General features: G+C 67.6%; 57 protein-coding genes and 1 tRNA gene (1 of these 58 cut by a window edge). 49 read left to right on the top strand and 9 right to left on the bottom strand.

Annotated elements, in window-relative coordinates:
- The 22 genes from H8S61_RS05085 to H8S61_RS04980 all read left to right on the top strand — a co-directional run.
- Positions 1-364, top strand: the 3' end of a protein-coding gene (locus tag H8S61_RS05085) for a type II secretion system F family protein (RefSeq protein WP_186938189.1). It extends 578 nt beyond the left edge of the window; the window shows 364 of its 942 coding nt (coding positions 579-942); its start codon lies off the left edge, out of view; it ends in the stop codon at positions 362-364.
- Between the two features lie 18 nt (positions 365-382).
- Positions 383-583: a Flp family type IVb pilin gene (locus tag H8S61_RS05080; protein ID WP_154334776.1), complete on the top strand. Its 201-nt coding sequence runs from the start codon at positions 383-385 to the stop codon at positions 581-583.
- A complete protein-coding gene (locus H8S61_RS05075; RefSeq protein WP_186938550.1) occupies positions 547-798 on the top strand; it encodes a hypothetical protein in 252 nt (83 codons plus the stop codon). Before H8S61_RS05080 ends, H8S61_RS05075 begins: the two co-directional genes overlap by 37 nt.
- 25 nt (positions 799-823) lie before the next feature.
- Positions 824-1,330 (top strand): TadE/TadG family type IV pilus assembly protein, encoded by a 507-nt coding sequence (locus H8S61_RS05070; RefSeq protein WP_160943510.1) that lies wholly within the window; start codon positions 824-826, stop codon positions 1,328-1,330.
- Positions 1,327-3,447 (top strand): pilus assembly protein TadG-related protein, encoded by a 2,121-nt coding sequence (locus tag H8S61_RS05065; RefSeq protein ID WP_255466507.1) that lies wholly within the window; start codon positions 1,327-1,329, stop codon positions 3,445-3,447. Before H8S61_RS05070 ends, H8S61_RS05065 begins: the two co-directional genes overlap by 4 nt.
- Positions 3,444-3,875: a hypothetical protein gene (locus H8S61_RS05060; protein ID WP_255466474.1), complete on the top strand. Its 432-nt coding sequence runs from the start codon at positions 3,444-3,446 to the stop codon at positions 3,873-3,875. Before H8S61_RS05065 ends, H8S61_RS05060 begins: the two co-directional genes overlap by 4 nt.
- A complete protein-coding gene (locus H8S61_RS05055) occupies positions 3,872-4,327 on the top strand; it encodes a hypothetical protein (protein WP_255466473.1) in 456 nt (151 codons plus the stop codon). The genes H8S61_RS05060 and H8S61_RS05055 overlap by 4 nt, the downstream gene beginning before the upstream one ends.
- A gap of 5 nt (positions 4,328-4,332) precedes the next feature.
- Positions 4,333-4,677 carry a DUF192 domain-containing protein gene (locus tag H8S61_RS05050; protein WP_222617610.1) on the top strand — a complete coding sequence of 115 codons (345 nt, stop codon included), beginning with the start codon at positions 4,333-4,335 and terminating at the stop codon, positions 4,675-4,677.
- The gene (locus tag H8S61_RS05045; protein ID WP_186938187.1) at positions 4,674-5,102 is read left to right on the top strand and encodes a hypothetical protein; all 429 of its coding nucleotides are present in this window, start codon (positions 4,674-4,676) and stop codon (positions 5,100-5,102) included. Before H8S61_RS05050 ends, H8S61_RS05045 begins: the two co-directional genes overlap by 4 nt.
- Entirely contained in the window at positions 5,099-6,001 is a 903-nt protein-coding gene (locus H8S61_RS05040; protein WP_186938186.1) for a prepilin peptidase, read from the top strand. The genes H8S61_RS05045 and H8S61_RS05040 overlap by 4 nt, the downstream gene beginning before the upstream one ends.
- 21 nt (positions 6,002-6,022) lie before the next feature.
- Positions 6,023-6,256, top strand: coding sequence for a hypothetical protein (locus H8S61_RS05035; RefSeq protein ID WP_154334781.1), 234 nt, complete (start codon positions 6,023-6,025; stop codon positions 6,254-6,256).
- A gap of 28 nt (positions 6,257-6,284) precedes the next feature.
- Positions 6,285-6,764, top strand: a complete 480-nt coding sequence (locus H8S61_RS05030; protein WP_160943554.1) for a TadE/TadG family type IV pilus assembly protein — start codon at positions 6,285-6,287, stop codon at positions 6,762-6,764.
- On the top strand, positions 6,758-7,237 hold the full coding sequence (locus H8S61_RS05025; RefSeq protein WP_244977656.1) for a TadE/TadG family type IV pilus assembly protein: 480 nt from the start codon (positions 6,758-6,760) through the stop codon (positions 7,235-7,237). Before H8S61_RS05030 ends, H8S61_RS05025 begins: the two co-directional genes overlap by 7 nt.
- On the top strand, positions 7,234-7,839 hold the full coding sequence (locus tag H8S61_RS05020; RefSeq protein ID WP_186938185.1) for a pilus assembly protein TadG-related protein: 606 nt from the start codon (positions 7,234-7,236) through the stop codon (positions 7,837-7,839). The genes H8S61_RS05025 and H8S61_RS05020 overlap by 4 nt, the downstream gene beginning before the upstream one ends.
- A 73-nt stretch (positions 7,840-7,912) precedes the next feature.
- Positions 7,913-8,839: a Flp pilus assembly protein CpaB gene (gene cpaB, locus H8S61_RS05015; RefSeq protein WP_186938184.1), complete on the top strand. Its 927-nt coding sequence runs from the start codon at positions 7,913-7,915 to the stop codon at positions 8,837-8,839.
- Positions 8,823-10,142, top strand: coding sequence for a TadA family conjugal transfer-associated ATPase (locus tag H8S61_RS05010; RefSeq protein ID WP_186938183.1), 1,320 nt, complete (start codon positions 8,823-8,825; stop codon positions 10,140-10,142). Before cpaB ends, H8S61_RS05010 begins: the two co-directional genes overlap by 17 nt.
- 13 nt (positions 10,143-10,155) lie before the next feature.
- Positions 10,156-11,076: a type II secretion system F family protein gene (locus H8S61_RS05005; protein ID WP_186938182.1), complete on the top strand. Its 921-nt coding sequence runs from the start codon at positions 10,156-10,158 to the stop codon at positions 11,074-11,076.
- Positions 11,073-12,014 (top strand): type II secretion system F family protein, encoded by a 942-nt coding sequence (locus H8S61_RS17685; RefSeq protein WP_186938181.1) that lies wholly within the window; start codon positions 11,073-11,075, stop codon positions 12,012-12,014. The genes H8S61_RS05005 and H8S61_RS17685 overlap by 4 nt, the downstream gene beginning before the upstream one ends.
- Before the next feature lie 10 nt (positions 12,015-12,024).
- The gene (locus H8S61_RS04995) at positions 12,025-12,606 is read left to right on the top strand and encodes a hypothetical protein (RefSeq protein WP_186938180.1); all 582 of its coding nucleotides are present in this window, start codon (positions 12,025-12,027) and stop codon (positions 12,604-12,606) included.
- On the top strand, positions 12,593-14,479 hold the full coding sequence (locus H8S61_RS04990; RefSeq protein ID WP_255466472.1) for an InlB B-repeat-containing protein: 1,887 nt from the start codon (positions 12,593-12,595) through the stop codon (positions 14,477-14,479). The genes H8S61_RS04995 and H8S61_RS04990 overlap by 14 nt, the downstream gene beginning before the upstream one ends.
- Positions 14,480-14,537: 58 nt before the next feature.
- Positions 14,538-14,720, top strand: a complete 183-nt coding sequence (locus tag H8S61_RS04985) for a type II toxin-antitoxin system HicA family toxin (protein ID WP_186938179.1) — start codon at positions 14,538-14,540, stop codon at positions 14,718-14,720.
- 30 nt (positions 14,721-14,750) lie between these two features.
- Entirely contained in the window at positions 14,751-15,212 is a 462-nt protein-coding gene (locus H8S61_RS04980) for a type II toxin-antitoxin system HicB family antitoxin (protein WP_186938178.1), read from the top strand.
- A gap of 79 nt (positions 15,213-15,291) precedes the next feature.
- Here the strand turns inward: H8S61_RS04980 and H8S61_RS04975 are convergent, their stop codons facing one another.
- From H8S61_RS04975 to H8S61_RS04965, 3 genes are read right to left on the bottom strand one after another with little or no spacing between them, the layout of a single operon-like run.
- The gene (locus H8S61_RS04975; RefSeq protein WP_186938177.1) at positions 15,292-16,530 is read right to left on the bottom strand and encodes an ABC transporter permease; all 1,239 of its coding nucleotides are present in this window, start codon (positions 16,528-16,530) and stop codon (positions 15,292-15,294) included.
- Positions 16,517-17,737, bottom strand: coding sequence for an ABC transporter permease (locus tag H8S61_RS04970; RefSeq protein WP_160943523.1), 1,221 nt, complete (start codon positions 17,735-17,737; stop codon positions 16,517-16,519). Before H8S61_RS04970 ends, H8S61_RS04975 begins: the two co-directional genes overlap by 14 nt.
- A gap of 18 nt (positions 17,738-17,755) precedes the next feature.
- Positions 17,756-18,691, bottom strand: coding sequence for an ABC transporter ATP-binding protein (locus H8S61_RS04965; RefSeq protein ID WP_160943524.1), 936 nt, complete (start codon positions 18,689-18,691; stop codon positions 17,756-17,758).
- A 192-nt stretch (positions 18,692-18,883) separates the two neighbouring features.
- On the opposite strand from H8S61_RS04965, the gene H8S61_RS04960 reads away from it, so the two are divergent.
- Positions 18,884-19,990 carry a sensor histidine kinase gene (locus H8S61_RS04960; RefSeq protein ID WP_186938176.1) on the top strand — a complete coding sequence of 369 codons (1,107 nt, stop codon included), beginning with the start codon at positions 18,884-18,886 and terminating at the stop codon, positions 19,988-19,990.
- Complete coding sequence (locus tag H8S61_RS04955; RefSeq protein WP_186938175.1) at positions 19,987-20,628, top strand: response regulator; 642 nt, start codon at positions 19,987-19,989, stop codon at positions 20,626-20,628. The genes H8S61_RS04960 and H8S61_RS04955 overlap by 4 nt, the downstream gene beginning before the upstream one ends.
- Here the strand turns inward: H8S61_RS04955 and H8S61_RS04950 are convergent.
- Complete coding sequence (locus tag H8S61_RS04950; RefSeq protein ID WP_255466471.1) at positions 20,625-22,223, bottom strand: response regulator transcription factor; 1,599 nt, start codon at positions 22,221-22,223, stop codon at positions 20,625-20,627. The two genes, H8S61_RS04955 and H8S61_RS04950, sit on opposite strands and share 4 nt — an antisense overlap.
- 243 nt (positions 22,224-22,466) lie before the next feature.
- Here H8S61_RS04950 and H8S61_RS04945 point away from each other — a divergent pair, with 243 nt between their 5' ends.
- The 4 genes from H8S61_RS04945 (at position 22,467) to H8S61_RS04930 (ending at position 27,949) form a co-directional block, all read left to right on the top strand.
- Positions 22,467-25,562 (top strand): molybdopterin-dependent oxidoreductase, encoded by a 3,096-nt coding sequence (locus tag H8S61_RS04945; protein WP_186938174.1) that lies wholly within the window; start codon positions 22,467-22,469, stop codon positions 25,560-25,562.
- A gap of 175 nt (positions 25,563-25,737) precedes the next feature.
- Entirely contained in the window at positions 25,738-26,388 is a 651-nt protein-coding gene (locus H8S61_RS04940; protein ID WP_186938173.1) for a 4Fe-4S dicluster domain-containing protein, read from the top strand.
- Between the two features lies 1 nt (position 26,389).
- Positions 26,390-27,268, top strand: a complete 879-nt coding sequence (nrfD, locus tag H8S61_RS04935; RefSeq protein WP_186938172.1) for an NrfD/PsrC family molybdoenzyme membrane anchor subunit — start codon at positions 26,390-26,392, stop codon at positions 27,266-27,268.
- Between the two features lie 66 nt (positions 27,269-27,334).
- The gene (locus H8S61_RS04930; RefSeq protein ID WP_186938171.1) at positions 27,335-27,949 is read left to right on the top strand and encodes a TorD/DmsD family molecular chaperone; all 615 of its coding nucleotides are present in this window, start codon (positions 27,335-27,337) and stop codon (positions 27,947-27,949) included.
- Here H8S61_RS04930 and H8S61_RS04925 read toward each other — a convergent pair.
- From H8S61_RS04925 to thrC, 3 genes are read right to left on the bottom strand one after another with little or no spacing between them, the layout of a single operon-like run.
- Positions 27,946-28,491 (bottom strand): hypothetical protein, encoded by a 546-nt coding sequence (locus H8S61_RS04925; RefSeq protein WP_186938170.1) that lies wholly within the window; start codon positions 28,489-28,491, stop codon positions 27,946-27,948. The two genes, H8S61_RS04930 and H8S61_RS04925, sit on opposite strands and share 4 nt — an antisense overlap.
- Before the next feature lie 4 nt (positions 28,492-28,495).
- Complete coding sequence (locus H8S61_RS04920) at positions 28,496-28,840, bottom strand: winged helix-turn-helix domain-containing protein (protein ID WP_154334798.1); 345 nt, start codon at positions 28,838-28,840, stop codon at positions 28,496-28,498.
- A 41-nt stretch (positions 28,841-28,881) separates the two neighbouring features.
- On the bottom strand, positions 28,882-30,435 hold the full coding sequence (gene thrC, locus H8S61_RS04915; protein ID WP_255466470.1) for a threonine synthase: 1,554 nt from the start codon (positions 30,433-30,435) through the stop codon (positions 28,882-28,884).
- Between the two features lie 134 nt (positions 30,436-30,569).
- On the opposite strand from thrC, the gene H8S61_RS04910 reads away from it, so the two are divergent.
- The 10 genes from H8S61_RS04910 to H8S61_RS04865 all read left to right on the top strand — a co-directional run bounded on the left by H8S61_RS04910 (position 30,570) and on the right by H8S61_RS04865 (position 40,666).
- Positions 30,570-31,514 carry an alpha/beta hydrolase gene (locus tag H8S61_RS04910; RefSeq protein ID WP_186938168.1) on the top strand — a complete coding sequence of 315 codons (945 nt, stop codon included), beginning with the start codon at positions 30,570-30,572 and terminating at the stop codon, positions 31,512-31,514.
- 137 nt (positions 31,515-31,651) lie between these two features.
- A complete protein-coding gene (locus H8S61_RS04905) occupies positions 31,652-33,691 on the top strand; it encodes a copper-translocating P-type ATPase (protein WP_222617609.1) in 2,040 nt (679 codons plus the stop codon).
- Between the two features lie 137 nt (positions 33,692-33,828).
- Positions 33,829-34,134, top strand: coding sequence for a FeoA family protein (locus tag H8S61_RS04900; protein ID WP_235905380.1), 306 nt, complete (start codon positions 33,829-33,831; stop codon positions 34,132-34,134).
- A gap of 124 nt (positions 34,135-34,258) precedes the next feature.
- The gene (locus H8S61_RS04895) at positions 34,259-34,495 is read left to right on the top strand and encodes a FeoA family protein (protein WP_154334802.1); all 237 of its coding nucleotides are present in this window, start codon (positions 34,259-34,261) and stop codon (positions 34,493-34,495) included.
- A 148-nt stretch (positions 34,496-34,643) separates the two neighbouring features.
- Positions 34,644-37,181 (top strand): FeoB small GTPase domain-containing protein, encoded by a 2,538-nt coding sequence (locus H8S61_RS04890; RefSeq protein ID WP_186938166.1) that lies wholly within the window; start codon positions 34,644-34,646, stop codon positions 37,179-37,181.
- A 69-nt stretch (positions 37,182-37,250) separates the two neighbouring features.
- The gene (locus tag H8S61_RS04885; protein ID WP_186938165.1) at positions 37,251-37,481 is read left to right on the top strand and encodes a FeoB-associated Cys-rich membrane protein; all 231 of its coding nucleotides are present in this window, start codon (positions 37,251-37,253) and stop codon (positions 37,479-37,481) included.
- A 447-nt stretch (positions 37,482-37,928) separates the two neighbouring features.
- Positions 37,929-38,309, top strand: coding sequence for a metal-dependent transcriptional regulator (locus tag H8S61_RS04880; protein ID WP_009306183.1), 381 nt, complete (start codon positions 37,929-37,931; stop codon positions 38,307-38,309).
- A 184-nt stretch (positions 38,310-38,493) separates the two neighbouring features.
- Positions 38,494-39,513, top strand: a complete 1,020-nt coding sequence (locus H8S61_RS04875) for an FtsB family cell division protein (RefSeq protein ID WP_222617608.1) — start codon at positions 38,494-38,496, stop codon at positions 39,511-39,513.
- Between the two features lie 19 nt (positions 39,514-39,532).
- Positions 39,533-40,516 carry a Ppx/GppA phosphatase family protein gene (locus H8S61_RS04870; RefSeq protein ID WP_160943537.1) on the top strand — a complete coding sequence of 328 codons (984 nt, stop codon included), beginning with the start codon at positions 39,533-39,535 and terminating at the stop codon, positions 40,514-40,516.
- 65 nt (positions 40,517-40,581) lie between these two features.
- Positions 40,582-40,666, top strand: a tRNA-Leu gene (locus H8S61_RS04865).
- A gap of 48 nt (positions 40,667-40,714) precedes the next feature.
- On the opposite strand, the gene H8S61_RS04860 is transcribed toward H8S61_RS04865, so the two are convergent.
- Positions 40,715-41,023: a carboxymuconolactone decarboxylase family protein gene (locus H8S61_RS04860; RefSeq protein ID WP_015760044.1), complete on the bottom strand. Its 309-nt coding sequence runs from the start codon at positions 41,021-41,023 to the stop codon at positions 40,715-40,717.
- 205 nt (positions 41,024-41,228) lie between these two features.
- Here H8S61_RS04860 and H8S61_RS04855 point away from each other — a divergent pair, with 205 nt between their 5' ends.
- The 6 genes from H8S61_RS04855 to leuB all read left to right on the top strand — a co-directional run bounded on the left by H8S61_RS04855 (position 41,229) and on the right by leuB (position 47,005).
- Complete coding sequence (locus H8S61_RS04855; RefSeq protein WP_009306187.1) at positions 41,229-42,278, top strand: polyprenyl synthetase family protein; 1,050 nt, start codon at positions 41,229-41,231, stop codon at positions 42,276-42,278.
- 94 nt (positions 42,279-42,372) lie between these two features.
- On the top strand, positions 42,373-43,278 hold the full coding sequence (locus H8S61_RS04850) for a peptidoglycan-binding domain-containing protein (protein ID WP_160943541.1): 906 nt from the start codon (positions 42,373-42,375) through the stop codon (positions 43,276-43,278).
- 155 nt (positions 43,279-43,433) lie between these two features.
- Entirely contained in the window at positions 43,434-43,955 is a 522-nt protein-coding gene (locus H8S61_RS04845; protein WP_186938164.1) for a spore coat protein SP96, read from the top strand.
- A gap of 155 nt (positions 43,956-44,110) precedes the next feature.
- Positions 44,111-45,379: a 3-isopropylmalate dehydratase large subunit gene (leuC, locus tag H8S61_RS04840; RefSeq protein ID WP_101721611.1), complete on the top strand. Its 1,269-nt coding sequence runs from the start codon at positions 44,111-44,113 to the stop codon at positions 45,377-45,379.
- Positions 45,380-45,393: 14 nt separating this feature from the next.
- Positions 45,394-45,891 carry a 3-isopropylmalate dehydratase small subunit gene (locus tag H8S61_RS04835; RefSeq protein WP_101721612.1) on the top strand — a complete coding sequence of 166 codons (498 nt, stop codon included), beginning with the start codon at positions 45,394-45,396 and terminating at the stop codon, positions 45,889-45,891.
- A 4-nt stretch (positions 45,892-45,895) separates the two neighbouring features.
- The gene (gene leuB, locus H8S61_RS04830; RefSeq protein ID WP_186938163.1) at positions 45,896-47,005 is read left to right on the top strand and encodes a 3-isopropylmalate dehydrogenase; all 1,110 of its coding nucleotides are present in this window, start codon (positions 45,896-45,898) and stop codon (positions 47,003-47,005) included.
- A 77-nt stretch (positions 47,006-47,082) separates the two neighbouring features.
- On the opposite strand, the gene H8S61_RS04825 is transcribed toward leuB, so the two are convergent.
- Positions 47,083-49,257, bottom strand: coding sequence for a transglycosylase domain-containing protein (locus tag H8S61_RS04825; protein WP_186938162.1), 2,175 nt, complete (start codon positions 49,255-49,257; stop codon positions 47,083-47,085).
- 161 nt (positions 49,258-49,418) lie between these two features.
- On the opposite strand from H8S61_RS04825, the gene H8S61_RS04820 reads away from it, so the two are divergent.
- The 5 genes from H8S61_RS04820 to H8S61_RS04800 all read left to right on the top strand — a co-directional run bounded on the left by H8S61_RS04820 (position 49,419) and on the right by H8S61_RS04800 (position 55,145).
- A complete protein-coding gene (locus H8S61_RS04820) occupies positions 49,419-51,887 on the top strand; it encodes a U32 family peptidase (protein ID WP_186938161.1) in 2,469 nt (822 codons plus the stop codon).
- Between the two features lie 144 nt (positions 51,888-52,031).
- The gene (gene tyrS, locus H8S61_RS04815; protein WP_160943547.1) at positions 52,032-53,243 is read left to right on the top strand and encodes a tyrosine--tRNA ligase; all 1,212 of its coding nucleotides are present in this window, start codon (positions 52,032-52,034) and stop codon (positions 53,241-53,243) included.
- A gap of 166 nt (positions 53,244-53,409) precedes the next feature.
- Positions 53,410-53,823 carry a hypothetical protein gene (locus tag H8S61_RS04810; protein WP_366457856.1) on the top strand — a complete coding sequence of 138 codons (414 nt, stop codon included), beginning with the start codon at positions 53,410-53,412 and terminating at the stop codon, positions 53,821-53,823.
- A gap of 48 nt (positions 53,824-53,871) precedes the next feature.
- A complete protein-coding gene (locus tag H8S61_RS04805; RefSeq protein WP_160943549.1) occupies positions 53,872-54,333 on the top strand; it encodes an RNA polymerase sigma factor in 462 nt (153 codons plus the stop codon).
- Entirely contained in the window at positions 54,330-55,145 is an 816-nt protein-coding gene (locus tag H8S61_RS04800; RefSeq protein WP_186938158.1) for an anti-sigma-I factor RsgI family protein, read from the top strand. The genes H8S61_RS04805 and H8S61_RS04800 overlap by 4 nt, the downstream gene beginning before the upstream one ends.
- The last annotated feature ends 446 nt before the right edge of the window (positions 55,146-55,591 follow it).

The raw sequence follows: 55,591 nt of genomic DNA, 5'->3' as shown, positions 1-55,591 counted from the left end.
CGCGCTGTACGGGGCGCACTTCGCCTCGGAGCTGGCGTGCGCGTGCGCCAGCGCCCAACGCGCCTGGTCGATGGGCTTGACGAACCGCGACGACGCGCTGCGCGACCTAGCCGCATCGTACGACTCGCCGCTGTTCGCGCGCGTCGCGGAGAGCATGGTGCGCTCGCTGCGCTTCGGCTCGTCACTGGCCGAGGGGCTCGAGTCGGCTGCGGCCGAGGCGCGCGCGGTGCATCGTGCGCAGGTGGAAGAGCAGGTGGCGAAGGCCCCGGTGAAGATGATGGTGCCCACCGGCACGCTCATCTTGCCGGCCATGCTGCTGCTCGTGCTGGGGCCGGTGCTGCTCGAACTGATGGAAGGGTTGTAGGAATGAGGAGGTTTGCGCATGGAAGCGTATTGGAGATGGATGGCGCGGGCGACGTGCCGTGTTCGGCGGGCGCTCGATCGAGAGGATGGGCAGGGCACGACGGAGTACGCCATCCTCGTGGGCGTGCTGGTGGTGATCGCCATCATCGCGATCACCGTGTTCCGGCCGAAGCTGCAAGAGCTATGGGACGCCATCGCGGAAGGGATCAACGGGCTGTAGGCGACGGGCGGGCGCGGCGCGCGCCGGACGAGCGCGGGCAGGGGACGGTCGAGTTCGCCTTGGTCACGGCGGCGTTCGTGGCGGTGATCGTCGCGTGCGGCGCCCTGTGGCGCGGTTTGGAGGCCGGCATGTTCGTCGACCACGCGCTGGCGTCGGCCTCGCACCATGTCCAGATGACGATGCCGGGGTCGGTGGCCGATGTGTTCCTGTATTAGCAACGTGAGGATGGAAGGAGGAGGCATGCGACGGATGCGCGAGTCTGGTCAGGCAACGGTGGAGGCGGCGTTTTTGCTGCCGGTGCTGTTCGTCGGGTTGCTGCTGCTCATGCAGCCGGGCATGCTGCTGTACGACCGCCTCGTGATGCAGGCGGCCGCGTCGGAGGGGTGCCGCCTGCTGGCGACGAGGACGGCCGCCGCGGGCGACATGGCCGAGAGCTGCGAGGCGTTCATCCGCCACCGGCTGGGGGCCGTCCCGCCCGTCTCCTGCTTCCACGTGCACGAAGGCGCGTGCAGCTGGGACATCCAGCTGGAGGGCGACGAGCGCTCCGACGTCGTCCGCGTGACCATCGTGAACGAGGTTCGCCCGCTGCCGCTGCTCGACGCGGGCGGGGCTCTGCTCGGCATCGTGAACGGCAACGGCAACCTCGAGGTGCGGGTTACGGCGGAGCAGCCGACGCAGCCGTCGTGGGCGCGCTCGTCCGAAGCGGGTGCGGACCCGGCAGGATGGATCGGAGCGTGGGCGTCATGATGCTCGATGCGTTCCACGACGAAGAGGGCATGACGACGGTCGGCATGGTGCTGGCGCTGCTGGTCACGCTTGCGCTCGTGTTCTCGGCGGGGCAGGCGTACCGGGTGGGTTCCGCGTCGTCGGAGGTGCAGAACGTGGCCGACGCCGCGGCCCTGGCCGCCCAGAACGAGGTGGGCGAGTTCATGATCGTCGTGCGCGTGTGCGACGCCATGGTGCTGTCGCTTTCGCTGACGAGCCTCGTGGCGACGGGCCTGGGCGTGGCGGCGCTGTGCACGCCGGCCACCGCCGCCGCGTCCGAGACCCTGCTGAAGGCGGGCCGCGACGTCGCCCATGCGCGCGATCGGTTCGCCGAGAAGGCGGCCGACGGGCTCAACCGCTTGCAGCGGCTGCTGCCGTTCCTCGCCGCGGCGAACGCGGCGTCGGTGGCGGCGGCGAACAACGGGACCTCGTCGAACTACGTGGCGCTTGCCGTGCTCGCGCCCTCCGCGGGCGAGGAGATCTCCGTGGACGGGGCCGCCGAGCTCGAAGAGGTGGGTGCGGCGGTCGACGGTGCTGCCGACGAGGTGCGTCAGGCGGCCGACGAGGCCGAGCGCGCCGCCGAGCGGGCCAACGAGGCGAAGCTGCGCGCGTTCGAGCACGACTGCGGCCTCAACCCGTCCTATTGCATGTACGAGCGCGCAGCGACGCTGGCGGGCATGAGCGGAACGGAAAACCCGCTGTTCAGAAGTGTGGATACCTGGTCGTTCTCTGTGGCGCTCAAGCGCGCGCAGGCCTACTACCCGCGGCGTCTCGCGGCGGAGGCGCCGGCGGACGGCTCGGTGGAAGAGCAGGCGCGCTCGGCGCTGCGCACGCGGTTCTACGCGTTCGCGGTCGAGGAAGTGGGGCGCGGGTACGTGCATGAAAGCGACGACTCGTTCGACGCGTCGTTCCCGCACCTCCCGAAGAACACGGCGGAGATGAGGGTGACGACGCTGTACACCGAGGCCGCGTATCCCTGCACGGTGGACGAGGAGGGGCGCGCCACGGCCCATGCGTGGGCCGGATGCCCTGCGGCGGCTGGGGCGGGGAGCCTCGTGTCGATCGCCCAGACGGAGGCGGAGTCGTACGCCGAGTGCGCACGGTGCGGCTTCTCGGCGGCCAGCATGGGCAAGGTGGCCGCCGCCTCGACGTCCATCGAGAACGGCTTCGAGTATCACTATGAAGCCGTGGCGAGCGCGGCCGAGGATTACGAGAAGGCCCGCGCGGAGCTCGATCCGCTGGCGAACGAGGTGAAGCGACGCGCGGGCGGCCTGTTCGACGAGGTGAAGAACGCGCTCGGCAAGGTTGCGGGCAAGCGCCTCTCGGCGCAGCCCCCGGGGCGATACGGCGTGATCGCGCTCGTGGCCAACACGGGCAGCCTCGCCGCGTCGGACGGTTTCGGCAGCTCGTTCGTGCGGGGCGGCGGCGCGCTCGGCGCGCGGGCCGCGGTGTCGGCCGCGACGCTCGTCGCCGACTCGTCCGAGGAAGGCGCCACCGTGGTGTCGTCGCTGCTCGACGGCGTGAAGAACCAGGGAGGGGCTGCGGTGGGTGCGCTGGGCACGGTGCTCGATTGCTGGTCGGGCCTGCTGGGCGCGTACGCGCAGGGCCAGGAAGCGCTCGATGACGCCGTGTCGTCCTCGCTCGACGGGCTGCCCCTAGCGGGAGCCAGCGGTTTGGGCGCGTGGGCGGCCGGGGCCTTGCGCGAGGCCGTGCGGGCCGTCGGGCTCGCCCCGGCCGAGCTCGACGCGCTCAAGCCGGTGCTGGTGAATTCGGCGCACGTAGCCGCGCGCGACGAAGGGGCGTTCGGTGCGCGCCTGCTATCGCTCAAGGAGCAGGCGATAGCGCATCCGCTCGGCTCGAACGACGTGTTCGCCACGATCGTGGGAACGGTGGAGACCGAGGTGGTCGAAGGCATCCAGGGCTTCGACGGATCCGTCGAGATCGCCGTGATCGAGCTCTGGGACGGCGGCCCGTCGTTCCCGGTGAGCATCGCGCTGCCTCAGGCGGCGAAGGATGCGGCGGGCGATCTGGTGCAGCGGGTGGCAGACGGGTTGCGCGGCGTGTACGCGCAGGTGACGGGGGTGAGGGTATGGGAATGACGCGGGCGCGCGGAGAGCGGGGCCAGATGACGGTGGAACTGGCGGTGGCGTTCCCCGTGCTGATCATCGTCGCGGTCATCGGGGTGAACGCGCTCACGTTCTTCTCGGAGTGCGCCGCGTTCGACAACGCCTTCCGCGATGCGGTGCGCGTGCATGCGACCTCGCCCGCCTCCGGCCAGGGCGTCGAGCAGAGCGGCGCGCTGGTGCAAACGGCCTTGGCCGCCGCGTTCGATGCGGCGAACGAGGAGACGCGCGTGTCGGTGGAGGGGGCCGCGGGCGGGCACACGCGGTTCACGGGAACCTTGGAGTACGCGCCCACGCTGTTCGGCCTGGGGCTGCGCTCGACGGTGTTCGGGGTCGCCCTGCCGCCGCTGACGCATACGGCGAGCATCGCGGTCGACTGCTACAAGCCGGGCGTGCTGCTATGAGCGGGCCGTCGATCGGCGCACGCCGCCGCCGGCGCGCGTGGACGCTCGCAGCCGTGCTCGTCGCGGCGCTCGCGGCGGCGCTCGTGCTCGCGTCGGCCGATCGTCCGAGCGTGTTGGGCGAGGTGGCGCGGACGACGGTCGGGCAGAGCGATGCCGGGCCGCCCGCGGGATTCGAGGACGAGGCGCTGCGGCTCGAGGGGCGTCGGGAGGTGCGGGTGGAGGAACGGGTCGGCGTGCTGGGCTTCTCCTGTTCGGGAGGGGTTGCGGAGACGCTCGCCGCGCTCGAGGAGGAGCTGTGCGCCAAGGGGTGGAGCGGGGTGCGCAGCGGCGAGGAGGGGGCGGAGTCGTTCGTGAAGGGAAGCGGTCGGTATCGGTGGCTGTTCGTCGCCTGCGCAGGCGTGGGCGAATCGACCAGCGTCGTCGTGCGGTACACGACGGAGGAAGGAGCGTGACGACGATGGAGGAACGGAAGGGATGCGCGTCGGCGGAGCAGCCGTTGCTGTTCGCCACGCGCACGGCGCGCAAGGCACGGGGGCTGCTGTTCTCGCACGAGCACGCCGAGACGCTGCTGCTCGCGCCGTGCAACGACGTGCACACGGCGGGCATGCATCGCCGCCTCGACATCGCGTTCGTCGATGAGCGCGGGCTCGTGCTGGAAGCCCATCGCGACGTCGGGCCGTTCCGGCGGCTGCGCAACAGGGCCGCGGTGGGGGTCGTCGAACGGTTCTCGTCCTGCTCGTCCCCCTGGTTTTCGGCGGGGGATCGCGTGGGCGTGGTCTGTCTGGAAGGAGAGCGGAAATGAAAACATGTCCGACATGCGGGGCTCGGGCGTTCGATGACGCCGAGGTGTGCTTCGGCTGCCTGCACCGATATGGCGACGAGCCGGCTCGACCGCCGGACGCGGCGCCGACGCCGGTGCCTATGGCGATGGCGGCGGGCGGGCGCTGTCCGGCGTCGCGTCCCGAGGCGATGCCCTCGATCCCGTCGAAACCGCGTCCTGCCGCGCCGCCGCGCGACGGGGCGGGGTGGACCGTGCGGTTCGAGCTGCCCGGGTATGCGCCCGTGGTGGAATCGGGCGGGCAGGAGGGCGGGTTCGTCGTGCGATTCCGACCGTCGGAGGCGGCGCAGGCGGGCGAGGCTCTTCGCGAGCGCGTCCTGCGCGGCACCCATGCGCGCGACGCGCCGGCAGAGGCTCGCGCGCTGGCGGATGCCGCGGGCTGCTCATGACGGCCGCGGTTGCGCTCGTCGTCGCGGCCGGTTGCGCGGGCGGGTTGGTCGGCGGGCTCACCGTGCCGTGGCTGGCTTCCGTTTTCCTGGGACGCGCCTATCGTCGCGCGCGCACGTGGTGGTGGGACTCGCTCGCCTCCTACCGGGCGTTCAGGCGAGCGCACCCCCAGCGGGAGCCCTCGCCGCGCGCGGCGGGCGTCGAGGGGTCGCTCGGCCTGTGGCGGATGCAGACGGTGCGCGACGCGCAAGCGGGGACCCTTCCTCGCGAGCGGTTGCGGGCGCTCGTCGAGGCGGGGTGCGCGGTGGACGCCGCCGAGCCCGCGCGCGGCGAGGCCGACCAGGAGGCGCGCTGCACGTTTCGCGCGAAGCGCGTGCATCGCTGCCTCGGCGCGGCTGCGGGCGCGGCGACAGGGTGCGTCATCGCGTGGCAGTCGGTTCCGCTGGTGCCGGCCGCGGCGCTGGCCGTGGCGGCTGCGGCGATGGCGGCGGCCGTGGCGTGCGACCTGCGTGCGAGGATCGTGCCGCTCGAAACGTGCGCGCTCCTCGCGGCGGCGGGCGTCGCGTTCCAGGCGTCGACTGCGGGGATCGAGGGCGTGCTGGCCGGCTGCGCGTTCGCCGCCTTCGCGGTGCTGTGCTGCCTCGTGGTCAACCGGCTGTTCGGCAGGACGGGTCGCGCGCCCGTCGGCTTCGGGGACGTGCGGTGCATGGCGGCGCTTTCGCTGGCAAGCGGCATGGCGACGCCGGTGGGGGCGGCGCTGTGCTACGGCGGCGCGGCGGCGTTCTCGCTGGCGGGCATCGCCGCGGGGAGGCTGTCGTGGAGAAGCGGCATCCCGATGGCGCCGTTCCTCGCGGCATGGCTGGTCGGCGGCGCGTTCGCGTGCCTGCACGGTATGGGATGAATCGACAAGAAGGAGCAAGGTATGAACACGTTCAAGCAAGATGCGGCATCGAAGCTGGGCAAGGCCCGGGCATGGCTCGTGGTGGGCGAGGAGGACGGCGGTTCCGAGATCGTGCAGACGGTCATCGTGCTGGGGTTCGCGGTGGGGTTGGGCGCCGCACTGCTGTTGCTGCAGGGCAATATCCAAACGGCCATCACGAAGGCGGGGACCTCCGTGACCGACATGTTCTCGAAGATCACGTCCGGTGCGGCGTGAGGGAAGCGCGGAGCGAGGCAGCAGCGTCGTGACGTTCGTCATCGCGCTGCCGTTGCTGCTTCTGTTCCTCTTCGCCGTGGTGGATCTGGGACGCTCGGTGTTCCTGTCCATGGCGCTCGACGACGCCGCTCATGCGGTGTGCCGCGAGGCGTCGGGGCACCCTGCCGGAGACGTTGCGGAATCGCGGCTGCGCGAGGCGGCCTTCGCCGCGGCGCCGGCGCTCGATCGCGACGATGTGCGGCTGGACGTGTCGGTCCGCTACGGGGAGGTCGAGGACCGCACCTACGCGCACCGGTTCTACGACGAGGCGACGGGGACGTACGACGAGCGCGCATCGCATGCGCGATCGCGCACGGTGGAAGTGGAGCTCGTGCTCGAAGGAGGCTACCTGACGCCGCTCGGGGCGGCGCTGCCCGGCGGCGTTGGAAGCGGGGGCGCGGGTCGGTTCGCATTCCGCGCTCAGGTTGGCGGCGTCGCGGACGCGACGGTGGAAGGAGGGGCGTGGTGAGAACGTGCGAGCGGGGAAGCGAGGTGGTCCAGTTCGTGATCGTGCTGCCGTTGCTGTTGGTCGTGCTGTTCTCGATCATGCAGCTGGCGGGCATGACGCTTGCGGCGAGCCAGGTGTCTTCCGAGATCACGCGCGCATGCCGCCAGCTCGATGTCGCAGGGTTCGAGCTGGCTGCGGACAAGGAGCGGTTCATCGAGGAGGGCATCCTCGGCGCTTCGACCCAGCTCGATCCCGATCGCCTGCAGGTCGATCGCGTCGGCTGGACGAGCGAGCGGACGAAGCGGGAGCGGGCCGTGCGCGACGGGGGCGTGATCGAGGAGCAGGCGACGGTGGTCGAGGCATCGTACGACGTGCGCTATCGGCTGCCGGCCATCGCCGATCTGCCCGGGTTGACGGGGCGCGTGCTCGAACGGCACGTGCGGTGCTCGTTCGTGGACGGGCGGGCGATCGAGATCAGGCAGGAGGCGCTATGAGATCGACGGGGCGTCGCACCGAGCGCGGCTCCATGCTGCCGCTCGTGGTGGTGGCGGTGCTCGTGCTGTTCGCGGTGCTGGCGTTCGCCGTCGACCAGGGCATCGCCTACGCGGCGAAGGCGCGCCAGGAGAACGCGCTCGATGCCGCGCGCGCCGCCTGCATGGACGCGTCGTTCGCGCTCGTGGCGAAAAACGCGGACGATCCGGGCCGCATGGTGGCCGACCGCGTGGTCCGTACGGTGCGCGATGCGGGCTTTCGGGGTGCGGCGTCCGTGTGGTTCTACGAGGCGCCGGAGGAAAGCGCCTCTTCGACGGAGCGCCACTGGGCCATCGGCATGCAGCTCGAGGAGGAGTCGCCGACGGTGTTCGCGCGCGGCTACGGCATCGACGCTCTGCCGGTCGCCTCGTACCGGGTGATGACGGCGATGCCGTACGCCGGAGAACGGGTGTGGCGGCCGGCGGAAAGGCGCTGCGGTCGGTACGAGTATCCGGCGGGAACGGATGCGGCTTCCTGGTCGTACGAGGCGCTGAGCTCGCTCGATGCCTTCCCGGCCGAGCTTGCCGAGGCGGCGCGGGCGGCGTTGGCCGGAGGCCGCGAATAGGTTGCGAACGGATTGAGAGCGGGTCAAGAGCGTGCCGGGCGAGGCCGGCGACAACGGGAGAAAGGAACGGGCTATGGCGATGGGCGGCAATGGCGGTGATGCGGCGGCGTGGGGCGGGGGCTTCGCGGCGCGGGCGTCGCGGCGCACGACGGGCGAGGGCGTGGCGGCTGCGGGCGGCGGGGGAGCGCGTCCGGGGTTCGGCGCGCCTGGAGGAGGGGCGCAGGCGACGGCGTCGATGCCTGCCGTCGCCGCGGATCGCGCGAAACCCTTCGCGGCCGCCAAGCCGCGGCCGGGCGATACGGCGCGCGTCAAGCGGTTGGCGACGATCGTCGCCGTTTCGGTCGCGTTGGCGCTGACCTCGGTGGCGTACGGCCTGTGGTCGGCCGCAGCCTCGCGCGCGGCGGTGGAGCACGCCACGGCGGGCGCGCTTCCCACGCTTGTGGCGGCCGCGGACATCCGTGCGGGCGACGCGATCGCGGCGGAGGCCGTCGAGGTGCGGGACGTTCCTGCCTCGTACCGGGCGGCCTCGGCGCTCGGCGGCGAAGCGCTCGATGCCGACGGCGCCGTTTCGGGAGGGCGCGCGCTCGTGGACATTCCCGCGGGGACCCAGCTGTCCTCCTCGTTCGTGACGAGAGCAGGCGGCGGCGATCGCCTCTCCGCCGAGCTGGGGACGGGCATGCAAGCAGTGACGCTCGCCGTGGACGTGGAGACGGGGCTTGCGGGCCATGTGCGGCCCTACGACACCGTGCGCATCGTGTCGGCCGAGGGCGCGTCGGCGGGCGAGGCGTTCCTCGAGACGGTGTGCGAGCGGGCGCGCGTCGTGGCGATCGGCGACGATGCCGCCGGGGTGCAGAGCGGTTCCGCCTCCGTCACGGTGGAGGTGTCGCCCGACGAGGCCGATGCGGTGCGCGAAGCCCAGTTCGCCGGGCGGGTCAGCCTCGTCCTCGTGGCCGCCGACGACGCGTTCGGGGAGGCGACCGTCGATGGACAGGACGACTGAGCGCGCGCTTAAGCGCGCCGTGCGCGACGAGGCGGCGGTGCGGCTGCGCGGCGACGCCGCCGGCCCTGCCGCGGTCGAGGAGCTCATCCGTCGGCTCGTGGGGGAGGTCGCGCACGAGTCGGGCGTGCCGCTTCCCCCGTACGAGTTCGAAGCGCTCGCGCGCGCGATGGTCGACGACTTCCTGCGCTACGGGCCGCTCCAGCGGTTGCTCGAAGACGAGGCCGTCACCGAGATCATGGTCAACGGCGGCGGCGTCGACATGGACGATCCGGCGCTGCCCTTTCGCGCTCCCATCGTGTATGTGGAGCGCGCGGGGCGCATCGAGTACCGTCCCGACGTGGAGTTCGACGATGCGGAGCACCTGCGCCGCATTATCAACAAGATCGCCGAGCAATCGGGCAAGCGGTGCGACGACGCGCACGCCATGGGGTGCGCGATGCTGCCGGGCGGACGGGCGCGCGCCACCTACGTGGTGCCGCCCATCGCCCCCGACGGCCCCGCGCTCAACGTGCGCACGTTCTCGTCGAGCATGCTGGGCATGGAGGACCTCGTGCGCAGGGGCATGCTGACCGACGCGATGTCCCAGTTCCTCCGTTCGGCCGTGCAGGCGCGCTGCCCGATCGTGATCTCGGGCGGCACCGGGTCGGGCAAGACCACGCTGCTCGGCGCGCTGTCCGGATTCATCCCGCCCGAGGAGCGGGTGGTCACCATCGAGGACACGCCCGAGCTGCGCCTGCAAACGCCGCACGTGGAGCGGATGCAGACGCGCGAGGCGAACACGGAAGGCGAGGGGTCGGTGGGCATGCGCGAGCTCGTGGCGCTTTCGCTGCGCCGGCGCCCCGACCGCATCATCGTCGGCGAGTGCCGCGGCGCCGAGGCGTACGACATGCTGCAGGCCATGCAGACCGACCATCCGGGTTCGATGACCACGGTGCACGCCAACGATCCCGGCAACGCCATCAGCCGCTTGCGCACGATGGTGGGCTATGCCGACGGCGACCTCGGTCGCGACGTCATCGTCCAGCAGATCGCCGAATCGTTGCAGGGCGGGCTCGTCGTGCACGCCGAGCGCATGCGGGACGGGTGCCGGCGGGTTACGGGCATCGTGGCGATCGACCCGCTGCCGGAGGGCAGCCTCGTTATCCCGCGCGCCGAGCTGTTCGTCTTCGACGTCGAGGGCGTCGACGCGTATGGTGCCATCGCGGGTTCGTGGCGCGCATGCGGCGTGCAGCCGCAGCGCATCAAGGAGCGCATGCGCGCATCGGGGGCGTGGTACGACCCCGCTTGGTTTTTCGAGCAGTGAGGAGGGACGGAGCATGATGGGACTTGTGATGCCGTGGGGCCTCGTGGCGGCCTGCGCCGCGACGGGCGCATGGGCGTACGCGCTCGTGCGGCAGGAGCGTGCGTCGAGCCGCGGTCGGGCGCTGAGCGATCGCGGCCTCTACGAAGCGGGGGCGGCTGCCGCGATGGAGCGCAAGAAGCCGAAGCTGCCGCGCCTCGCTCGCGCGCTTCATGAGGCGGGGGTGGAAACGTCGGCGCTCGGCTGGTCGGTGAGCGTCGTCTCGCTCGCGTTCGTCGCATTCGCGTTCGCCACGGCGCTGATGGGCGGCGTGGCGGTCGGGACGATCGCCTGCGCCGCGGTGCTGGCGGGGTCGGGGATGCGGTTGCATCTGCTGCGCGCACGGCGGCGGGAGCTGCTCGAACGGCAGCTCGCCCGAGCGCTTCCGCAGGTTGCGGCCAGCGTGCGCAGCTCGCTCACGCTCGAGCGCGCGCTGCGCACGGTCGCGGCGCATGTGGAAGAACCGCTCCGCGAGGAGCTCGCGCGCGTGCTGGCCGATGCGGCGTACGGAACGGCGCTCGCGGCGGCGTTCGAGCGGATGGCGCGCCGAACCGGCAGCCCCGACGTGCGCGCCCTCGCCGCGGCCGTCAGGATACAGCAGCGGTTCGGCGGGGCCGTCGCGCCGGTGCTCGATCTCATCGCCGCGCATGCCGCGGCACGGCTGCGGACGTCGCGCGAGCTGAAGACCGAGCTGGCCGGCACGCGTTTGGCGAAGTGGTTCGTCGCGCTCGCCATGCCGGCGATCTTCCTCATCATGTTCGCGACGAACGCCGACTTCTCGCAGTTCTACCGCGATCAGCCGCTCGGTTGGGCGCTGCTGGGCGTCGCGGCGTGTTCGGAGGCGATCGGCCTGTTCGCCTGCCAGCGCATCACGGCGATCGATCGGAGCGAATCGTGATCGGCGCCGGTGCGGGCGCGGCGCTCTGCGCGACCCTCGTGCTCGGGGCCGTGGTCGGCCTTGCGGCCTACGAGGCGCTCGTGCGCTACGCGGCTCCCGCACGCCGCGACGCCGTCGCGCCGTCGTCGGGAAGCGCTTCGACGACCGGCAACCGCGCAAGCGTCGAGCGGGGGCGCCGCCGTGCGCGCGCGGCGTTCGATGCGCTTGCGATGCTGCTCGATCGGTACGTGCCGCTTTCGCGCGCCGACGTCGAATCGAGCCGCGAGCGTCTGGGCAGGGCGGGCGTGGGGCTTGAGCCGGAGACGTGGAGGAGCATCCGCGCCGTGTCCGCGTTGGGGTGCGCCGGGTTCGCGGGCATCCTCGCGGCGGGCGCGGGGCTCGTTCCGCTCGCCCTCGCGGGCGCGGTGGGCGGCTGCGCGGCGTGCGGTTGGACGGCGCCGTCGTGGGAGCTTTCGCGAAGGGAGCGCCGTCGGCGGAGAGCTATCGAGCTCGGGCTGCCCGACGCGATGGAGCTGCTCGGCATCGCCATCGCGGCAGGCTCCCCGATCGAGCAATGCTTCCGCGAGGTGGCCGAAAGCATGGACGGACCCCTTGCGGAGGAGTTCTCCCTCGTCGACAAGGAGGTGAACCTGCTGGGCCATTCGCGCGAGGAGGCGTTGGAGCACCTGGGACAGCGCTGTCGCAGCCAAGACGTCAGCGCGTTCGCGGCCCAGCTGACCCAGGCGATCAGCCAGGGCTCGTCTTTGACCGAAGGTCTCGCCGCCCAGGCGGCGCTGGCGCGCGAGACGGCGCAAGCCGAGGCGATGGAGCGCATCCGCAAGATGCCGACGAAGCTCGATATCGTGCTGTCGCTGTGCTTCCTGCCGCCCACGGTCGCGCTCGTGGTGGTTCCGACGGTGGTCGATCTGCTGGATTTCTTGAACAACTCGATGGGATGAGGAGGCTTCCGTGAAGCGAAGATCGAACAAGAGGACGAGGCCCGAGCGGCGCATCGCGTGCGGCGTGGCGGCGGTTGCTGCGCTCGTGGTGGCGTCCGTCGCGTTTTTCGGCTGGCGTACGTACGAGCGCATCGCCGATGCGGCACCCGACGGTGCGAGCACCATAGAGCTGCAAGTCGCGCTGCGATGCGACGGTTGGTCGCCCGAGAACGTCGAGTTGGGAGCGTTTGTGTCGGGCGTCCAGATCGACGGCGCGCCCTGCGACGAACAGCTCGTCTTCGAGGGGTCGGGCGCGCAGACCGCCTACCTTGGCGCAGGGTCCTACGAAGTCGTTCCGCAGCTCCCGATGCTCATGCTGTTTGACGGCACGGTGCTCGCCGCAGGCGATCCGGTTGCGCGAAGCTATGGGGACGACGCGCCGAAAACCGACGCCCTCGAGATCGCCTACGCGGCGATCGACGCACGCGATCTGGCCGAGGACGAGCTGCGCGCCGTCGCCGACGGCAGCTTCGCGACCGAGGACGATGCGGACGCGGCGTTCGGGCGAGCTCTGGCACGGTGGAGCGAGGAGGCGGCCCATGCTGAAGCGTGAGAAGCAACGCGTCATGCGCACGCTGCTGGCTGCCGCCGTGCTGCTGTGCGCGAGCTTCGGCCTCGCCGCTCTGGAAACGGGCGAGGCCTTCGCGTACTCCTATCGGACGACGGACACCGCGACCATATACAACCGCGCCTGGATCAGGGTCGACCCGTCGGCGAACTACCTCGAGCTCATCGGTTCGGATCCCATCGGCCCGCAGTTCGACATGCCCAGCTGGAACGCTCCCGGCGGTATCCACTCGCGCATCGAGTCGTACCAGTTCGCCGTGTGGGGCGATGCGGGCGGACAGGACGATCTCGCCTGGTATGCGGGCGGCAACGGCCGCTGGACGAGGGCCGGCGCGGTGATGGGCAGCGGCAAGCTCGACGGCAGCGGCAACGGCAACGGGTTCGGCTGCATCGCCACGTACGGCTACGGATGGGGCGGTTCGGTCATCTCCAAACACGGTGGATTCGACGCGCTTATGTACTGCCACGTGTACCTCGACAACGCGGACTACGGCCGCAATTTCTACGGGTCCGTCGATTTCTGGCCGCGCGTCAAGATCCAGTACGACGCGAACGGGGGAACCGGCGCGCCGGCGGCCCACTACAAGTACATCGGCACCACGGCGAACATCTCGTCGAAGAAGCCTACGAGGGTCGGGTACACGTTCGAAGGATGGTCGACCTCGAAAAACGGCGCGGTGAACATCGCCCCGGGTCAACGTATAGGGTACGAAGACTGGAACCTTCTGCAGTGCACCAACCTCCCGCATGATTGGGCCGGCAGCAGCCCTGCGGATTATTATCGTGATCCGCTGGCCGGTCAGCCGTCGCCAACGGGCACGAACCTCATCCCGCTGTACGCGGTGTGGAAGCCGATCGCCTACACCGTGTCCTACAACGGCAACGGCGCGACCGCCGGAAGCACCGCATCGTCGTCGCACGTGTACGACGCATCGAAAGCGCTCACGGCGAACGGGTTTCGGCGCAGTTACACGCTCACCTGCGACTCCCAGGGAGGGTCGGCGGGCGTAACGCGACTGAACTGCGCGTGGTGGTGGAAGTCGTGGAACACGCGCGCCGACGGAGGCGGCGCGTCGTACGGCGACCGTGCCTCCGTCAGGAACCTGCGCACGACGACGGGAGCCGTGAACCTCTACGCGCAATGGAACGAGGGCGTCGTCGAGCTGCCCGATCCGGGGACGAAAGCCGATTGCGCGTTCAAGGGGTGGTACGACGCTGCCTCGGGAGGCTCGCTCATCGGCAAGATCGGCGACCGTGTGTCCATCGGGTCGAGCGCGACCTACTACGCGCAATGGCAGCCCTATGCGCGCGTCGCCTACTACGCAGACGGCGCCAGCGCACCTGTGTTCTCGGAGTCCGTCGAGGTCGGATCGTCCTACCGGGCGAACGCGCAGGCGATCGCACAGGCGACGAAGCCCGATTGCGCAGGCTTCGACGGCTGGTACCTCGATGCTGCCTGCACGCAGCCCTTCGCCGAAGGCTCTGCCGTGCCCGACGCGGGTCTCGCGCTCTACGGCCGCAACCGTGTGACAGTCTCCTATGCGCTCACCGACCGAACCGTCTCCCTCTTCGCCGATCGCGAGCTGTTCGCCGACGAGGGCCGCCTCGAGCCGCTCGCGCACGGCATCGAGCTTCCTCGGCAACGCACGCTGTTCTACGGCGACCGCCTCTCGTTCGATCGGGGCGACAACGTCTGGTTCGAGCAGCACGATCGCATGCGCGAGGCAACCTGCGAGCCGGGGGCCTACGCGACGCCCGCAGGCGAGGGCAGCCCGGCTCGCTTGGCCCGCATCACCCGCAACACCGTCGCGTACCTGCAATGGGCCGTCCCCGCTTACGACGGCATCACCCTGTCGTAAACCTTACGCTTGCGTAATACTAACGTTAGCGTTATAGTTGTAGAAAAGAGTTGATCGCATGCCGCCGAAACCTTTCGAGATATATCGCCGATTGCTGCGGGAACACTGGCAAGACGATGGCTGTAACGGTTCGCACCGCCATCTGTCGAAGGATGACAAGACGATCATCCTGCCGCTTCATCGAAGAGAGCTGCCGAAAGGTTTGTGGGAGAGTATCCGCAAAACCGCCGGGTGGCGTTGAGGCATGAGAAAGCACGAGAGAGGACGAGCCATGCGTTATGTGTACCCCGCCGTTTTCACCGAGAACGAATTGGACGGCTACAACGTTCAGTTCGTCGATTTTGAAAGCGGTTGCACCTGCGGTGACGACATGGAAGACGCCGTCGCGATGGCCTCGGAGGTGCTGTGGCTCCTCATCGACGACTGCCTACAGCTCGACAAACCGTTGCCGAAACCGACGTATCCGCAGGAACACGAAGGCTTGCTGGTGGCCATCTCGGTGGACGTGGACGTCGAGCGCGGCCTCCTCACCACGAAGAAAGCGGCCTCCATGCTCGGCGTGAGCGACGCGCGCGTGCGCCAGATGGTGAGCTCGGGCCAGCTCGCCGCCAAAAAGCAAGGCCGTGACAACTACGTGTACCTGTGGAGCGTGAAGGAGCGTTTGAACAATCCTCCGAAACCCGGGCGCCCGCAAAAAAGCGCATCCGACAAATCCGTCGGATGCGCCTCCTGAGCACGTTGCGAGCCAAGACCCGTCAAGCGCGGTTCGGCCTCGGATGACGGGCCTCGGATGACGGGCCTCGCTCCTGCGGCTACGCGCGGGTGGTCGCGCGCGCGGCTCCGGCGTTGCCGCCGGCTTCGGCGCTCTGCACGCGCAGGCGGCCCACCACGAGCGCCACGGCGAAGATCGCCACCGTGAACAGCAGCATCACGCCGATGTTCGCGAGGATGGGCAGCACGGTTTCGGACGAGGCTACGGTCAAGTCGGCCGCGCTCTGCAGCGCGTTCGTGTACCAGTACGCGGGCAGGAAGTGCGCCACCGTCTGCACGGCGGGATCGAGCAGGTCGAAGGCGATCCACGCGCCGCCCAAAAACGAGATGACCATGCCGAGGATATTGCCCAGGGCGTTGCTGGCGAACTCTCCCACGCCCAACTGCCCGAGGAGGTAGCCCACCGAGAGCGGGATGGTGGCGAACGCGAACGACGCGGCGATCATGAGCGCGAGCCCCGTGCCGCTGATCATGGACACCGCCTCGTGGAACACGGTCAGGCCCAGGCAGATCGTCCACAGCCACACCGCCACCATGACCAGCAGGCTGCCGGCCGCCACCTGCAAGCCGTACGACAACGAGGGCAGCGGCGACACGAGGTTGCGGCGACGCAGGTCGGTGCGGTTGAGCGTGGTCATCAGCACGCCCACGCACACGATGATGGACGCGAATAGGGTGTAGGTACCCCATTGCAGGAAGAACACGAACCGCTGCGCTTCGGACGAGGTGCCGCCCACCTGCACGCTGTCGGCCTCGGCCGCTTCCGCCATGATCTCGTCGGTGTGCTGCACGATGTCGTCCAACGACGCGGCGCCCTCAAGCCCGGCGTACGCCCGCGCGATGCCCAGGTACTCGTTCACCACCTGGTCCATCAGGTTGCCTTCGGTGGAATAGTAGCTGTACACGGTTTCCATCGTGGGAAGCTCGTCGCCCGCGCGCGCCGCCTCCGCGAACGCCTCGCCGAACCCTTCGGGGATGATCAGCGTGTACGAGCTCTGACCCTTGGCGACGGCGTCCTGCAAGGCCATCGGGCTGTCCTCCACCGCCACTTCCGTGCCCTGCTCGCGCAGGTAGGCGGTCAGCCCCTCCGAGAACGCGCTCGCGTCGCGATCGATCACGGCGAACTTCGTCTCGTACGGCGAGAACTCGTTGCCGTTCGAGCCTCCGAACGTCAGGCTGCTCGCGATGAACACGCCCATCAGGCTGAGGAAGCCGGCGTACACGAGGAGGTACATGGGGTGCCGCAGCACCGTCTTGATCGCGATCCTAAAGACTTGCATAGCGCTGCCTCCTAATGAACAGGGCCGATGCGGCGAACAGCACCGCAGCCATGACCAGCAGAATCAGGATGTGCTCGATCGTGCGCTGGTAGGTGTCGTAGTACATGATGCTGTAGAACGCCTGGGAGATCTGCACCGCGGGATTGATCAGCTGAACCCCCGGCGCCGCGGCGTTGATGGTGTCGGCCAGCTTCATCGTGGGGGAGCCGTACAGCCCGGCGAACAGCGATGCGAAGCACACGATGCCCGACAGGAGGCCGCCCTTCACGCCCTCGTCCACCTTCGGGAGCGATCCCAGCAGCGTGCCGAACGCCGTCGCCACGAGGGCCGCCGCCGCGATCACCGCGACGCACATCGCATCGCGCCCGCCGAAGTCGACCCCGGCGACGAAGCGGATGTACAGAAACGCGACGGTGATGCAGACGAACGTGAGCACCCAACTCGCGGCCAGCGTGGCCGTCAGCGTTTTCGCGCGGCTCAGCGCGGCCACGGCGCGGCGCGCACCCAGCGGGCTCAGGTTCGGCTGCGTGCGGCAGATGGCGATCATGCCGATCTGCCCGCCGAACAGCGCCGCCATGCCCAACAGCGCGAAGAAGTAGCGCACCGATTCCTTGGGTGGGTTCTGCGTGACGTCGATCTTCTCGGTGAGGTCGCCGGTGTCGAGCAGCTTCTCCAGCGCCGCCGTATCGGCCAGCGCGGCGGGGTTCGTGGCGGCGACGTCCTCGATGAGCGCCACATTGCGCACGTACGCGTCCCCGATGGTCTTCAGGATGGACTGGTAGGCGCTGTCGAGCGAGTCGGGCGTGACGCCGGCTTTCACGTGCACGGTGGGCGTGCCGTCGGCATCCACGGTGAAGTATCCGACAGCGCCGTCCGATAGCGTATCGGAGTACCCGGGCCCCGCAGCCTCGTTGCCGCTCATGAGGCTGCGCGCCTCCTGCTCGGTGTCCACGCGCACCACGTCGAGCATCTGGTCGTCGCCCGGCTCGGACAGCGTGTCGATCATCTCGGAGAATCCGGGAGCGGCGTCGAGGTTCTCGTCGGCCACCACCACGGTGGGGATGGGCTCGAACTGCCCCGCATCGTCCAGGTTCGCGAACATGAACACGAACATGGTTGACAGGATCAGGGGAAACGCCAACGACCAGATGAATATGCTCTTCTCGCGCACCAGCGTGAGCAGGGCGCCTTTGAATACGTTGAACATGGTGAGGTCCTTCCGCTCCTAATCGCGCAGCTCGGTGCCGGTGATCTCCAGGAACACGTCGTTCAGCGTAGGAGGCTCGGCGTAGATGCGGCCGAACTGCACGCCGTCGCGCTGCAGCACCGCCAGCACGTCGCTCAGGTTGTGCGTCCCGTTCTGGCAGGCAAGTTCCAGCGTGCCCTCGCGGTACAGCGCGCGCGTGACGTGCGGCAGCGCGTCGAGGTGCGCCAGCGCCGCCTCGTCGAGCTCGGGCGCGTCGATCTGGATCTTCTCTCCGGTGCCGATCATGGCCTTGAGCTCGGCGTTCGTGCCGGTGGCCAGCGCCTTCCCGTGATCCATGATCATGATGCGCGTGCATATCTCCTCCACCTCCTCCATGTAGTGGCTCGTGTACACCACGGTGGAGCCCTGGCGGTTCATCTCCTGGATGCCCTCGAGAATGGCGTTGCGGCTTTGCGGGTCCACGGCCACGGTGGGCTCGTCGAAGAAGATGAGCTCGGGCTTGTGCGCGATGCCGCACGCGATGTTCAGGCGTCGCAGCAGGCCTCCCGACAGCTTGCGCGGACGGAACTTCGCGTAGTCCTCCAGCCCGACGAACGCGATGGCCTCGTCCACGAGGTCGCGGCGTTTCGCCCGGTCGTTCACGTACAGCGCGCAGAAATAGTCGATGTTCTCGCGCACGTTCAGCTCTTCGAACACGGCCACGTTCTGCGGCACGATGCCGATCCTCCGCTTCAAATCGTAGCTGGTCGGGCGCATGGTCTGGCCGAACAGCTCGATGGTTCCCTTGTCGTAGGTCAGCAGCTGCAGGATGCAGTTGATGGCGGTGGTCTTGCCCGACCCGTTCGGGCCCAGCAGGCCGAACACCTCGCCCGGCTCGATGTGCAGGTTGAAATGATCGAGCGCGAGCACCTCGTTGTAGCGCTTGACCAAGTTGTCGACGGCTACGATGTCCATGGTTCCTCCTCCTGCGGTTGCGTTCCGCGGTTTCGTTCCTGCTACCATCATGCCCGCGCGGCGGCTTCGGCGTAAGTGTGCGCCGTCATCGGTCTGGCCCGGCATCGTGACATTTGTCACGAACCTCGCCGCACCCCTGCTTTTGTCGCATCCCTGCGCCGCGCCGCGCCCCGCCGCCGCTATACTGGGGCCATGGATCGGGTCATCGACGAAATCATCCTCGTCGCGCTGTGCTTGCTGTTGCTGCCGTTCACGACGTTCGCCAGCGCGCATGTCTCGGCGCTGCTGTGCGCCATCGTGGTGGTGTGCTGCTTCGACGCGTACCCGCACGCGCACCTGCGCTTCGCGGTCGCGGGCGTGTTTTTGCTGACGGCGCTGCTCGTGCCCGAATTCGTCGTGCTGCTCCCTCCCGTGGCGTACGTGCTGTTCGGCGAGCGATTCTGGCCGGTGCGGCTCAGCTGGGCCGTGCCGCTCGCCTGCGCGCTGCGCACGGGGGACGTCCTGCTGATCGCCGCCGTGGGCGTGCTGGGCGTCACGGCTTGCCTCATGGCGTGGCGCACCGCGCGCATCGACGAGGAGCGCGAGCGCTACCGGGTTCTGCGCGACGAGCAGCAGGAGGCGTCGCTGTCGCTTGCGAGCAAGAACCGCGAGCTCATGGCCGCGCAGGACTACGAGGTTCGTCTGGCCACGCTGTCCGAGCGCAGCCGCATCGCCCGCGAGATCCACGACAACGTGGGGCACCTGCTCACGCGCTCGGTGCTGCAGGTGGAGGCGTTGCAGGTGGTGCATGCCGACGACGAGCGCGTGCGCGGCGAGCTGGCTTCGGTGGGCGCGACGCTGCACGAGGCCATGGACACCGTGCGCAAAAGCGTGCACGACTTGCACGACGACGCGTTCGATCTGCGCGCGCGGCTGGACGGCGTCATCGGCGCCTGCGGCCTCGCTGGCGTGCGCCTCGTGTACGACGTGCGCGACGTGCCGCTGCCCGTGGCGTACGGCCTGGTCGCCGTCGTGCGCGAGGCGCTGTCGAACGTGGCGAAGCACAGCGACGCCACGCGCGTCGAGGTGTCGGTCATCGAGTACCCCGCGCTCTTCCAGCTCATCGTGCAGGACAACGGCTCGCGCGGCGGCGAGCCGCGACCCGCGGCGTCGGGTGACGCCCCCGCACACGCCGGCATCGGCCTGCAGACGATGGAAGAGCGCGTGAGCTCGCTCGGCGGGCGGCTGCGCACCGGCTACCGCAAGGGCTTCCGCGTGTTCGCCACCATACCGAAGGATCCACCGAAGGAGAAGGCATGATCAGGACGCTTATCGTCGACGACGACCCGTTCGTGCGGATGTCGCTGCAAACCATCCTCGAGGCGCAGGACGACGTGGATGTGTGCGCGCTCGGCGGCGACGGGAACGAGGCCGTTGCCCTGTTCGAGCGCGAACGGCCCGACGTGCTGCTCATGGACATCCAGATGCCCGGAACCGGCGGCCTCGACGCCGCCGAGCGCATCCTCGGCAAGCACCCGGACGCGCGCATCGTGTTCCTCACGACGTTCTCCGACGACGAGTACATCGTGCGCGCCCTGCGCCTGGGGGCGAAGGGCTACCTCATCAAGCAGGAAGTTGCCACCATCGCGCCGGCGCTGCGCACGGTCATGGCCGGCCAGAGCGTGCTCGGCAGCGAGGTGCTCGATCGCATGGACGCGCTCATGCGCGGCGGCTCAACGCCGACGGCGGCCGCGGCGGCGGGCGAGCTGTGCGGCGACCTCACCGAGCGCGAGGCCGCCATCGTGGATCTGGTCGCCGAGGGCCTCGACAACAAGGAGATCGCGGCCACGCTGTACCTCAGCGAGGGCACCGTGCGCAACCACATCAGCGCCATCCTCCAAAAGCTCGACCTCAAGAACCGCACCCAGCTCGTCGTCCGCTACTACCGCGACCGCTAAGCCCCCGTCTCCGAGCGCGTTTCGCCGCCGATCGCCTCGGCCAGCGAGATGAGATCCTGCTGCGAGTTCACCTCGGTCTTGCGGTAGATGCTCGAGATATGCGAGTTGACCGTCCCCGTCGAGATGAACAGCGCATCCTTGATGTACGGTCGGTTGCGTCCTGCCAGCAGCAGGCGGGCGACGTCGGTTTCGCGCGGGGAGAGCGCGAACCGCTCGGCCAGCGCGTCCGCGGCCGTCTCGGCGCGCGGGGGAGCCGCGGGAGCTGCGGGGGCCGCAGGGATCGACCCGTCCGCGGCAGGCTCGATCGCGTCGGCAATGACGAGCCTTCCGAAGTCGGTTTCGTACCCCTGCAGCGGGCGGGCGTCGCCGCCGATGAACAGCTTGTCGAAGTCCTCCAACTTGATGGCCATGCCGCATGCGAACAGCACCACGAGGAAGAACAGGGGCGCCGTGACCGGTATGATGCCATCGGTGATCAGGCACGACTGCTCGCCCAGCATCACGCCTGCGAAAATGCCCACCCCCTTCGCCATCAGGTAGATGAGCAGGGGCACCGCGGCGAAGCGCCGATCCTGCTTGACGGCTTGGTACCAGAAGCTCCAGGCCAGCGCCTCGAGGGCGATCATGCAGGCGAAGCAGAACGAGAACGCGATGGTCGCCAGCAACGGGCTGTAGAATCGCACGTACAGGATGAGGTAGCTCACGGCGAACACGACGATGGCGAAGCGCGCCTGCCCCCGCTGATGCTTGCGCGTTGCGGTTTTGCGGATGATCAGGAACAGCGTGAGCGTCACCAGCAACGTGGTGACGAACACCGAAGGGGAGTACCACGAGCGCGATTCGAAATCCCACGGGGCGGCGATCACGCGGAAGAACGCGAAGTTCAGCCAGACGATGAGGATGAACGCGCTCGCGTAGTTCAGCAGCATCGGCTTCACCGAGAAGGGCGCATCGCGCCCCGCGCTCTTCGGGGACGCGTCGTCCTCGGCGTCGGCGGGTTGCCGTTCGAGGTCGGGCAGGTCGGAGCTCATCAGCGCGAACGCCAGCGGCGCTACCGTGCAGAACACCACGGCGCATACGGTGGGGAGCACGATGAACACGAGGTACACCAGCAGGGAGAACACGGACACCAGGCCGAAGAACGTCCCGAGAAACGAGGCATCGAGCTCGGGAAAGTGATCGATCCGGTACAGGTACATCAGCGGCAGCAGCAAACCGATGACGGCTGCGCAGGCGAAGGGGAGCGTGTCGGGCAGCACGTTGTACGTGTACAGCACCCAGATGGCCAAGCAGCAAGCGCCCATCAAAACGGCGGCCAGCAGGTAGAGCGGGCGAGAGAAGCGCAAGGGCTTCGTGCGCCGCCTGACGAACAGGGCTGCCGCGCTCACCGCAAGCGCCAGTCCGGCAGCGCCCCAGCATTGCTCGGGGAGGCTCGGGCTCGGCACGTGCGACCCCTTGGTCAGCGTGCTCGAGAAGAACGCGAGGTACTCCCACGCGTACAGGATGACGAACGCGGCCAGGGCGCGGCGTCGTGAGCTTGAGGCGACGATGAGCCTGATCGGTCCCAGCACGGATGGATTCCGCGTTTCAGCCATACATGCCCTCCCCCGGCTTCGCTGTCCATGCCTCGATTTTACCCTATATCGCTCGGACGGGCCGGGAGAAGGGTCGCGCCCACGAGGCGCTGAACTCGGCGAACGGAAAATCATTGAGTTCCAATGATGCCGCGTTGCCCCGGCGCGTTCCGTTCCATTCGATCATACCGATGCGGCTTCGACCGCAGCTGCCTATGCTGATCCACGTGGTATAAGCATGAGACGAGAAGAGGGGGAACGTACATGGGAACCATGGATATGTCGAGAAGGCGGTTCGCTCAGCTGTCCGGGCTCGTCGGCGCGTCGGCGCTTGCGGGGCTGGGGCTGCCGGACAACGCCGAAGCGATCGAGCAGGCACCGGTCGATCCGGAATTCCCGGTTTCGGGTCGCGGGCGCAAGCTGGAGGCGACCTACGATCCGAGCACTGACGAGGTGAAAATCAACGACGAGGTCATCGTGCGCTACAGCAACTGCGTGGGGTGCTACGCCATGTGCGGCGTGCGCTTGAAGCTCGATCGCGAGTCGCGTGAGATATTGGCGCAGGGCGGCAACCCGTACAACCCGTGCAACGCCTATCCGGTGCTGCCGTTCGACGAGCCGCTGACGGAGGCGTACCGCACGATGACGCAGTCGCCCTCGAAGCAGACCGGCGCGGCCACGTGTTGCGGCCGCTCGCTCGGCGCGCTCGACGTGTACCTGAATTCGCATCGCATCACCATGCCCCTCAAGCGCGCCGGCAAGCGCGGCGAAGGCAAGTGGCAGCCCATCGGTTGGGACCAGCTCATCGAAGAGGTGGTCGAAGGCGGCAAGCTGTTCAAGGACATCGGCGAGGATCGCGAGATCGAAGGGTTCCGCGCCGTGCGCGACTTCGACACGCCGCTCGTGCCCGACGCCCCCGAATTCGGCTCGAAGGCGAACGGCCTCATCTACTGCGGCGGCCGCACCGACGGCCGCGGACAGACGTCCACGCGCTTCCTCAGCATGTACGGCAGCTCCAACAAGTACTCGCACCACTCGTCGTGCTACGGCGCGAAGGGCGTCTACCCCTACCAGTCGGGCGACGGCGACGACCTCGGCATCGACGCCGAATTCAACGAATACGCCATCTGGATGGGCACGTTCCCCGGCGCCAACGGCGGCAGCGTGATGAGCGATCTCAAACGCGTGGCGTCCACCATCGAGAACAAGCAGGCCAAGATCGTCGTGTTCGACCCGAACCTCGGCAACGGCGTGGTCACCCCGGCGCAGGACAACGCCGTGTGGTACCCCATCAAGCCGGCCACGAACTCCGCGCTGACCATGGGCATGATCCGCTGGATCATCGACAACAAGAAGTACAACGAGGACTTCATGTGCGCTCCGAACCTGCCCCAGGCTATCAAGCTGGGCTTCAACGCGTGCACGAACGCCACGCATCTCGTCATCGTGGACGAGGGGCATCCGAACTACCGTCACATGATGCGTCCCGAAGACGCGGGCCTCGAGCCCTCCGAGAAGGAGAACGCTTTCGAGGACCAGTACGTGTGCGTCGATGCGTCCACCCGGCAGCCCGCGGTCAGCCTCGACAGCGACAAGGGCCTCATGGAATGGGAGGGCGAGGTCAACGGCGTGAAGGTGCGCACGGCCTATTTGTTCCTCAAGGACAGCGCGAACGAGCATACCATCGAAGAGTACTCCCAGGTCTGCGACGTGCCGGTCGAGGTCATCGAGGAGGTTGCGAGCGAGTTCGTCGCCCATGGCACGAAGTCGTCCGTCAACGGTGCAGGCGGCGTCACGTCGGCGAACGGCACCGATGCGACCAGCTGCTTCTCCACGTTGGCCGGCCTCACGGGCGCCCTCTGCATGAAAGGCAGCCTCATCGCCACGTTCGTGGGCGTGGTGGGGCCCGGCAACGGCGACCGCTACCTGCTGAACAAAGCCGAGGGCGTGCCCGAGGGCAAGCCGGACGCGCGCGTCGATCGCACCGGGTTCGCCTGGGAAGACACGAGCGAGTACCAGCGCCGCGTCGCCGCCGGGGAGCGGGATCCCAAGCCCCTGCTGCCGTGGTATCCGGGCGGCGTGGGAACCTCCGACAACCAGATGGTGCTATCGCTGGCCAACGGCTACCCGCATAAGGCGAAGATCCTGCTCACGTGGCAGTGCAACCCCATCAAGGCCACGCCGGGCGCCATGCGCGACGAGGTGATGGAGGCGTTCAAGGACCCCGACATCGTGCCGCTGGCCATATGCTCGGACGTGGTCGAAGGCACGTTCGCCCACATGGCGGACTACATCGTGCCGGACACCATGTACCGCGAGCACTTCGGCATCTCCCAGCATGCCGCATGGTGGGGCCATAAGGGCAACTTCCTCCAGTGGCCCATGGTGGAGCCGAAGTCGATGAAGCTCGACGATGGGCGCCATGCCAGCTTCGACGCGTTCCTTTGCGATGTCGGCCGCAAGCTGGGGCTGCCGGGTTACGGCGACGAGGGGCTGCTGTCCGCAACGGGCGAGAAGTCCCCGTTCAACGACGCCTGCGACTACTACGTCAAGGCGCTGGCGAACGTGGCATACGAGGACGGCGTCATCGACGACCTCTCCCAGGAGGAGATCGAGATGCAGGCGCTCGACACCCTGCCGGACGCCTGGAGGAAGGCTGTCGCGGCCGAGGAGTGGCCGAAAGTGCAGCGCCTGCTCAGCCGTGGATGCCGCACGTGGCCCGAGGCCGACACGTTCGACGACGAGGGCCGCCATACGTACGCGGGCGCGTACATGGTGAACTTCTACTCCGAGGAGCGCGGCTCGGTGAAGAACCACTACACCGGGAAATACTACGAAGGAGCGCTCGGCTGGCATGCCGAAGCGTTCAGCGACGGCACGCCCATCGAGGACGTGTACTCCCGCGAGGAGTATCCCTTCGGCGCGGCCAGCCACAAGCCGTACTTCCGCTGCGTCACCATGTTGTCCGATAGCGCGCTCATGCGCGAGCTGTCGCCGCACAACTATCTGGAGATCAACATCGAGGATGCGCGCGAGCTGGGCATCCGCGACGGCGAGACCGTGCAGGCCGTCAATCCCTCGGGCGACGTGATGGAAGGTGTGGCCATGGTGCGCGGGGGCACGGCGCGCGGGACCATCGGCATCTCGTTCGGTTACACGCAGGACGCGTACGGCTCCACCGATCTGACGGTGGGCGACGAGACGATCCCCGGCAACCCGGACATCGACACGGGCGTACAGCTCTGCCAGATGCTCGATCCGCAGGTGGGCGAAGGCGGCATCTTCGCCTTCTCCGACCCCGAGGCATCGACGCCCGGCCGCAACGGCGGCATGTTCAAGCTGGTGGTTCCGTCGGTCTGACGACCGCCGGAACGGGTCGACGCTGCGGCTTCCCGTGGCACCCCATCTCGCGGCGAGGCCGAGGACTCGCGTACCGAAGTACGCTTCGCCCTCGCCCTCCCCACGATCTGGGGCGCCACGGAAACCCTCGCTGACCTTTGTGGACCTATGAGATGAGAAGAATAGAGGGTGAATCATGCAACGAGCTGAAACGAAATCGGGCAAGCGGCCCTTCATGTTGATCGACGTGTCGCTGTGCATCGGGTGCCACGCGTGCGTGAATGCGTGCAAGTTCGAGAACGGGCTGTCCATCAAGCAGTTCAACACCTGGATCGAAACCTGGGATGCGGGCGATTATCCCCAGGTGGTGCGCGCGAACGTGCCGCACCTGTGCAACCACTGCGACAATGCGCCGTGCATGGCCGTGTGCCCCACGGGGGCCACGTACAGCAACGACGACGGCCTGATCCTCGTGGATCAGGACCGCTGCATCGGCTGCAAGTACTGCATGGCGGCCTGCCCCTTCGCCGTGCGGTGGCAGAACGACGCGGGCGAGGTGGAGAAGTGCACGTTCTGCGTGAACCGCACGTCGCAGGGGCTGCTCCCGGCATGCGCCGGCAACTGCCCCACCCACGCCCGTCTGTTCGGCGATTTAAACGACCCGAGCAGCGAAGTTGCCCAGAAGGTGGCGAAGGCGCAGGCGGAGAGTATGCTGCCCGAACTGGGCATCGAGACCAACACGTGCTACGTCGGCCTCGCCGAGACGAACGCGCTGCCGAAGTCGTCGTCGGTGCTGCACGGCGGGCGCGTCGCGGTGAAGCTCGAAGACATGGAAAGGGGTGAGTAGCATGATGGTGTGGGATGGCGTTGTCGCATGCGACCTGTTCCTGGCCGGGTTGGGCGCGGGTGCGTTCCTGCTCTCCATTCTGGCGGGCTGGGCGCCGGGCGGCTCGAAGAAGATCAGGCTCATCGGCTCCATCGTGGGACCCGTCGCGGTTGCCGCCGGGGCGCTCACGCTCATGATCGACGCAAAGGCCGGCTTGGGCGATCCCCTGCGGTTCTTCTACCTCATCACGAACCTGGGTTCGCCCATGACCTGGGGCGTGCTTTGCCTCAGCATCTTCCTGGTGGTCAGCGTCGCCAGCCTGGTCGTTCAGCTGTGCAGGAAGGACGTGCCGCGCGCGCTCGATGTGCTCGGCATCGTGTGCGCCGCCGGCGTGGCGACGTACACGGGCGTCCTGCTGGGCTATTCGGCCTCGTATCCGCTGTGGAACCTCGCGGTGCTGCCGTTCCTGTTCGTGTGCTCGGCGGCGCTCACGGGCTTCGCGTTCGTGTCGGCCGTCGCGTACTTCGCGGCGCGCGACGAACTGGAGAAGATCGGCTTTCTGCCGAAAGCCGAAGTGGCGCTGCCGGTGCTGGTCGGGCTGTTCCTGCTCGTGCTGCTGGCGGTGACGGCCACCACGGGAGGCGAAGCGGGTGCCGTTGCCGCGACGGCTACCGTGCAGGGAATGCTGGCCGGCTCGAACGCGCTCGTGTTCTGGTTGGGCGTCGTGGTGTGCGGGATTGCGGTTCCGCTGGTTGCCGGCGTCGTGCGCCTGCGCTCGGCCGGTCGGGGCGTGACGGGGCTCAGCCTCGCGGGCTACGCGGCCGCCTGCATCGGCGGGTTCGCGCTGCGCTACGTCATCGTCGTCGCCGCAGTGGGCATGACGATGGGCGCCGGCTTCTAGCGGCACGCTGATCCGTCCGGGCGCTCGATCCCGTCGGGCGCCCGGGCCTGAGGGAAGGAGACGAACATGGAAAACGATCGGGCCGATGCGGCCGCCGTCTACGCGCTGTTCGCGTCGGTGCTGGTGACGGTGCCGGACGGGGAGGTTCGCGACCGCATGGCGCGGTTGCTTGCGGCGGCGGGCGACGAGGCCTCCGCCGCCGTCGACGAGGCCGCCGATCTGGAGCAGTGCTTCTACGACCGCCTGGTCATCGCCGTGTCGCCGCGCTACCTTCCGGCGATCGAGAGCTGCATGCTCGACGCCCGGGAGGACGAGCCCGGCCGCCTCGAGCCCGGCCGCCTCGACGGTCCGCGCATGACCGAGGTGCTGGCGTGCTACCGGACGTACGGGTTCGACCATCGCGCGTTGCGCGGGTTTCAGCCGCTCGTGGACAGCCTGCGTCCCGATCACCTTTCGGTCGAGCTGGCGTTCATGGCGCACCTGCGGCGTTTGGAGGCGGCAGGCGGCGAGAAGGGACTCGCGGCGGGTCGTTTCGCCGACGAGTTCCTCCGGCGGCATCTGGCGAGTTGGGTGCCCACGCTCTGCGCCGTCGCGCGTCAGCGCGGGGAGGGCGACGAGTACGTTCGCCTGATCGAAGCGGTGCGAAGCTGGATCGATCTCGACGCGAGCGCGGCTGCCTAATCGGTGCCGCAGCCTTCGCGCCGTTCGTTCCAGGCGTTTTGCAAGCTCGCTCCCTCATCGCGCTCGGGCTCTTGCCCGGTAGCGCGCGCGACCCCTCCCGACATGCCCGCGTCCCCCTCGGACGCGGGCATGTTCGCGTCTTCCATCCCGAGCGCCATGGCCGTGCGATGGGTTGCAGCTGCGCGGTACTCGGGCGTGTGCAGGTACGCCAGGTTCGCGCAGAGGCAGACGAGGAGCGCGGTCAGCAGGCCGACGCCCAGCATGCGCTGGGAAGCGCGCGGCGACGAGAAGAAGGGGATGCGCTTGCACCAGGCGAAATCGGAGAGGAAGACGATCGGCAGGATGACGATGGCGAACAGGGCCGCACGAATGGCCTTGTACACCAGCAGATCGTGGTTGCCCGCCACGACCGGCGGCATGAGCGTCAGAACGAACGCGAGGTAGAGCAAGCAGAAGAACACGAGCGCACACGAGCTTTTCCAGGGGTTCCCCGATCGAAACCCCAGCAGCTTTCGTGGCGTGCGCTCGTGCGAAAGCGGCACGTCGTTACTTCAAAACGTCGCTGAACAGGTCTTCGGCTTCCTTCTGCAGCTTTTCCTCGATGGCGAGGTAGGCGTCCAGCAGCTTGTTGCCGGCGTCGGTCAGGTCGCTGCCGTGCGCGCCGTCGCGGTTGAGCAGCTGCAGGTCGAGGGCCGCTTCCGTCTCCTTGATGATGCGCCAGGCCTTGCTGTAGGCCATGCCCATGCCCTTGGCGGCGGCGTTGAGCGAGCCGGTCTCGCGCACGCCCAGGCACAGGCTGGCGATGCCGCGTCCGAACAGCGAGCCGCTCTCGGCGTCCGGGTTCATGATGGAGAGCCGGATCGTCGGCTTCAGGTTCGCAAGGTCGCTCATGGTGTTCCGTCCTTTTCTCGTCAGATTGCGCGGGTGGCGCGTCAGGCGTCCAGGTGCTCGAGGAAGCGCAGCGCCGCCGCCTCGATGTCGTTCGTGCCGCCGTCGATCACGTCGCTGAAGCGGATGGGCAGCGCGTCGAGCTCGGCCAGGCCGCGGGGGATGTCGTTCGCCCCCGTCTCGCGCGCGATCAGGTCGTTCAGTTCGCAGCCGGACAGCGCGGCCACGTCGTCGGGCAGCGCGGCGCCCGGCTCGATGCCGTGCAGCGCGCGATACACGTTGTCGCCGAACTTGGCCCAGTGCGCCGTGCTCGCGATGAGCACGGGGTTCTCGCCCCGGAGGTTCTCGGCGGTTTGGTAGGCGACGGCCGTGTGCGGGTCCAGCAGGTAGTCGTGTTCGTCGAACACGCGCTTGATGGTGTCGAGGCACGTGGCGTTGTCGATGGAGTCGGAGGCGAACAGCTCCCTCACGCGGGCGAACGTGCCCTCGTCCACGCGGAAGCGCCGCTGCTCGCGCAGGTCGGCCATCCAGCCGGCGATGGCGTTCGCGTCGCGGTCCGTCAGCTCGAACAGCTGGCGCTCCAGGTTCGACGACACGAGGATGTCCATCGACGGCGACGGCGTCAGCACGAAGGGGCGCTCGGAGATGTCGTAGGTGCCCGTGTTGATGAAGTCGGTGAGCACGCGGTTCTCGTTGCTGGCGCAGTACAGCATGCCCAGCGGCACGCCCATGCGCTTGGCGTAGTAGGCGGCCAGGATGTTGCCGAAGTTGCCCGTGGGCACGCACACGTCCAGCTCGTCGCCCAGTCCCAGCTTGCCGTCGGCCACCAGCTGCGCATAGGCCGACACGTAGTACACGATTTGGGGCATGAGGCGCCCCCAGTTGATGGAGTTCGCGCTCGAAAGCGCGATGCGGTGCGCGTCCTGCAGCTGCTCCGCGAACGCTTCGTCGCCGAACACGTTCTTCGCGCCGGTCTGGCAGTCGTCGAAGTTGCCGCGCACGCCCCACACCTGCACGTTGCGACCGCGCTGCGTGGCCATCTGCTTGAACTGGATGTCGCTCACGCCGCCGTCGGGGTACATCACGGCGATGGACACGCCGTCCACGTCGCGGAAGCCCTCGAGCGCGGCCTTGCCCGTGTCGCCCGACGTGGCCACGAGGATGAGGAAGTCGTGGTCGAGCTTCCCCTGCTCGCGCAGCTGGGCGGCGCTTGCTGAGAAGAACCGCGGCAGGCACTGCAGCGCCATGTCCTTGAACGCGCTCGTGGGGCCGTGCCACAGCTCCAGCACGTGGGTGTCGGCCGTGAGCGACGTGATGGGGCAGATGCGCTCGTCGTCGAAGTTGTCGCCGTAGGCCTGGGCCATGAGCGATTCGATGGTCTCGGCGGGCAGGTCGACCTCGAACGCCTCGTAGATGCGCGCCGCGCGCTGGGCGTACGGCAGCGCGGCCAGCGCGCCGATCTCGTCGAGCGAGAGCTCGGGGATGCGCTCGGGCACGTACAGACCGCCGCCTGCGGCCAAGCCGTCGATGACGGCTTCCGTGAAGGTGATCGGGTGCTCGCTTTGCCCGCGCGTGTCGGAATAGAGGTTTTGAGCCATGTCCTGCACTTTCATCCGTGTTCCGCCGAACCAGTATCACGTCCCAGTATACTATGCTGAGAATTATCCCGGCGGCAGAATCGGCACGGGATTTCCACGCGCCGCCCGACGCGCACAAGAGGATTGGGGTCCCCATGGACGGCTACGAACACGATCCGGTTTGGGTGGAAGCCCAATCGTTTCTGCCGGAAGGCAATCGGTTGACGGCGAGCACGATGCCCGACGAGTACGTTTTGACCTTGCCCGGCGCCGACGTGCACATCGACCATTATCGGCCCGCATCGCCGCGCGCGAGGATCGTGCTGTTCCACGGCGTCGGGGGGAACGGACGCTTGCTCTCGTTCGTCGCCGTGCCTTTGATGCGCCATGGGTTCGAGGTCGTGTGCCCCGACCTGCCCCTCTACGGCCACACCCGTTGCGAGGGCGTCGTCACCTACGACACGTGGGTGACGTGCGGGACGCGCATCGTGGAGCACTTCCAAGGGGAGCGGGGAACGGGGGAGGGCTCGCCGCCCCTCTTCCTCTTCGGGTTGAGCGCCGGCGGCATGCTGGCCTACCAGATCGCTTGCGCGTGCGACGGCGTCGCCGGCCTCATCGTCACGTGCCTGCTCGACCAGCGCGATCGGGTGGTTGCCGCGCGCACCGCCAGCAGCCCTCTTCTGGGCGCGGTCGCACGGCCGCTCGTCTCCCTCCTCAACGCGTGCGCCGGGCGGACGGAGCTGCCGATGAAGCTCGTAAGCAACATGAAGGCCATTGCCAACGACGAAGCGCTCGTCGACCTCCTGATGCGAGACGAAACCTCGTCCGGCGCACGCGTTCCCATCGCGTTTCTGCACGCGATGCTCAATCCGAAGATCGAGGTCGAGCCCGAGCGCTTCCGCGCCTGCCCGGTGCTCCTGGTGCACCCGGGCGACGATCGCTGGACGGACGTCGAGCTGAGCAACCGCTTCTACCATCGTCTGGCCTGCGAGAAGGAGACCGTGATGCTGGACGGGGCCGGCCATTTTCCCATCGAGGAACCGGGCCTGAGGTTGATGGAAGCTGCCTGCGTCGCGTTCATCGAGCGCCAGCTTCCGTAACGTTTCGACCCGCTCGGTGTCCTGCGGGCTACCGCTTTGTGACGAAATCCTCCATCGTCCGCCGTTTCGCGCGCTGCTCCTTACTATTTTCCTCACGGTCGATTTTCAAGGCGAACCACGCAGAGCAAGGAGCGACGATGGGCCACGAGCGAAGCGCCTCATCCGGCGGCATGATGATGCACGGAGTGAACCTCAAGCGGCGGTTCTTCGTGAGCCTCGTGCTGGCGGTTCCCATCCTGCTGCTGTCGTCGCCGATGGGGCTCGCGCTGCCCATCACGCTGTCGTTTCCCGGCTCGGACTGGCTCGTGGCCGCGCTGGCCACGGTGCTGTTCGTCTACGGCGGCTGGCCGTTTCTGCGCGGTGCGGCGGACGAGGTGCGCAACCGCAAGCCCGCCATGATGACGCTCGTGGCGCTCGGCATCACCACGGCCTACGTCTACAGCATGTACGCGTTCGCCATGGGCAGCGTCGCGCACGACGGCGGCATGCACATGGACTTCTTCTGGGAATTGGCCACGCTCATCGTCATCATGCTACTGGGCCATTGGATCGAGATGCGGGCCGTCATGGGCGCGGGCGACGCGCTCAAGGAGATGGCCGAGCTGCTGCCGGCGCAGGCGCACGTGAAGCAGGCGGACGGCTCCTTCGCCGACGTGCCGCTCGACGAGGTGCAGGTGGGCCAAACCGTCATGGTGGAGGCGGGGGAGAAGGTGCCCGCCGACGGCGAGGTGACGGACGGCTCGTCGTCCGTCAACGAGGCGCTCGTCACGGGCGAGGCGCGCGCCGTGGAGGCGCATGAGGGCGACACGGTGTTCGGCGGCTCGCAGAACGGCGACGGCACGCTGTACGTGCGCGTCACCGGAACCGGCCAGTCGGGCTACCTCGCCCAGGTCATGCAGCTCGTCTCGCAGGCGCAGCAGGAGAAATCGCGCGCCGAGGTGCTGTCCGACAAGGTGGCGCGCTGGCTGTTCTACGCCGCCGTGAGCGTCGGTCTCGTCGCGTTCGTCGCGTGGCTCGCCGTCACCGGCAGCGTGTCGGACGCGCTCACGCGCATGGTCACCGTGTTCGTCATCGCGTGCCCGCACGCGCTGGGCCTGGCCATTCCGCTCGTGGCGGCGCGCTCAACCTCGCTCGGCGCGCGCAACGGCCTGCTCGTGCGCCGCCGACGCGCCCTCGAGGTGGCGCCGCGGGTGAACGTGGTGATGATGGACAAGACGGGCACGCTCACCGAGGGCGACTTCCGCGTGGCCGAGGTGCGCGCGGTGGGGAAGCGGGGCGCCCCCGCCGGTGACGCCCCCGACGCCGACGGCGCCCCCGCCGACGATCGCGTGCTCGCGCTCATGGCGGGCCTCGAGCAGTCGTCTTCGCACCCGCTGGCCGCCAGCATCGTGGCCGCCGCGCATGAGCGCGGCGTGCAGCCTGCGGCCGTGCGCGACGTGCAGGCCGTGGCGGGCGTCGGCGTGAAGGGCGTGCTTGAAAATGGCTCGCACGCCCTCATCGCGAACGCGCGCTACCTGGACGAGCAGCGCATCCACTACGATCGTTCCGCCTTCGACCAGCTGGCAGGCCGTGGCCTCACCGTCAGCTACCTCGTGATCGACGGCGAGGTGCGCGGCGTGGTGGCGCAGGGCGACCAGATCAAGCCCACCGCCCGCGAGGCGGTGCGACAGCTCAAGGCGCGCAGCATCGCGCCCGTCATGCTCACCGGCGACAACGAGGCGGCGGCCCGCGCCGTGGCGCACGCGCTCGGCATCGACGAGTTCCGCGCCGGCCTGCTGCCGCAGGACAAGGTGCAGCTCGTGCAGCAGCGCCGCGACGCGGGCGACGTGGTGATGATGGTGGGCGACGGCATCAACGACGCGCCGGCGCTGGCCCGCGCCGACGTGGGCGTGGCCATCGGCGCGGGCACCGACGTCGCCATCGACTCCGCCGACGTCGTGCTCGTGAAAAGCGACCCCGAGGACATCGTGCGCCTGCTCGACCTCGGCACGAACACCACGCGCAAGATCAAGCAGAACCTCTGGTGGGGCGCCGGCTACAACATCGTGGCCATCCCGCTGGCGGCCGGCGTCCTCGCGCCGGTGGGCATCCTGCTCAGCCCCGCCGTGGGCGCGGTCCTCATGAGCCTATCCACCGTCATCGTCGCCGTCAACGCGATGACCCTCAAAAACAAATGAGGCGACCGCGCCCCGCGCCCTGCAGCGTCCTCGTCCCAGTCCAACAATATGCGGAAAATGTTAGCTAAGGCTTCCATTCCCCGAGAGTTTGCTATAAGATACTTTTGTTACATGAAGCTAACTCGATGGGAGCCACCATGGACAACGCAACGGTTGCGAGCATGCAGGGAACGGTCGGTCGTACGGACGCAGGGTCTGCGCCGGGCATCGCCTGCCAGCAGATGCCGCTTTCGTTCCTGAAGGGCGGCGAGACGGGCACCATCGCGAAGGTGCGCGGTCGCGGCGATCTGCATCATCATCTGGAGAACCTCGGCTTCGTCGAGGGCGCGCAGGTGACGGTGGTATCCGAGGCTGCCGGCGACCTCATCGTCGAGGTCAAGGGCACCCAGGTCGCGCTCAACCGCCAGGTCGCGGCGCATATCATCACGAACGCCGCCGCGTAGCGCCTCCGCAAACCACGCACGAGCACGAACGGATGTTTCACGTGAAACATCTGCCGTGCCGTTTGGCGTGCGCGCATCGAGTTGGCATCACCGCAAGGAACCTCAAGGAAAGGAAACGGGGCATATGGCAGAAGTTCAAGATCGAACGCTGCGCGACGTGGCCATCGGCGACACCGCCACCGTCCGTCGCCTGACGGGCGAGGGCGCGCTCAAGCGTCACATCATGGACATGGGCATCACCAAGGGGACGAGCGTGTTCGTTCGCAAAGTCGCGCCGCTGGGCGATCCGATCGAGGTCACGGTGCGCGGATACGAGCTGTCGCTGCGCAAGAGCGAGGCGGAGAGCATCCTCGTCGGCTGACGTTGCCAGGCGTGAGCGCCAGGTGACGAGGATAGAGGCGCCGCGGCGCTTCTTTTTTGGGACTGAGTTAGTAGCAGCTAACTTAAAAACGAGCCAACGGGGGATTGCAAACCCCCGACCGGCTTCGAAGCAGATGGAAAGGCTGATCATGGGAATTCGCATAGCGCTTGCCGGTAACCCGAACTGCGGCAAGACGACGATGTTCAACGATCTGACCGGCGCCAGCCAATACGTTGGCAACTGGCCGGGCGTGACCGTTGAGAAAAAGGAAGGGAAGTACACCCGCGACAAAGACGTGATCATCACGGACTTGCCGGGCGTGTACTCGCTGTCGCCGTACTCTCCCGAGGAGATCGTGACGCGCGACTACCTGTTGGACGGCGGCCCCGACGTCGTCGTGAACCTCGTGGACGCGACGAACCTCGAGCGCAACCTGTACCTGACCACGCAGATCCTCGATCTGGGCGTGCCCGTCGTGGTGGCGCTTAACATGATGGACCTCGTGAAGAAGAGCGGCGACAAGATCGACGTGGCCGGCCTGTCGAAGCAGCTGGGCTGCCCCATCGTCGAGACGACGGCGCTCAAGGGGCACGGCATGGCCGAGCTCATGGAAACCGCCGTCAAGGCGGCGAAGGCCGGCAAGCCCGCCGAGCCGAAGATGCCCTTCGACGCGCAGGTGGAAGAAGCCATCACGAAGATCGAGGGCATTCTGGGCAACCGCGTGTCCCCGGCAACCGCGCGCTGGTTCGCCATCAAGCTGTTCGAGGGCGAGGAGCGCACCGTCGCCAACATGAAGCTCAGCGCCGCCGATCTCAAGGCGGTCGAGGCGATTCGCGAAGAGGTGGAGAACAAGCTCGACGACGATGCCGAGAGCATCATCACGTCCGAGCGCTACAACGCCATCACGCACGTCATCGACAAGACGATGAAGCGCTCGCACAAGGGCATGACCACCACGCAGAAGATCGACCGCGTGGTGACGAACCGTTGGCTGGGCCTGCCCATCTTCGTGGTGGTCATGGCGCTCGTGTACTACCTGGCCATCTCCGTGGGCACGGGCGTGGTCACCGACTGGGCCAACGACGGCATCTCCGGCGACGGCTTCCTGTACACCGGCGGCGCGGCCTACGAAGAGGCCGTGGGCGAATGGGAAGGCGAGCAGGCCAACATCGAAGCCTACCTCGCCGCTGCCGAGGAAGACGGCATCGACGTGGAGGGCGCGACCGCGGCCCTCGAGGCCGAAGAGCCCACCGCTGCCGACGAAAGCGCTCTCGCCGCATTCCAGGAGGATGCCGAGAAGGCCGGCGTCGTCGGCATCGTCGAGGACGAGGAGACCGGCGAATCCGCCGAGGTGGACGCCGCGGCCTTCGCAACCGCCCTCGAAGCCGAAGAGCCCGACGCTTCCGACGGCTCGTGGGGCCTGTGGATTCCCGGTTTGGGAGCGGTCATCGGCAACGCCCTCGAAGCGGTCGACGTCGCCCCGTGGCTGCAGAGCCTCGTGATGGACGGCATCGTCGCGGGCGTCGGCGCCGTGATCGGCTTCATTCCCCAGATGATCATCCTGTTCCTGCTGCTCGCGCTGCTCGAAGGGTGCGGCTACCTGGCGCGCGTCGCGTTCATCATGGACCGTGTCTTCCGCCGCTTCGGCCTGTCGGGCAAGAGCTTCATCCCGATGCTCGTCGCGTCCGGCTGCGGCGTGCCCGCCGTCACGGCCACGAAGACCATCGAGAACGAGAAAGACCGTCGCATGACCATCATGACGACGACGATGATCCCCTGCGGCGCGAAGATGCCCATCATCGCGCTCGTGTTCGGCGCCATCGCTGGCGGCAACACCGAGGCCACCTGGTGGATCGCCCCGCTGTTCTACTTCCTGGGCGTCATCGCCATCATCATCTCCGGCATCATGCTGAAGAAGACCAAGATGTTCGCCGGCCCCACCTCGCCGTTCGTCATGGAGCTTCCTTCCTACCACATGCCCACGGTGAAATCCATCCTGATGTCCACGTGGGACCGCATCAAGGGCTACATCGTCAAGGCAGGTACGATCATCTTCCTGTCCACCATCGTCATCTGGCTGCTCATGAACTTCGGTGACGCGGGCGAGGGCTTCGGCTTGCTCGATACCGAGATGGACGACTACATCCAGTACAGCCTCATGGCGGGCCTGGGCAACGGCATCGGCTGGATCTTCGCGCCGCTCGGCTTCGGAGACTGGCAGGCAACCGTCACGTCCATCACCGGCCTTGTGGCGAAGGAGAACGTCGTCGCCACGGTCGGCATCCTGACCAGCCTGGGCGATGTGGGCGAAGCCGATCCCACCATGTGGGCCGCGTTCGCCGCTCTCTTCGCGGGCTCGGTGCCGGCCATCCTCGCCTTCTGCGCCTTTAACCTGCTGTGCGCGCCGTGCTTCGCCGCCATCGGCACCATCTGGCGCGAGATGGGCACCGCGAAGTGGACCTGGTTCACCATCGGCTACATGACCATCTTCGCGTGGTGCGTGGGATTGATGTTCTACCAGTTCGGCGGCTTGCTTACCGGCGAGATCGGCTTCAACGTGTGGACGGTCGTGGCCATCGTGGTCCTGGCCGGCATGCTGTTCCAGATTTTCCGCCCCATGCCCACCTTCGACAAGAAGAAGAACAAGGTTGCGGGCGAGCTTGAAGCCGAGGGCAGCGTCGCGTAGGCGAAGCGGCTTCGGGCCCGAGGGAACCCCCTCGGGCCTGTGCCCCGATGTTCCGAGAAAGGACGCGCTATGTTTGGTTTGGAGTTCACGCCGTCTACGGTGGTCGTCGCGCTCATCGTGCTGGCGCTCGTGTTCCTCGCGGTTCGCCGCTTGGTGCGCAACGGCATGTGCGATTGCCACAAGGGAGACGACGCGCACGGCGGATGCGCCGGAGGATGCGGCGGCTGCTCGGGCTGCGGCGCTGCCAGCGCCATGGTGGCCGACATGCAGAAGCGAGCCGCTGTGGAGTCGCACCGCTAACCGCCCCATACGCAGAGCGTCGTAACGCGATCAACGAACGGATGTTTCACGTGAAACATCCGTTTCGTCGTTTACGGGGGGCAGAGGGCACGGGGGCAGGGGGGCAGGGGAGCGGGGATGCCGTGGTCGCCCCCTCCGTGGTCGCCCCCTCCCTCCGATATGTGGAGGAATTGTAAACCATGGTAAACTTTTATTGCCCCGCAGCAAAAGTTATCGTAGACTAACAATTGTCAGCGGGGCCGAGGAAATCGAACCCGCAGGCACCTCCTCTTTTTGCTGACACGGTGGTGGGGACTCTCCTCTCGTCTGGTCGTCCACCACACAGCACGCCGGCGAGGGACCCCCTTCCCTCGCCGGCTCCTCCAACACCCCTTGCACCGCCATCCGGTTTCAACTGGTTCCGCCTGTCGTGTGGTACCATGGAACGACGAACAAAAGGAGGGTTCCGTGGAAAAAATGTCCATGTCGCACGAGGACTACCTTGAAGCCATCGTGATGCTGGGAGGCACGACGGAGGTGTCGGTCAGGTCGGTCGACATCGCGACGAAGCTCGACGTGTCGAAGGCCTCGGTCAACAAAGCGATCAGCTCGCTCAAGGAAAAGGGTCTTGCCGACCAGCCCTATTACGGCGACATCACGCTCACCGAAGAAGGGTACGCCTACGGCATGTCGGTTCTCGACCGCCATCACATGCTGTTCACGTTCCTCACGAAGGCGCTCGGCATCCCCGAGGAGCAGGCCGAGAAGGAAGCCTGCCTCATGGAGCACGCCATCAGCGACGAATCGTTCAAAAAATGGAGTTCTTATATTAACAAGCTCGACCTGTAAGCGGGTTTCGCCCCGCTTTCCCTGACCGTTTTCCTCGGTCACGCGAGCATTCAACAAGTTCTTAACGACGCGCCCGCCCGCCCCGCCCTCGGTGGCAGGGCGGGCGTCGGTGTGGTATGCTTTCCCCAGCTTCTGCATTAAACAAACCAAACACGAAACACGATGCACAGAGGAGCCCCTTTCCTTGGCAACGCAGCCTTATATTCTCTCGTTTGACGAGGCGAAACGCGACACCCGTGCGCGTCGTCCCTCTCCTGCTGCGCCCGAATCGCGTCCCGTGATCCATTCCGTCGATGCCATCCCCGCATTCGAGTCGCCCTTCCGCCAGGCAGGCGAGGGGCGGGGGAGCGCGCGAACGGCGGCGCACGCGCGCCCGTCGGGCGCTGCGCGGCGATCGTCCGCGGGAGCCGGCGACGGTTCGTTCGCCCGCATATCGACGTTCGATCGTCCCGCAGGCCGCCATGCGGCGCCGCGTCCGGCGTCGTCGAGCCCGCGCCGCGCATCGAGCTCGTACGGCACGGGCCGCTTCTCCTCGCTCGACGAGCGCATCGAGGAGCAGCCCGAAGAGGAAGTCGAAGAGCGCCGCCTGACCCGCAAGGAGCAGCGCAAGAAGGCACGCGCCAAGAGCAAGGCCGAGCGCGCGTTCACCAAGCAGTTCGGCGGCTCGAAGCCATCCGACGCCTCGCAATCGGGCCCGCGCGCCGCAGTGTACAAGGGCGAGATGGGCGCGAAGCACCGTCAGGCCGCGCGCATGCAGAATGCGGAGAGCCCGCAGGCTTCGGCGAAGCGCGGCTTCTCGCTGGGATCGCTCGCATCGCTCAAGTCGTCGCCGAAGTTCATCGCGAGCGCGGCCGTCGCCGTCTGCCTCGTGCTCTCGTGCGCCTTCCTGTACCCGCCGGCGCAGCAGTACTACCATGCGCTGCGCGAGCGCGACCAGCTGGCCGCCGAGTACGCGGCGCTCGAGGAGCGCAACGGCGCCCTCGAAAGCGACGTCTCGTCGCTGCAGACCGACGCCGGCATCGAGGATCGCGCCCACGAGCAGTTCGGATGGGTGAAGAAGGGCGAGGAGACGGCGAACGTGCGCGGCCTCGACCTTGACGAGGACGAGGCATCCACGTTCCGCGCCAACATCACGCCGGGCAGCGTCGAGGCGCCGGAGACGTGGTACTCGCCGTTTCTGGACGCCCTGTTCGGCGTCGAGTAGACCGAGGGAAGGGATCGCCATGAGCGCCATCGCGGAGCCTGAGAGTGCCGAAAGCGGTTTCCAGGCGGGCCGATACGCGGCCATCGACATCGGCACCGTGACGTGCCGCATGCTCGTGGCCGACGTGGACGAGGCGGGACGGCTCCATGAGCTCGACCGCGAGTACACCATCACGAACCTCGGCGAGGGCGTGGACGCGACGGGCGTGCTGAAGCCCGCGGCCATGCAGCGCGTGGCCGACGCCGTGGCGCGCTTCCTCGACGTGCTGCGCGGGTTCGCCACGCCGGAACATCCCGCCATCACGACGAAGGCCATGGCCACGTCGGCCGCGCGCGACGCGCGCAACGCCGACGAGTTCGAGGCGCTGTTGGCGGGCCTGGGCGTCACGCTGTCCGTCATACCCGGCGAGCGCGAGGCGGCCCTCTCCTTCGCGGGCGCGTCGTGCGACTTCCGGGGGGAGCGCCTGCTCGTGGTGGACATCGGCGGCGGCTCGACCGAGGTCATCGCCGGGCGCGCGGGCAGCCGGCCCGATCGCTCGCACTCCTTCAACATCGGATGCCGTCGCGTGACGGAGAAGTTCTTCGCGGCCGACCCTCCCAGCGCCGGCGAGCTCGAACGGGCCCGGGCGTGGGTGGAAGAGGGGATGCGCCCCTACTTCGACGAGCTGCGCGGGGCGGGCTTCGCGCCCGAGCGGTTGGTGGCGGTGGCCGGTACGGCCACCACGGTGGTGTCGATCCACGAGCGCATGGAGGTGTACGACACCTCCCGCGTGCACAAGGCCGTCATCACGCGCCCTGTGCTCGACGGGGTGGCCGACCAGCTGGAACGCGTCCCGCTCGCGCAGCGCGAGCGCATCGTCGGGCTCGATCCGGGCCGCGCGCCCGTCATCGTGGCCGGCATGGTGATCCTGCAGACGGTGCTCGACCTGGCCGGCGTCGATTCGTTCACGGTCAGCGAGTCTGACATTCTCCACGGCATCATTTTGGACGAAGCGGCGCGCTGAGGTCCCGCCGCCCGATAAAGTTTGCTACCATAGGGCCTGCTCGTTTTCAGCGGGCCGCCGCACGCGGGGGCGTGGCGGAATTGGCATACGCAGGAGACTTAAAATCTTCCGGCTTCGGCCTTGCGGGTTCGAGTCCCGCCGCCCCTACCACCTTGCGCTTCGTGGTGCGGCGAGCGCCACGGAGGCGACGCCTCCCGCTTACTCCTCGTCGTACGCTTCCAGCACGGCGGGCAGCGACGCGGTCACCACGTTGCCGACGGCCGGCAGCCCGATGAGCACCGCGCTGATCACCTCGTCGCGCGTGGCTCCGTGCATCTTCGCCATCTTCACGTGGAACGGCAGGCCGCTGTCGAGACGCGCCGCCGCCATGACGGCGAGGTAGGCGAGAGCGGCGGTCTTGTCGTCGAGCGCGCTGGCTGCGCCGAGCGCCTGCACCGCCTCCGACCATGCCTGCTGGTGCTGCGGAGCCTCTTGGGCGAATGCTTGGAATGCGGGGCTGACGTTCATGGACGCCTCCTTCTCGCGCGGGATTTTTGATGCTCCCAGTGTAGCAAGCGAAGCGTCCCTTGACGCAAAGCGTTGCATACTCTCAACCTGATATGCGGAGAAACCCGGAAAAATAAGCCGCTGGCGCAGCGCACGGAAAGCGCCCGCTTTTCTTTGTGATACCATGTCGAGCGGATCATTCGCCCAGGCCTACAGAGAAAGTGCTATGGAGACAATCAACGAAATCATCGCAGCCGTAGAAGAACCTCCCGAGTCGTTCGAGCAGTACCTGACGTCGTACGCCGACCGCGTGGGCGACCTGGTGAACTCCTTCATCCCGAAGGGCACGCACGCGGACATGGACCGCTACCTGTACCAGCCGCTCATGGCGTACAGCCAGAACGGCGGTAAGCGCCATCGTCCGCTCATCTGCTTCGCGGCCTGTCGCGCCGTGGGCGGCGACATGGCGCGCGCGACCAGCGCCGCGGCCGCCATCGAGCACTTCCATACCGCGGCCCTCATCCACGACGACATCGCCGACGAGGCCGAGCTTCGCCGCGGCGAGCCGTGCATGCACCTCACCGAGGGCATGGGGCTGGCTATCAACGCGGGCGACCTCGCGCTCTCCCTCGTCAACGGCACGGTGGTGTCGGACGAGAACCTCGACGATGCCACGAAGGTGCGCGTCATCACCGAGCTCATCGACATGACCCGCCGCACCATCGAGGGCCAGGCGCTCGACATCGGATGGGCGCGTGACGGCCGCTACGACATCACGCCTGAAGACTACCTGGTCATGGCCACGCACAAGACCGCGCATTACTCCGGCGCGGTGCCCCTGGCCATCGGCGCCATCATCGGCGGCGGCACCGAGGTCGAAGTCGAGGCGCTGCGCAACTACGGCCTGGACACTGGCCTCGCGTTCCAGATCCAAGACGACCTGCTGAACCTCGTGGGCTCCGAGGAGAGCACGAAGAAGGACTTCCGCAACGACATCACCGAGGGCAAGCGCACGCTCATGGTGGTGCACGCGCTGCAGCACTCCGACGATCGCGACCGCCTCATCGACATCCTGTCGTCGAAGGAGAAGGACCAGGCCGTGCTCGCCGAGGCCGTCGCCATCATGGAGGCGTCCGGCAGCATCGACTACGCGCGCAACTACGCCGAGAACCTCACGAGCATCGCGAAGAACCGCCTGACCGACATGGTGCGCCCCTCCACGGCCCGCGACCTCCTCGTCTCCATGGCCGACTGGTTCGTCAGCCGCTTGAAGTAATCTGATCCGACGGCCTGTCGCCGCTGGAACATGCCTCTGTTGCTTTGGTGGAAGCGCCGTCCCGTCTGGGGCGGCGCTTCGTTCTTGCGTTACTATGACGCTCATGGAAACCATTAAGCGACATGACACCGGTCCCGCGGTCGAAGACGTGCAGCAGCGCCTCGTCACCATCGGGCTGCTCGATCCCGCCGACGTCGACGGGGCGTTCGGCGATACCACGGCCGAGGCCGTGCAGGCGTTCTGCGGCGGCGCGGGCCTGCCTCTCACCGACGAGGTGACCGAGAAGGTATGGGCGGCGCTCGTCGACGCCTCGTTCACGCTGGGCGATCGCACCCTGTACCTGCGCATGCCGCACTTCCACGGCCACGACGTGCTGGAGCTGCAGCACGCGCTGGGCGCGCTCGGCTTCGCCTGCGGCGCCACCGACGGCATCTTCGGCGCGTTCACCGAGCTTGCGCTGCGCAAGTTCCAGCTCAACCTGGGCCTGCCGTCCGACGGCATCGCCGGCGCCTACACGTACGCCGCCATCCGCAACCTCCACCATTCGTGGGAGGGCAAGGAAGCGGTACACGGTTCCAGCCACCTCGGGTTCGCCCGCGCCGCCGACGTACTCGAGCGCAACGCGCTGTGCCTGTTCGGCACGCAGGATTTCACGCGCAGCGTCGCATCGCGCATGTCGAACCTCGCGCTGGCCACGAACCCTGCATCCAAGATCATGAGCGCCGACTCGCTGCTCGTCGCCCCCGACGACTCGATGCTGCTCGTGCACATCGTCCTGCCGGGCGAGCTGACGGTGACCACCGTGCCGCGCGTCAGCTTCGAGGACGAGGAAACGCTGTCGCTGCGCCTCGAGACGGCCATCGGCGTGGCCGACGCCGTCAACCCGTCGCGCATCGCCGTCGAGCTTCCCAGCACCATGTGGGAGGACGCGGGTGCGGGGCGTTCCGCGCAGCACTTCGCCATCACTCTCCTCGACGCCCTCTGCACCGCGCTGTCGTAGGTCGGCGGGCGTTCTCGTCGCCTCGCCTCACCTGCTACACCATCTGGTGTATTCTCGTGTCGGTTCGATGACGGATGCGCAAAGGGTACTGATTTCCGCAGGTGAGGGCTTTATACTGCTGCCAACAACAACCGATCCGTCGAAAGCAGGTCATCATGGCTGACGATATGAAGAACACCGATCCCAGCACCCCGCAGCAGCCCGACGCGGCGCCGCAGCCTCCCGTCACGCCCGAGCCCCCGACCGAGCCGATGCCGCAGCAGCAGCCCCCGATGGGCCAGCAGGTTCCGCCCGCGCAGCCCCAGCCTCAGCCTCAGCCCCAGCCGCAACCGCAGCCCCAGCAGCCGATGTACGGCGCGCCCCAGCCGCAGCCCCAGGCATTCTACCCGCCTGCGCCGCTCATGCAGCTCACCGGCGGCATGAAGTTCGCCTGGCTCGTGGTGGGCGCTCTCATGGGCATCCCGGGCATCATCATCTCGTGGCTCGTGAACGTCGACAAGATGCCGCAGGTGAAGAGCGATGCGCTCAAGTTCACCGTCATCGGATTCGTCATCAACATCGTGTTCTGGTTCATCATGAGCTTCCTGATCACCGGCGCGATCTCCGCTGCGGTGTACGGGATGATGGGAAGCCTGGACTCGGGTTCCTACGGCTACGGCTACCACGGATCCTGGTAATCGACCGGTAAAATCTGTAAATCGCTTCATTATTGAAGAGCCCTCCGGGGCTCTTCCTTTTGCGTGCTAAAGCGAGTGGTACAATGAACGGCGATTTCCAGGAGTTCGCGCGGGGAAGCGCGGGCGCCCGAGACCCACCGCACAAAGGAGCACACATGCCACGTCCCATGACCATGGCGGAGAAAATCCTCGCCGCCCATGCGGGGCTCGACGAAGTGGAGCCGGGTCAGCTGATCGAATGCGATCTCGACCTCGTGCTGTCCAACGACGTCACCGCCCCCATCGCCGTCAAAGAATTCCGCAAGATCGGCGTCGAGAAGGTGTTCGATCCTACGAAGATCGCCCTCGTGCCCGACCACTACGTTCCCAACAAGGACATCAAGAGCGCCGAGCAGGCCAAGATCGTGCGCGACTTCGCGCGCGAGCAGGGCATCACCCATTACTACGAGGTGGGCTGCATGGGCGTCGAGCACGCGCTGCTTCCCGAGCAGGGCGTCGTCGGCGCGGGCGACCTCATCATCGGCGCGGACAGCCACACCTGCACGTACGGCGCGCTGGGCGCGTTCGCCACGGGCGTGGGCTCCACCGACGCCGGCGTGGGCTACGCCACCGGCAAGGCGTGGTTCAAGGTGCCCGAGTCGCTGCTGTTCAAGATCGAGGGCGAGCTTGCCCCCGGCGTCACCGGCAAGGACGTCATCCTGCACATCATCGGCATGATCGGCGTGGACGGCGCGCTCTACCAGGCCATGGAGTTCACCGGCAGCGCCATTCGGACCATGGGCATGGACGAGCGCATGAGCATCTCGAACATGGCCATCGAAGCGGGCGGCAAGGCCGGTCTCATCGAGGTCGACGACGTGACGCGCGCCTATATGGACGGCCGTACCGAGCGCCCCTACACCGAGTACCATTCCGACGCCGATGCGACGTACGCGAAGGTGTACGAGATCGATGCCGCCTCCATCGTGCCCACCGTGTCGTTCCCGCACCTGCCGTCGAACACGCGCCCGGCCGCCGAGGCGCGCGACGTCAAGATCGACCAGGCCGTCATCGGCAGCTGCACGAACGGCCGCATCGTCGACATGCGCCAGGCCGCCGACGTGCTGCGCGGGCGCACCGTCCATCCCGACGTGCGCTGCATCGTGATCCCCGCCACGCAGGCCGTGTACCGCCAGTGCATGGAGGAAGGCCTCATGGACGTGTTCCTCGACGCGAACTGCGCCGTGTCCACGCCCACGTGCGGCCCCTGCCTGGGCGGCTACATGGGCATCCTGGCCGCCGGCGAGCGCGCCATCGCCACGACGAACCGCAACTTCGTCGGCCGCATGGGCGACCCCACGAGCGAGGTCTACCTGTCCTCGCCGGCCATCGCCGCGGCGAGTGCGGTGCTCGGCCACATCGGCCTGCCGGAAGACTTGGACTAGGAGGGACTGCGACCATGCAATTCAAAGGAACCGCGCACCGGTACGGGCGCGACATCGATACCGACGTCATCATCCCGGCCCGCTATCTGACCACGTCCGATCCGGCCGAGCTGGCGAAGCACTGCCTCGAGGACCTCGACACGTCGTTCATCGAGCGCGTGCAACCCGGCGACATCATCGTGGCCGACGAGAACTTCGGCTGCGGCTCGTCGCGCGAGCACGCGCCCATCGCCATCAAGGCGGCTGGCGTCGACGTGGTCATCGCCAAGAGCTTCGCGCGCATCTTCTACCGCAACTCCATCAACACGGGCCTCGCCATCATGGAATGCCCCGAAGCGGTGGACGCCATCAGCCAGGGCGATGTGGTGAACGTGGACGCCGACGCGGGCGTCATCGTGAACGAGACGACGGGCCAGACCTTCGAGGCCCAGCCGTTCCCCCCGTTCATCCGCGAGATCATCGAAGCCGGCGGCCTGATCAACCGCACGAAAGCGAAGCTTGGCGAGGAGTAGAGCCATGACCAAAACCTACAATATCTGCCTGCTTCCCGGCGACGGCATCGGCCCCGAGATCATCGCCGAGGGCGTCAAGGTGCTGAACGCGGTGGGCGCGAAGTACGATACGGCGTTCTCGTACACCGAGGCGCTGCTGGGCGGATGCGCCATCGACGCGACGGGCGTTGCGCTGCCGGAGGAGACGCTGCGCGTGGCCGAAACGTCCGACGCCGTGCTGCTGGCGGCCGTCGGCGGCCCGAAGTGGGACACCACCGATCCGTCGAAGCCCCGCCCCGAGCAGGGCTTGCTGGGCATCCGCAAGGCGCTGGGCCTGTACACGAACCTGCGTCCCGTGCAGATCTTCGCCGCGCTGGCCGACGCATCCACGCTCAAGCCCGAGATCGTGGACGGCGTGGACATGATGATCGTGCGCGAGCTGACCGGCGGCCTGTACTTCGGCCTGCGCGAGCGCTTCTACGACGAAGAGGGCTGCGGTACGGACGGCGCTTCCGGCCAGCGCGCTTACGACACGCTGGAGTATCGCGAGTACGAGGTCGAGCGCATCGCGCGCCAGGCGTTCGAGGCCGCGCGCAAGCGCCGCAACAAGGTGACCAGCGTCGATAAGGCGAACGTGCTGGAGACGAGCCGCATGTGGCGCGAGATCGTGCACCGCATCGGCGCGGAGGAGTATCCCGACGTGGAGCTCGAGGACCTGCTCGTGGACAACACGGCCATGCAGCTCATCAGCCGCCCCGTCGATTTCGACGTGGTGGTGACCGAGAACATGTTCGGCGACATCCTGTCCGACGAAGCTGCGCAGATCACCGGCTCGTTGGGCATGTTGGCCAGCGCCAGCCTCGGCGACGGCACGGCGCTGTACGAGCCCAGCCACGGCAGCGCGCCCGACATCGCGGGGAAGGGCATCGCGAACCCGCTCGCGCAGATCCTGTCCGTCGAGATGATGCTGCGCTACAGCTTCGACATGGGCGAGGCCGCCGACGACATCCGCCGCGCGGTGACCGCCGTGCTCGACGAGGGCTGGCGCACCGGCGACATCAAGCAGGCCGACACCCCCGCCGACAAACTCGTCGGCACCGTCCACATGGGCGACCTCGTGGTGGCGCACCTGTAGCGGCAGCGCTCCTCGCGTTGCCCCCAAAAAAAGAAGCGCCCATAAAAGAAGCGCCCATCGGGGCGCTTCTTTTATGCTTACGGTTTCGGCCCCTTCGATACGACGATGACCACCTGGCCGTCCTGCACCGATTGACTGATCACCGTGCCCTCCGGCACGGTGTCCGAATACTCCTGCACGTAGCCGGCCTCGTAGCCGTTCAGCAGCTCGATCGCCTGGTCGAACGTCTTGCCCACGGTGCTCGGCGCCGAGTTCACGTCCTTGTCGGCATCTTTGTCGGCGTCGTCGGCGTCGTCCTTCTTGGCATCTTCCGCCTTCTTGCCCAGCTTGTTCTTCTGGGCGATGTTGTACGGGTTGTTGTACGGCGGGTCGGCGACGGTGGGGAAGCTCTCGATGGCCTGGCCGTCGGTCGCCCGATCCATGAAGTCCTTCCACAGCGCGTTCGCGGTGAGCGCCGTGTCGGTGGGGACGGCACCGGACGGGTCGCCGATCCACGCGGCGCACGACAGGCTGGGCGTATAGCCCACCAGCCAGTGGTCGGTGAACAGGCTTGCCGTGCCCGTCTTGCCCGCCACGGGCTGCCCGTTGTTCAGCCGGGCGGACGTACCCGTTCCGTTGCTCTGCGTGAACACCGTCTCCAGCACCTTCGTCGTCGCGGCGGAAACCGCTTCGTCCAACACGCGCTCGCTCGTGTCGCCCGCCTCGTAGATGACGGCGCCGTCGCGGTCGAGGATCTTCGTGATCACCGTGGGGGTGCGCTTGACGCCGCCGCTCGCCAGCGTCGCGTAGGCGCTGGCCATCTCCAGCGGGTTGACGTCGGCCACGCCCTCGGTCGCGGTGTACACGGGATCCATGGGCGAGGTCACGCCCAGGCGGCTCGCCATCTCGGTGGTGGACGCCTGGCCGATGCTGTTCGAAAGGCGCAGGTAGCCGGTGTTCGACGAGATGGCCGTGGCGCTCTGGATGGATTGGATACCGTAGTTCGCGCCGCCGAAGTTCTCGAAGTCCTGGGGCGCGCCGTCCTGGCCTGCCTTCAGGGGCGACGAGCAATCGACCAGCGTTTGCGGCGAGATGCCCTGCTCGATGGCGGCGGCCAGCGTGAACGCCTTGAACGTGGAGCCGGCCTGACGGCCCGTGCCGCCGTCGCCCGTAGCGATATTCACCTGGCTCTCGCCTTCGCCCTGGCCGTAGGGCACGCCGCGCGTCATGGCCTTCACCTGGCCGGTCGCCACGTCGACGGCCACGATGGAAGCGTCCAGGTTGTCGGCCATGCTCGCGCGCTGGTCGTCCACCGCCGCCTGCGCCGCATCCTGCATCGCCGGGTCGAGCGACGTGTAGATGGTCAGCCCGCCCTTGAACAGGTCGGCGTACGAGCACCCGTAGGGGTTGTTCTCGTCGAACAGCAGCGTGCGCACGTAGCTCGTGAAGTAGGGGTACGCGTAAATGCCGTCCGCAGGCGCGTCGGGCGCCGGGTTCAGCCCCAGCTCCTCAGCCTGAGCATCGTCGTGCTCCTGCTGCGTGATGTCGCCGGCCGACAGCATGCGGTCGAGCACCACGTTGCGGCGTTCGAGGCAGTCATCCGGGTACGCCTTGGGGTTGAGGTAGGTGGGCGACTGGGGGATGCCCACGAGCGTGGCGGCCTGCGCCAGCGTCAGGTCGAGCGCCGACACCTGGAAGTAGTTCTGAGCGGCCGCCTCGATGCCGTAGCATCCGTCGCCGTAGTTGATGATGTTGAGGTACTTGACGAGGATATCGTCTTTGCTGAAGCGTTTCTCCAGGTCGACGGCCAACTGCGCCTCGCGGATCTTGCGCTCGAACGAAATGTCGTTCGCTTCTTCGGACAGCACGGTGTTGCGCACGAGCTGCTGGGTGATGGTGGACGCGCCCTCGAGGTCGCCGCCGCGCAGGTTGTTGACGAACGCGCGCGCGATGCCGGGGATGTCCACGCCGGTGTGCTCGTAGAAGCGCACGTCCTCGGTGTCCACCGTGCCCTGCAGCACGTATGGGCTGATCTCCTCGTACGTCACCGGGTCGCGTTTCTCCAGCTGGAACTCGGCCAGCAGCGTGGATTCGTCGCCGGCGTACATCACGGACTCGCGGGACGTGTTGGTGAAATCGGTGTCTTCGATGCTGGGAAGGTCCTTCGTCCAGCCGTCCATGACGCCGAGCACGCCCTGAACCCCCGCATAGCCGACAAAGCACAGGGCTGCCACCGTGACGAGGAGGGCCCATTTCACCGCGTGGGTGCGCATTTCGCGCTGTTTTCGCCGAATTTTCATCGTTCGACTATACTACCATAGCGCTGATACCGAATCGTAACGTTCGGCCGGAGAACTACGGAACTCTCTATACCGGATCGCATCCTGTTCCACGGAGTGCGCGACGTACTACTATATATAGGTAAGGAATCACCATGCAGCATGCCATCGAACTGCTCGCGCCGGCCGGCAACGCCGCGGCGCTCCGTGCCGCCGTGCGCGGCGGGGCAGACGCCGTGTACCTCGGCCTCGAAGCCTTCAACGCCCGCCGCGGCGCCGACAACTTCACGCTGGAGACGCTGTCCGACGCATGCGCGTACGCGCATCTGCGCGGCGTGCGCGTGTACGTGACGTTCAACACCGCCGTGCTGCCCTCCGAGGTGGCGCGTGCGCTCGAGACGGTGCGCCAGGCGTACCGTGCCGGCGCCGATGCGTTCATCGTGCAGGACATCGGCATCGCATCCGAGATCGCGCGCACGCTCCCCGAGGCGCGGCTGCACATATCCACGCAGATGAACACGCACAACGCCGCCGGCATCGAGGCGGCGGCGAAGCTGGGCGCGCAGCGCGTGACGCTCGCCCGCGAGCTGTCCATCCCCGAGATCGCGCACCTTGCGGAGGTCGCGGACGGGTTCGACATGGAGGTGGAGTCGTTCGCCCACGGCGCGCTGTGCGTATGCTACTCGGGACAGTGCTTCATGTCGTCGCTCATCGGCGGCCGCTCGGCGAACCGCGGGCTGTGCGCCCAGGCGTGCCGCCTGCCCTACACGCTGCACAACATGGCGCTGCGCAAGAACCTTCCGGCCCCCGGCGAGCACCTGCTGTCTCCCCAGGATTTGTGCACCATCGACCTGCTTCCGCAGCTCGTGGACGCGGGCGTGACCTCGTTCAAGATCGAGGGCCGCATGAAGTCTCCCGAGTACGTGTTCGCCGTCACGCAGACGTACCGCGCCGTGCTCGACCGTGTGCTGGCCGAACGCGATGCGAAAAGCGGCAAGGCCGTGCGGGCCACCGACGGCGAGCATGCCACGCTGGCCGAGGCGTTCTCGCGCGGCTTCACCACGGCTTACCTGGAAAACCAGCGGGGCAACGACATCATGAGCTACGGCCGTCCGAACAACCGCGGCGTGTTCGTGGGACGCGTGCTGTCGGCGAAGAACGGCATCGCCACCGTCGCGGCCGAGCGCCCGCTCGCGGTCGGCGACGTGCTGGAATTCTGGACGAACAAAGGACACTTCGCCTATACGCTCGACCAGGTGTCGCTCGATGCGCAGGGCAACGTGCGCGTGTCGCCCGACCGGCCGGTGGGGAAGGGCGACCGCGTGTTCCGCGTGCGCAGCGCCGAGGCGGCGTTCGAAGACGACCTGTTCGAGCCGCGCGTGGCGGTGACGGGCCGCGCCGTGCTGCGCATCGGCCAGCCGCTGCGCGTGGAGTTCTCGCTGGCGCCGAGCGCCGCCTACAGCGAAGCGGCCGCGACGGTCGTCGGCTCGGCCGAGGGCGATGCGGTGGAGGCTGCGCGCACGAAGCCGGTGGCCGCCGATGACGTGCGGGCGCATATCGACCGCCTGGGCCAGACCCCGTTCGAGCTCGTGTCGCTCGACGTGGAGCTCGACGAGGGCGTGGGCATCGGCTTCTCGCAGCTGCATCGCGTGCGCGCCGCTGCGCTCGACGACCTCGCGGAGCGGCTGCTCGCGCCCACGCGCGACCGTGCGCTGCCGCGCGTGCAGGAGCGCACGGCTCCCGCGCCCGCGCGCCCGCGCGGCGTGCGCATCGCGGCCTGGGCCACGAACCCCGCGTGCGCCCGTGCGGCGAAGCGCGCCGGCGCCGACATCATCTACGTGCCGGCGCTCAACTACAAGCGCGGCGAGGCCGTGGTGGCCGGCCAGCGCTCCTCGACCGCCGAGCAGGCCGGCTATCCGAAGCAAGCCGTCGTCGCCCTGCCCACCGTCGAGCACGATCAGGTTCCGGGCACGCGCGAGGCGGCCCTCGACTTCGATCCCTGGCGCTACGTCAAGCCGGGCAAGCCGGTCGTCGCCGAGAACCTGGCCGGGCTCGTGCGCGCGGCCGAATTCGGTGCCGAGGTGGAGGTGGGCCCGCACGTGCCCATCACGAACCCGCTGTCGCTGGCCGCCGCCGCCGAGTTGGGCGCGCGGCGCGTGTGGCTGTCGCCCGAACTCACGTTGGGGCAGATCGCCGACATCGCCGAGGATGCTCCGGTCGAGCTCGGCCTCACCATCATCGGCGCCCAGGAGCTCATGGTCACCGAGCACTGCCTGCTCATGAGCCAGGGCCCCTGCGACGAGAACTGCGACGCGTGCCCGCGGCGCAAGAGCCCGCACTACCTGCGCGACCGCAAGGAGTACGAGTTCCCGGTCATCACCGATGCCATGGGCCGCAGCCACCTGTTCAACGGCGTGCAGCTCGACGTGGCGCAGACGCTGCCCGATCTCATCCACGCCGGCGTGACGTCGTTCATGGTGGACACGACGCTCATGAACGTCGAGGAGACGACGAAGGCCGTGCAGCGCGCCGTTCGCGCGCGCAACGTGGCCCACGCCGACGGCAACGCCATCGCCAAAACCCCCGGCACCACCAGCGGCCACCTGTTCAGGGGAGTCTCCTAACCTCCCCTGCGCCCGCGTTGAGCCACCCACCTCTACGCGGGCGCAACCAACGCCCCCCCCCGCATCCCTCGCAGCCTCCCGCGCCCCTTCCTTGCCCCCTATGATAGAATCATGAGCTACGTGTATATATAGAAAGAGGAGATCATGCTTTCCGCGGAAGAACAACTGCACACCATCGCTTCCGGCGCGGCGCAGATCGTGCCGGAGAGCGCGCTGCTCGAGAAGCTCAAGCGGGGCGAGCCGCTCAACATCAAGCTGGGCGTCGATCCCACGGCTCCCGACATCCATCTCGGACACGCCGTGCCGCTGCGCAAGCTGCGTCAGTTCCAGGACCTCGGCCACGGCGTCACGCTCATCATCGGCGACGGCACCGCGCTCATCGGCGATCCGTCGGGCCGCAACTCCACGCGCCCGCAGCTCACGTCCGAGCAGATCAAGGCGAACGCCCAGACCTACGTCGACCAGGCGTTCAAGATCCTCGACCCCGAGAAGACCACGCTGCGCTACAACTCCGAGTGGCTGCTCGCCCTCGACATGGAGGGCCTGCTGAAGCTGGCCAGCAACTTCACGGTGGCCCGCATCCTCGAGCGCGACGACTTTCACAAGCGATACACCAGCAGCCAGCCCATCAGCCTGCACGAGTTCCTCTACCCGCTCATGCAGGCCTACGACTCGGTCGTCATCAAGGCCGACGTCGAGCTGGGCGGTACCGATCAGCTGTTCAACCTGCTCGCAGGCCGCGAGCTCATGGAGAAGATGGGCATGGAGCCGCAGGTGTGCCTGACGCTCCCGCTGCTCGAGGGCACCGACGGCGTGCAGAAGATGTCCAAGAGCTACGGCAACTACATCGGCCTCACCGACGAGCCCGCCGACATGTTCGGCAAGGTCATGTCCATTCCCGACGAGCTCATGGTGAAGTACTACCGCCTCGCTTCGGCGCTGCCGGTCGACGAGATCGACGAGGTCGAGCGCGGTCTGGCCGCCGACGAGCTGCATCCCAACAAGGTGAAGCGCGCGTTGGCGCAGAACATCGTGGCGGCGTACTACGACGAGGCGGCGGCGCAGGCTGCCGAGGAGCAGTTCGACCTCGTGTTCAAGCAGCACGCCGTGCCCGACGACATCCCCGAGTTCGCAGCCGATCTCACGCCCAACGACGACGGCACCGTCTATCTGGCGAAGCTGCTGGCCGATGCCGGCATGGCTGCCAGCGCCGGCGAGGCGCGTCGCCTCATCGACGGCGGCGGCGTCAAGGTGAACGGGGAGGCCCTTCCCGCGAAGTCCTACAACGTCGATCCGTCGACGCTTGCCGGGGCGACCTTGCAGGTGGGCAAGCGCAAGTTCGTGAAGCTGGTCTAACCGGCAACGCACCGTATCATGCATACAGCAGGCGATCTTCGGGTCGCCTGCTGCGCGTTTCGGAAACTTTTCAAAATGCTTGCAAGGATTCGCGCCCCTCGTTCGTTTTGTAGATGAAGGACGAAACGAACGGACTACAGGAGGACTGAACGCAATGAAGAAGAACGTGATCGCAATCGTGGCCGCCGTGGCGCTGGTGATTTTGGCCGTGCCCACCATCGCATTCGCCAACGGCATGCAGCAAACGTGGTGCCCCGCCGACGGCTCCGGCTCGCTTGCGCACCATGCGATGCGCGCCGCAGGCGACAGCGACGCCGCCGCAACCGTCGGCGCAGCCATCGCCACCGTGCGCGGCGAGTACGTCGATCGCGACAACGACGGCGTCTGCGACAACTACGCCGACGGTCAAGCTGGCTGCACCGGATATATCGACGCAGACAACGACGGCGTCTGCGACAACTACGGTACGGGAGCGCATCACGGCTGCGGCGCCGGCAACGGTACCGGCACTGGCAACGGCGGCGGTTCCGGCTATGGTGCCGGCAACGGCGGCGGTCACCACGGCTGCATGCGTCGCTAGCGTCAGCATTCGACGAACGTGCGATCGGCAGGAGACATCGAGGGGGCGATGGAGCGACACGGCGACGCCGTGTGGCGCGTGTGCGTGCTGTACTTCCGCGCCCATACCGACGCCCAGGATGCCTTCCAAGACGCGTTCCTGAAGTACGCGCTCGCCGATCACGTGGCGTTCAACGACGACGAGCACCGCAAGGCCTGGCTCATTCGCGTGGCTGCCAATATATGCAAGGACATGCTCAAGGCCGCAGGCCGCCGCGTGGTGCCGCTCGATGCGGCGGCCGAAGCGGCCTGCGCGCCCTCGAGCGACCCGGCCACGCAACCGGCGTCGTTCTCCAGCGAGGTGGTGGACGCCATGCGCTCCCTCGACGATCCGCCCCGTACGCCCCTTTACCTCTCCCTGTACGAGGGGTACACCGCTCCCGAAATCGCGCAGATGGTGGATGCCCCCGTCAACACGGTGTACTCGTGGCTCGCGCGCGGAAAGAAGCTTTTGCAGGAGGTGCTGTCATGACCGATCTCGAAACACGCGTGCGCCAGGCGTTCGACGACGTAACCGTTCCCGACGACGTGAAGCACCGCGCCCTTACCTCTATAGCGAGCGTTGCGGAAAAGGTTGAAACGGTGGAAACGACCCCGGCGGAGCCTGCGTCCGCGCCGCGCAAACGCGCCCGCGGACGCATGCTTCCCCTGCGCCGCGCCGTGGCGGCGCTTGCCGCATGCCTCGTGCTGGCGGTCGTGGGCTTCGGCGGCTTCGCCTATGCGCAACCCACCACCTATGTAGGCATCGACGTCAATCCGTCCATCGAGCTCGGCGTGAACCGGTTCGGCATCGTCGTGCAAGCCGAGGCGCTCAATAGCGATGGGGAGACGTTGCTCGACGCCGTATCGCTCACGGGGCGCGGGTACGCCGAGGCCCTGAACCTTCTCACGCAAAGCGAGGCGTTCTCGCCCTACGCGCAGGAGGATTCGTATGTGGAGATCAGCGTCACCTCCGACGACGACCGTCAAGCGGAGGCCATCCGCCGGCAAAGCGACGAGTGCCTGAGCGCATTGCCCTGCCGCGGCTCCTGCCACGCCGTCGACGAGGGCACGCGCGAGGCCGCCACCTCCGCCGGCATGGGCGTCGGCCGCTACCGTGCCGCCCTCGAGCTCATGGAGCTCGATCCCAGCGTGACGCTCGAGGAGTGCGCGAGCCTTTCTATGCACGAGTTGCGCGACCGTATCGCGGCGCTTTCTCCCGACGAAGCCGAGGGCGGCGACTCCGGAAACGGTCAGCACCGTCACGGCGGCGGTGGGGGACGGCACGGTAAAGAGAGTCGATAATCGGTCGGTATGTGTGGCACTCGTGGAGGGTGCCGCATAACTTTAACGGCTCTATGGCTTTTCACCTGGTGTTTTATGTAGGCACGTGAAAAAGTTCGAATTTTTGCAAAATTACCCATTGCCTTACGTACACCTTACGGGTAATATACAAAACCCGCGTTTGAGGAGAGCGCGGAACGGATCTTCCCCGAAGCACCAAGGAGATGAACGTCCTCCGAACGAGCTTCAAAGAATTTTGAAAAAAGTTCTTGACGGGAAGGAAACGATACAGTAATATATCTCCTTACGCGCTTGAAACACGAAAGCGCAGCGGGGTCCGAAAGGATACCGCAGAACCTTGAAAACCGGATACTGAGTAGCGAAAGAAGAACAAGCCAAGCAAACGATTCTTGCGAACGGAAACCCGGCCCGAGCGCGCATCCCCGAGACGGGGGGCGGGCGAGGGC

It is taken from the genome of Eggerthella hominis, from assembly GCF_014287365.1.
Classification (GTDB): domain Bacteria; phylum Actinomycetota; class Coriobacteriia; order Coriobacteriales; family Eggerthellaceae; genus Eggerthella; species Eggerthella guodeyinii.
The sequence above is the reverse complement of the archived record's forward strand: the minus strand, read 5'-3'. Positions and strand labels throughout refer to the sequence as shown.

Bases quoted from the DNA above. Each gene is read 5' to 3' on its own strand.
- H8S61_RS05080 (WP_154334776.1), top strand. From the start codon at position 383: ATGGAAGCGTATTGGAGATGGATGGCGCGGGCGACGTGCCGTGTTCGG.
- H8S61_RS05075 (WP_186938550.1), top strand. From the start codon at position 547: ATGGGACGCCATCGCGGAAGGGATCAACGGGCTGTAGGCGACGGGCGG.
- H8S61_RS05070 (WP_160943510.1), top strand. From the start codon at position 824: ATGCGACGGATGCGCGAGTCTGGTCAGGCAACGGTGGAGGCGGCGTTT.
- H8S61_RS05065 (WP_255466507.1), top strand. From the start codon at position 1,327: ATGATGCTCGATGCGTTCCACGACGAAGAGGGCATGACGACGGTCGGC.
- H8S61_RS05060 (WP_255466474.1), top strand. From the start codon at position 3,444: ATGACGCGGGCGCGCGGAGAGCGGGGCCAGATGACGGTGGAACTGGCG.
- H8S61_RS05055 (WP_255466473.1), top strand. From the start codon at position 3,872: ATGAGCGGGCCGTCGATCGGCGCACGCCGCCGCCGGCGCGCGTGGACG.
- H8S61_RS05050 (WP_222617610.1), top strand. From the start codon at position 4,333: ATGGAGGAACGGAAGGGATGCGCGTCGGCGGAGCAGCCGTTGCTGTTC.
- H8S61_RS05045 (WP_186938187.1), top strand. From the start codon at position 4,674: ATGAAAACATGTCCGACATGCGGGGCTCGGGCGTTCGATGACGCCGAG.
- H8S61_RS05040 (WP_186938186.1), top strand. From the start codon at position 5,099: ATGACGGCCGCGGTTGCGCTCGTCGTCGCGGCCGGTTGCGCGGGCGGG.
- H8S61_RS05035 (WP_154334781.1), top strand. From the start codon at position 6,023: ATGAACACGTTCAAGCAAGATGCGGCATCGAAGCTGGGCAAGGCCCGG.
- H8S61_RS05020 (WP_186938185.1), top strand. From the start codon at position 7,234: ATGAGATCGACGGGGCGTCGCACCGAGCGCGGCTCCATGCTGCCGCTC.
- cpaB (WP_186938184.1), top strand. From the start codon at position 7,913: ATGGCGATGGGCGGCAATGGCGGTGATGCGGCGGCGTGGGGCGGGGGC.
- H8S61_RS05010 (WP_186938183.1), top strand. From the start codon at position 8,823: ATGGACAGGACGACTGAGCGCGCGCTTAAGCGCGCCGTGCGCGACGAG.
- H8S61_RS05005 (WP_186938182.1), top strand. From the start codon at position 10,156: ATGATGGGACTTGTGATGCCGTGGGGCCTCGTGGCGGCCTGCGCCGCG.
- H8S61_RS04990 (WP_255466472.1), top strand. From the start codon at position 12,593: ATGCTGAAGCGTGAGAAGCAACGCGTCATGCGCACGCTGCTGGCTGCC.
- H8S61_RS04985 (WP_186938179.1), top strand. From the start codon at position 14,538: ATGCCGCCGAAACCTTTCGAGATATATCGCCGATTGCTGCGGGAACAC.
- H8S61_RS04980 (WP_186938178.1), top strand. From the start codon at position 14,751: ATGCGTTATGTGTACCCCGCCGTTTTCACCGAGAACGAATTGGACGGC.
- H8S61_RS04975 (WP_186938177.1), bottom strand. From the start codon at position 16,530: ATGCAAGTCTTTAGGATCGCGATCAAGACGGTGCTGCGGCACCCCATG.
- H8S61_RS04970 (WP_160943523.1), bottom strand. From the start codon at position 17,737: ATGTTCAACGTATTCAAAGGCGCCCTGCTCACGCTGGTGCGCGAGAAG.
- H8S61_RS04965 (WP_160943524.1), bottom strand. From the start codon at position 18,691: ATGGACATCGTAGCCGTCGACAACTTGGTCAAGCGCTACAACGAGGTG.
- H8S61_RS04960 (WP_186938176.1), top strand. From the start codon at position 18,884: ATGGATCGGGTCATCGACGAAATCATCCTCGTCGCGCTGTGCTTGCTG.
- H8S61_RS04955 (WP_186938175.1), top strand. From the start codon at position 19,987: ATGATCAGGACGCTTATCGTCGACGACGACCCGTTCGTGCGGATGTCG.
- H8S61_RS04950 (WP_255466471.1), bottom strand. From the start codon at position 22,223: ATGGCTGAAACGCGGAATCCATCCGTGCTGGGACCGATCAGGCTCATC.
- H8S61_RS04945 (WP_186938174.1), top strand. From the start codon at position 22,467: ATGGGAACCATGGATATGTCGAGAAGGCGGTTCGCTCAGCTGTCCGGG.
- H8S61_RS04940 (WP_186938173.1), top strand. From the start codon at position 25,738: ATGCAACGAGCTGAAACGAAATCGGGCAAGCGGCCCTTCATGTTGATC.
- nrfD (WP_186938172.1), top strand. From the start codon at position 26,390: ATGATGGTGTGGGATGGCGTTGTCGCATGCGACCTGTTCCTGGCCGGG.
- H8S61_RS04930 (WP_186938171.1), top strand. From the start codon at position 27,335: ATGGAAAACGATCGGGCCGATGCGGCCGCCGTCTACGCGCTGTTCGCG.
- H8S61_RS04920 (WP_154334798.1), bottom strand. From the start codon at position 28,840: ATGAGCGACCTTGCGAACCTGAAGCCGACGATCCGGCTCTCCATCATG.
- thrC (WP_255466470.1), bottom strand. From the start codon at position 30,435: ATGGCTCAAAACCTCTATTCCGACACGCGCGGGCAAAGCGAGCACCCG.
- H8S61_RS04910 (WP_186938168.1), top strand. From the start codon at position 30,570: ATGGACGGCTACGAACACGATCCGGTTTGGGTGGAAGCCCAATCGTTT.
- H8S61_RS04905 (WP_222617609.1), top strand. From the start codon at position 31,652: ATGGGCCACGAGCGAAGCGCCTCATCCGGCGGCATGATGATGCACGGA.
- H8S61_RS04900 (WP_235905380.1), top strand. From the start codon at position 33,829: ATGGACAACGCAACGGTTGCGAGCATGCAGGGAACGGTCGGTCGTACG.
- H8S61_RS04895 (WP_154334802.1), top strand. From the start codon at position 34,259: ATGGCAGAAGTTCAAGATCGAACGCTGCGCGACGTGGCCATCGGCGAC.
- H8S61_RS04890 (WP_186938166.1), top strand. From the start codon at position 34,644: ATGGGAATTCGCATAGCGCTTGCCGGTAACCCGAACTGCGGCAAGACG.
- H8S61_RS04885 (WP_186938165.1), top strand. From the start codon at position 37,251: ATGTTTGGTTTGGAGTTCACGCCGTCTACGGTGGTCGTCGCGCTCATC.
- H8S61_RS04870 (WP_160943537.1), top strand. From the start codon at position 39,533: ATGAGCGCCATCGCGGAGCCTGAGAGTGCCGAAAGCGGTTTCCAGGCG.
- H8S61_RS04860 (WP_015760044.1), bottom strand. From the start codon at position 41,023: ATGAACGTCAGCCCCGCATTCCAAGCATTCGCCCAAGAGGCTCCGCAG.
- H8S61_RS04855 (WP_009306187.1), top strand. From the start codon at position 41,229: ATGGAGACAATCAACGAAATCATCGCAGCCGTAGAAGAACCTCCCGAG.
- H8S61_RS04850 (WP_160943541.1), top strand. From the start codon at position 42,373: ATGACGCTCATGGAAACCATTAAGCGACATGACACCGGTCCCGCGGTC.
- H8S61_RS04845 (WP_186938164.1), top strand. From the start codon at position 43,434: ATGGCTGACGATATGAAGAACACCGATCCCAGCACCCCGCAGCAGCCC.
- leuC (WP_101721611.1), top strand. From the start codon at position 44,111: ATGCCACGTCCCATGACCATGGCGGAGAAAATCCTCGCCGCCCATGCG.
- H8S61_RS04835 (WP_101721612.1), top strand. From the start codon at position 45,394: ATGCAATTCAAAGGAACCGCGCACCGGTACGGGCGCGACATCGATACC.
- leuB (WP_186938163.1), top strand. From the start codon at position 45,896: ATGACCAAAACCTACAATATCTGCCTGCTTCCCGGCGACGGCATCGGC.
- H8S61_RS04825 (WP_186938162.1), bottom strand. From the start codon at position 49,257: ATGCGCACCCACGCGGTGAAATGGGCCCTCCTCGTCACGGTGGCAGCC.
- H8S61_RS04820 (WP_186938161.1), top strand. From the start codon at position 49,419: ATGCAGCATGCCATCGAACTGCTCGCGCCGGCCGGCAACGCCGCGGCG.
- tyrS (WP_160943547.1), top strand. From the start codon at position 52,032: ATGCTTTCCGCGGAAGAACAACTGCACACCATCGCTTCCGGCGCGGCG.
- H8S61_RS04805 (WP_160943549.1), top strand. From the start codon at position 53,872: ATGGAGCGACACGGCGACGCCGTGTGGCGCGTGTGCGTGCTGTACTTC.
- H8S61_RS04800 (WP_186938158.1), top strand. From the start codon at position 54,330: ATGACCGATCTCGAAACACGCGTGCGCCAGGCGTTCGACGACGTAACC.